The 57,671-nt window shown below is 64.0% G+C and carries 50 protein-coding genes and 2 pseudogenes (1 of these 52 running past the window's edge); 39 read left to right on the top strand and 13 right to left on the bottom strand.

Annotation, left to right across the window (positions count from 1 at the left end):
• Positions 1-635 carry the 5' end (the start) of a LamG-like jellyroll fold domain-containing protein gene (locus BSE24067_RS10115; protein WP_151062973.1) on the bottom strand. Its footprint begins 1,591 nt before the window's first position, so only the first 635 of its 2,226 coding nucleotides appear in the window; it begins with the start codon at positions 633-635; the stop codon falls past the left edge of the window.
• Between the two features lie 468 nt (positions 636-1,103).
• Positions 1,104-2,546, bottom strand: a complete 1,443-nt coding sequence (locus BSE24067_RS10110; RefSeq protein ID WP_151062974.1) for an aminotransferase-like domain-containing protein — start codon at positions 2,544-2,546, stop codon at positions 1,104-1,106.
• Positions 2,547-2,669: 123 nt separating this feature from the next.
• Here BSE24067_RS10110 and BSE24067_RS10105 point away from each other — a divergent pair, with 123 nt between their 5' ends.
• The 15 genes from BSE24067_RS10105 to BSE24067_RS10045 all read left to right on the top strand — a co-directional run bounded on the left by BSE24067_RS10105 (position 2,670) and on the right by BSE24067_RS10045 (position 19,114).
• Positions 2,670-3,863, top strand: coding sequence for a KamA family radical SAM protein (locus BSE24067_RS10105; RefSeq protein ID WP_151062975.1), 1,194 nt, complete (start codon positions 2,670-2,672; stop codon positions 3,861-3,863).
• A gap of 5 nt (positions 3,864-3,868) precedes the next feature.
• Positions 3,869-4,978 (top strand): pyridoxal phosphate-dependent aminotransferase, encoded by a 1,110-nt coding sequence (locus BSE24067_RS10100; protein WP_151062976.1) that lies wholly within the window; start codon positions 3,869-3,871, stop codon positions 4,976-4,978.
• Complete coding sequence (locus BSE24067_RS10095; RefSeq protein WP_151062977.1) at positions 4,975-5,682, top strand: AzlC family ABC transporter permease; 708 nt, start codon at positions 4,975-4,977, stop codon at positions 5,680-5,682. Before BSE24067_RS10100 ends, BSE24067_RS10095 begins: the two co-directional genes overlap by 4 nt.
• The gene (locus tag BSE24067_RS10090; protein WP_170297421.1) at positions 5,679-5,981 is read left to right on the top strand and encodes an AzlD family protein; all 303 of its coding nucleotides are present in this window, start codon (positions 5,679-5,681) and stop codon (positions 5,979-5,981) included. The genes BSE24067_RS10095 and BSE24067_RS10090 overlap by 4 nt, the downstream gene beginning before the upstream one ends.
• 2 nt (positions 5,982-5,983) lie before the next feature.
• Positions 5,984-6,940 (top strand): C-terminal binding protein, encoded by a 957-nt coding sequence (locus BSE24067_RS10085; protein WP_151062979.1) that lies wholly within the window; start codon positions 5,984-5,986, stop codon positions 6,938-6,940.
• Positions 6,941-7,116: 176 nt separating this feature from the next.
• On the top strand, positions 7,117-7,353 hold the full coding sequence (locus tag BSE24067_RS32470) for a hypothetical protein (RefSeq protein ID WP_244130418.1): 237 nt from the start codon (positions 7,117-7,119) through the stop codon (positions 7,351-7,353).
• The gene (locus tag BSE24067_RS32955; protein WP_367647135.1) at positions 7,354-7,485 is read left to right on the top strand and encodes a site-specific integrase; all 132 of its coding nucleotides are present in this window, start codon (positions 7,354-7,356) and stop codon (positions 7,483-7,485) included.
• A 120-nt stretch (positions 7,486-7,605) separates the two neighbouring features.
• Positions 7,606-7,872: a hypothetical protein gene (locus BSE24067_RS32460; RefSeq protein ID WP_151062980.1), complete on the top strand. Its 267-nt coding sequence runs from the start codon at positions 7,606-7,608 to the stop codon at positions 7,870-7,872.
• 635 nt (positions 7,873-8,507) lie between these two features.
• On the top strand, positions 8,508-9,788 hold the full coding sequence (locus tag BSE24067_RS10075) for a hypothetical protein (protein ID WP_151062981.1): 1,281 nt from the start codon (positions 8,508-8,510) through the stop codon (positions 9,786-9,788).
• A 361-nt stretch (positions 9,789-10,149) separates the two neighbouring features.
• Complete coding sequence (locus tag BSE24067_RS10070; RefSeq protein ID WP_151062982.1) at positions 10,150-10,533, top strand: hypothetical protein; 384 nt, start codon at positions 10,150-10,152, stop codon at positions 10,531-10,533.
• A gap of 423 nt (positions 10,534-10,956) precedes the next feature.
• Positions 10,957-11,340, top strand: coding sequence for a DUF3597 domain-containing protein (locus tag BSE24067_RS10065; protein ID WP_151062983.1), 384 nt, complete (start codon positions 10,957-10,959; stop codon positions 11,338-11,340).
• 887 nt (positions 11,341-12,227) lie between these two features.
• Positions 12,228-12,770, top strand: a complete 543-nt coding sequence (locus BSE24067_RS32950; RefSeq protein WP_151062984.1) for a C40 family peptidase — start codon at positions 12,228-12,230, stop codon at positions 12,768-12,770.
• Positions 12,771-12,971: 201 nt separating this feature from the next.
• Positions 12,972-15,377 carry a penicillin-binding protein 1A gene (locus BSE24067_RS10055; RefSeq protein WP_477021216.1) on the top strand — a complete coding sequence of 802 codons (2,406 nt, stop codon included), beginning with the start codon at positions 12,972-12,974 and terminating at the stop codon, positions 15,375-15,377.
• A 240-nt stretch (positions 15,378-15,617) separates the two neighbouring features.
• Positions 15,618-16,172, top strand: coding sequence for an outer membrane protein assembly factor BamE domain-containing protein (bamE, locus tag BSE24067_RS10050; RefSeq protein ID WP_420883484.1), 555 nt, complete (start codon positions 15,618-15,620; stop codon positions 16,170-16,172).
• A 1,517-nt stretch (positions 16,173-17,689) separates the two neighbouring features.
• On the top strand, positions 17,690-19,114 hold the full coding sequence (locus tag BSE24067_RS10045) for a tetratricopeptide repeat protein (protein ID WP_244130415.1): 1,425 nt from the start codon (positions 17,690-17,692) through the stop codon (positions 19,112-19,114).
• 467 nt (positions 19,115-19,581) lie between these two features.
• On the opposite strand, the gene BSE24067_RS10040 is transcribed toward BSE24067_RS10045, so the two are convergent.
• Positions 19,582-20,415 (bottom strand): DUF932 domain-containing protein, encoded by an 834-nt coding sequence (locus BSE24067_RS10040; RefSeq protein WP_151062986.1) that lies wholly within the window; start codon positions 20,413-20,415, stop codon positions 19,582-19,584.
• Positions 20,416-21,055: 640 nt separating this feature from the next.
• Here BSE24067_RS10040 and BSE24067_RS10035 point away from each other — a divergent pair.
• Positions 21,056-21,772: a substrate-binding periplasmic protein gene (locus tag BSE24067_RS10035; protein WP_170297422.1), complete on the top strand. Its 717-nt coding sequence runs from the start codon at positions 21,056-21,058 to the stop codon at positions 21,770-21,772.
• Between the two features lie 425 nt (positions 21,773-22,197).
• On the opposite strand, the gene BSE24067_RS10030 is transcribed toward BSE24067_RS10035, so the two are convergent.
• Positions 22,198-23,619 (bottom strand): tyrosine-type recombinase/integrase, encoded by a 1,422-nt coding sequence (locus BSE24067_RS10030; RefSeq protein ID WP_151062988.1) that lies wholly within the window; start codon positions 23,617-23,619, stop codon positions 22,198-22,200.
• A gap of 877 nt (positions 23,620-24,496) precedes the next feature.
• Here BSE24067_RS10030 and BSE24067_RS10025 point away from each other — a divergent pair.
• The 6 genes from BSE24067_RS10025 (at position 24,497) to BSE24067_RS33110 (ending at position 30,653) form a co-directional block, all read left to right on the top strand.
• On the top strand, positions 24,497-24,883 hold the full coding sequence (locus BSE24067_RS10025; protein ID WP_151062989.1) for an ectoine synthase: 387 nt from the start codon (positions 24,497-24,499) through the stop codon (positions 24,881-24,883).
• Positions 24,884-24,943: 60 nt separating this feature from the next.
• On the top strand, positions 24,944-26,149 hold the full coding sequence (locus tag BSE24067_RS10020; protein WP_151062990.1) for an MFS transporter: 1,206 nt from the start codon (positions 24,944-24,946) through the stop codon (positions 26,147-26,149).
• A gap of 60 nt (positions 26,150-26,209) precedes the next feature.
• Positions 26,210-26,902, top strand: coding sequence for a class I SAM-dependent methyltransferase (locus tag BSE24067_RS10015; RefSeq protein ID WP_151062991.1), 693 nt, complete (start codon positions 26,210-26,212; stop codon positions 26,900-26,902).
• Positions 26,899-28,428, top strand: coding sequence for a class I adenylate-forming enzyme family protein (locus BSE24067_RS10010; RefSeq protein ID WP_208455037.1), 1,530 nt, complete (start codon positions 26,899-26,901; stop codon positions 28,426-28,428). The genes BSE24067_RS10015 and BSE24067_RS10010 overlap by 4 nt, the downstream gene beginning before the upstream one ends.
• 20 nt (positions 28,429-28,448) lie before the next feature.
• Positions 28,449-29,438 carry a class I SAM-dependent methyltransferase gene (locus BSE24067_RS10005; RefSeq protein ID WP_208455036.1) on the top strand — a complete coding sequence of 330 codons (990 nt, stop codon included), beginning with the start codon at positions 28,449-28,451 and terminating at the stop codon, positions 29,436-29,438.
• A gap of 483 nt (positions 29,439-29,921) precedes the next feature.
• Positions 29,922-30,653: an acyl-CoA dehydrogenase family protein gene (locus tag BSE24067_RS33110; protein ID WP_420883485.1), complete on the top strand. Its 732-nt coding sequence runs from the start codon at positions 29,922-29,924 to the stop codon at positions 30,651-30,653.
• A gap of 69 nt (positions 30,654-30,722) precedes the next feature.
• On the opposite strand, the pseudogene BSE24067_RS33105 reads toward BSE24067_RS33110, so the two are convergent.
• Positions 30,723-30,900: pseudogene (locus tag BSE24067_RS33105) on the bottom strand (IS256 family transposase); the annotation flags it as partial.
• A gap of 580 nt (positions 30,901-31,480) precedes the next feature.
• On the opposite strand from BSE24067_RS33105, the gene BSE24067_RS09995 reads away from it, so the two are divergent.
• Entirely contained in the window at positions 31,481-32,461 is a 981-nt protein-coding gene (locus BSE24067_RS09995; RefSeq protein ID WP_151062993.1) for an NADPH:quinone oxidoreductase family protein, read from the top strand.
• A 96-nt stretch (positions 32,462-32,557) separates the two neighbouring features.
• Entirely contained in the window at positions 32,558-32,995 is a 438-nt protein-coding gene (locus tag BSE24067_RS09990; protein ID WP_151062994.1) for a nuclear transport factor 2 family protein, read from the top strand.
• Between the two features lie 43 nt (positions 32,996-33,038).
• On the opposite strand, the gene BSE24067_RS09985 is transcribed toward BSE24067_RS09990, so the two are convergent.
• The gene (locus BSE24067_RS09985) at positions 33,039-34,400 is read right to left on the bottom strand and encodes an ATP-binding protein (RefSeq protein ID WP_151062995.1); all 1,362 of its coding nucleotides are present in this window, start codon (positions 34,398-34,400) and stop codon (positions 33,039-33,041) included.
• Positions 34,401-35,126 carry a response regulator gene (locus tag BSE24067_RS09980; protein ID WP_151062996.1) on the bottom strand — a complete coding sequence of 242 codons (726 nt, stop codon included), beginning with the start codon at positions 35,124-35,126 and terminating at the stop codon, positions 34,401-34,403.
• Positions 35,127-35,375: 249 nt separating this feature from the next.
• On the opposite strand from BSE24067_RS09980, the gene BSE24067_RS09975 reads away from it, so the two are divergent.
• Together BSE24067_RS09975 and BSE24067_RS09970 are read left to right on the top strand one after the other, a co-directional pair.
• Positions 35,376-36,122, top strand: coding sequence for a MipA/OmpV family protein (locus BSE24067_RS09975; protein WP_151062997.1), 747 nt, complete (start codon positions 35,376-35,378; stop codon positions 36,120-36,122).
• A 280-nt stretch (positions 36,123-36,402) separates the two neighbouring features.
• Positions 36,403-36,738: a hypothetical protein gene (locus BSE24067_RS09970; protein ID WP_170297423.1), complete on the top strand. Its 336-nt coding sequence runs from the start codon at positions 36,403-36,405 to the stop codon at positions 36,736-36,738.
• Between the two features lie 282 nt (positions 36,739-37,020).
• On the opposite strand, the gene BSE24067_RS09965 is transcribed toward BSE24067_RS09970, so the two are convergent.
• Together BSE24067_RS09965 and BSE24067_RS09960 are read right to left on the bottom strand one after the other, a co-directional pair.
• A complete protein-coding gene (locus BSE24067_RS09965; RefSeq protein ID WP_174904740.1) occupies positions 37,021-38,286 on the bottom strand; it encodes a lytic transglycosylase domain-containing protein in 1,266 nt (421 codons plus the stop codon).
• 443 nt (positions 38,287-38,729) lie between these two features.
• A complete protein-coding gene (locus tag BSE24067_RS09960) occupies positions 38,730-39,890 on the bottom strand; it encodes a porin (RefSeq protein WP_151068110.1) in 1,161 nt (386 codons plus the stop codon).
• Between the two features lie 463 nt (positions 39,891-40,353).
• Between BSE24067_RS09960 and BSE24067_RS09955 the strand changes: the two genes are divergently transcribed.
• Entirely contained in the window at positions 40,354-40,947 is a 594-nt protein-coding gene (locus BSE24067_RS09955) for a flavin reductase family protein (RefSeq protein WP_151068112.1), read from the top strand.
• Positions 40,948-40,985: 38 nt separating this feature from the next.
• On the opposite strand, the gene BSE24067_RS09950 is transcribed toward BSE24067_RS09955, so the two are convergent.
• Positions 40,986-41,882, bottom strand: a complete 897-nt coding sequence (locus tag BSE24067_RS09950; RefSeq protein WP_151068114.1) for a LysR family transcriptional regulator — start codon at positions 41,880-41,882, stop codon at positions 40,986-40,988.
• 97 nt (positions 41,883-41,979) lie between these two features.
• On the opposite strand from BSE24067_RS09950, the gene BSE24067_RS09945 reads away from it, so the two are divergent.
• From BSE24067_RS09945 to BSE24067_RS09930, 4 genes are all read left to right on the top strand, one after another.
• A complete protein-coding gene (locus BSE24067_RS09945) occupies positions 41,980-43,278 on the top strand; it encodes a CitMHS family transporter (RefSeq protein ID WP_151068115.1) in 1,299 nt (432 codons plus the stop codon).
• A 39-nt stretch (positions 43,279-43,317) separates the two neighbouring features.
• On the top strand, positions 43,318-44,679 hold the full coding sequence (locus BSE24067_RS09940) for an acyclic terpene utilization AtuA family protein (protein WP_151068117.1): 1,362 nt from the start codon (positions 43,318-43,320) through the stop codon (positions 44,677-44,679).
• Positions 44,679-44,990, top strand: a complete 312-nt coding sequence (locus BSE24067_RS09935) for an AtuA-related protein (RefSeq protein ID WP_151068119.1) — start codon at positions 44,679-44,681, stop codon at positions 44,988-44,990. Before BSE24067_RS09940 ends, BSE24067_RS09935 begins: the two co-directional genes overlap by 1 nt.
• A gap of 295 nt (positions 44,991-45,285) precedes the next feature.
• The gene (locus tag BSE24067_RS09930) at positions 45,286-47,115 is read left to right on the top strand and encodes a methyl-accepting chemotaxis protein (RefSeq protein ID WP_151068120.1); all 1,830 of its coding nucleotides are present in this window, start codon (positions 45,286-45,288) and stop codon (positions 47,113-47,115) included.
• A gap of 124 nt (positions 47,116-47,239) precedes the next feature.
• On the opposite strand, the gene BSE24067_RS09925 is transcribed toward BSE24067_RS09930, so the two are convergent.
• The gene (locus BSE24067_RS09925; protein WP_151068122.1) at positions 47,240-48,169 is read right to left on the bottom strand and encodes a phosphatidate cytidylyltransferase; all 930 of its coding nucleotides are present in this window, start codon (positions 48,167-48,169) and stop codon (positions 47,240-47,242) included.
• A gap of 36 nt (positions 48,170-48,205) precedes the next feature.
• The gene (locus BSE24067_RS09920; RefSeq protein ID WP_151068124.1) at positions 48,206-48,838 is read right to left on the bottom strand and encodes a lysophospholipid acyltransferase family protein; all 633 of its coding nucleotides are present in this window, start codon (positions 48,836-48,838) and stop codon (positions 48,206-48,208) included.
• A gap of 454 nt (positions 48,839-49,292) precedes the next feature.
• Between BSE24067_RS09920 and BSE24067_RS09915 the strand changes: the two genes are divergently transcribed.
• The 4 genes from BSE24067_RS09915 (at position 49,293) to BSE24067_RS09900 (ending at position 52,368) form a co-directional block, all read left to right on the top strand.
• Positions 49,293-49,898, top strand: coding sequence for a CDP-alcohol phosphatidyltransferase family protein (locus tag BSE24067_RS09915; RefSeq protein ID WP_151068126.1), 606 nt, complete (start codon positions 49,293-49,295; stop codon positions 49,896-49,898).
• Positions 49,899-49,976: 78 nt separating this feature from the next.
• Complete coding sequence (locus BSE24067_RS09910; RefSeq protein WP_151068127.1) at positions 49,977-51,743, top strand: bifunctional alpha/beta hydrolase/class I SAM-dependent methyltransferase; 1,767 nt, start codon at positions 49,977-49,979, stop codon at positions 51,741-51,743.
• Positions 51,743-51,916 (top strand): hypothetical protein, encoded by a 174-nt coding sequence (locus tag BSE24067_RS09905; RefSeq protein WP_170297553.1) that lies wholly within the window; start codon positions 51,743-51,745, stop codon positions 51,914-51,916. Before BSE24067_RS09910 ends, BSE24067_RS09905 begins: the two co-directional genes overlap by 1 nt.
• Positions 51,916-52,368 carry a hypothetical protein gene (locus BSE24067_RS09900; protein WP_151068131.1) on the top strand — a complete coding sequence of 151 codons (453 nt, stop codon included), beginning with the start codon at positions 51,916-51,918 and terminating at the stop codon, positions 52,366-52,368. The genes BSE24067_RS09905 and BSE24067_RS09900 overlap by 1 nt, the downstream gene beginning before the upstream one ends.
• Positions 52,369-52,453: 85 nt before the next feature.
• On the opposite strand, the gene BSE24067_RS32445 is transcribed toward BSE24067_RS09900, so the two are convergent.
• Positions 52,454-52,636, bottom strand: a complete 183-nt coding sequence (locus BSE24067_RS32445; protein WP_244130414.1) for a hypothetical protein — start codon at positions 52,634-52,636, stop codon at positions 52,454-52,456.
• A gap of 188 nt (positions 52,637-52,824) precedes the next feature.
• Here BSE24067_RS32445 and BSE24067_RS32440 point away from each other — a divergent pair, with 188 nt between their 5' ends.
• From BSE24067_RS32440 to BSE24067_RS09880, 4 genes and pseudogenes are all read left to right on the top strand, one after another.
• The gene (locus BSE24067_RS32440) at positions 52,825-53,004 is read left to right on the top strand and encodes a hypothetical protein (RefSeq protein WP_244130413.1); all 180 of its coding nucleotides are present in this window, start codon (positions 52,825-52,827) and stop codon (positions 53,002-53,004) included.
• A 507-nt stretch (positions 53,005-53,511) separates the two neighbouring features.
• Complete coding sequence (gene bcsB / locus BSE24067_RS09890) at positions 53,512-55,833, top strand: cellulose biosynthesis cyclic di-GMP-binding regulatory protein BcsB (RefSeq protein WP_174904739.1); 2,322 nt, start codon at positions 53,512-53,514, stop codon at positions 55,831-55,833.
• A 3-nt stretch (positions 55,834-55,836) separates the two neighbouring features.
• Positions 55,837-57,075 (top strand): cellulose synthase complex periplasmic endoglucanase BcsZ, encoded by a 1,239-nt coding sequence (gene bcsZ, locus BSE24067_RS09885; protein ID WP_174904738.1) that lies wholly within the window; start codon positions 55,837-55,839, stop codon positions 57,073-57,075.
• Positions 57,060-57,671, top strand: a pseudogene (locus tag BSE24067_RS09880) (cellulose biosynthesis protein); the annotation flags it as partial. The gene bcsZ and the pseudogene BSE24067_RS09880, both read left to right, overlap by 16 nt.

The raw sequence follows: 57,671 nt of genomic DNA, 5'->3' as shown, positions 1-57,671 counted from the left end.
TGGAAGCGCTTCAGGTTCGCCGGCGCCCAGCCCGGGTAGGTGCGCAGGACTTCGCCGATCTGCGCCAGCTGGTGACCCTGTATGCCGGCCAGGATGATGAAGGTGTGGTCGTCATGGGCGGTCGAGCCGGGAGGCACCGTTCCGATCACCTTCAGGGTGCTCGCCCAGGCGTCCAGGAACTCCACCGCCTTGTCGGCATAGCGGTTGTCTTGCGGGTCGGACAGCTTCCAGCGTAGTACCAGGGTCCAGGCGTGCCATATGTCGCCGTACAATGCGTACTTGGTACTGTCGGCCCGGTAGACTGCGGGCTGCGGATTGGGCTTGGCGTTCAAGGAGGCGTTGGGCTCGGCGCATAGCGTGCTCCACCAGTGCGCCCACGGCTCTTGGCCAGCCTTAATGTAGCCGCGGATGCGGGTGAAGTCGTCTTCGGTGACCAGTAGTCCCGGGTGACGGAAGACGCCACTCGCCGAAGCCGGCGCGCGCGCCGTACCTGCAAGAGCGGCCCGTGCCGCCTGGACGCCGAGTCCCGGCAGCACCGGCAGCATGGGGAGTAGCCCCAGGCCCAGTGACAATGCTCGACGCGCAGGATTCGGCAATTCCTCGAGGCTGGCGCGCTCCACGAACCGTTTCGACATCTTCATTTCCTGCATGTCGAAAATGCGAGCGTGAGGATAGGCATGACTTTCGCCTTGTCATCAATTGACACCGCTTTAACGAGATTCTTCCAATCCGACGTCGTCATGTTTTTCGACCTCTGCAATAGTTTTAAGAGGCCCTTGATCCAATAGTCCAAGCACCTTGGGAATATGGTTGTTTGGAAAGCTCTCCTCCATCAATAAAACAAATGTCAAATTTCATGATAATCACGTTCCGCACCTAGCAGGTCTTCTAAATACCCCGGCCCGTCCTGCACGATATAGGTTCCCGAGATCGAGGAAGGGCAGGCAGATGCGAGGCGCAGAACTCCCTCTCGGGGACGGCACGAGGTTGCGAAGCCCCACGTGTCACTCGTTGAGTGAGGCGGCACGGGAATAAACGCTGCACCCGGAAAGGCAGATGATCTCCAGGATCATCTCGGCGACATGGAGCGAATACGAGTTGCGCTATGAACCACATCGCCCGTGTGGGTGCCTGTCCGATTGCACATCAAAGAGCGGAGCAGCTCTGTCCACCTCGAGGTGCGAGACGTTTATTCGCAACCATGGACTCGACCGACCGTCAGCGGTAAAAAGAGCGCCCGGTAGGAGCAAAATCCCCATTTGATTCGCGCGCGCCAAGAAGGCATCCATGTCGGTGATAGCTGGATGCCGTACCCAAAGGAACATGCCGCCAGCAGGCGCGTGGTGAACCGACCACCCCCAGGCATGAAACGCCGCCTGGGCCACCGCCTGACTCGCTCTCAGCTTTTGCCGCAGCACACGCAGATGGCCGTGATAACTGCCGTCTGCGAATGTAGCACTGATGAACCGCTCGCAAAAGCTAGGGACCGCCACGCTCGTCAATAGCTTCATGGCGGCAAGCTTGCTTGTCAGTGACGCCGGGGCGACCACATACCCAACCCTGAGGTTGGCCGAGAGCGTTTTTGAAAAACTGCCGACGTAGACGACCTTGCGCAGACCGTCCATCGTGACGAGCCGTCCATTGTTGCTGCCGTCAAAATCGCCGTAGACGTCATCTTCGACCACCACGACATCGTATTGATACGCCAGTTGCAGCACCTGAAATGCGTTCTGTGGACTGAGTGTCGAACCGGTCGGATTGTGATACACGGAATTGACAAAGAACGCCTTCACCTTGCGCGTTTTCAGTACCTCCTCGAGTACCCCCAGGTTCGGGCCGTCGGACTCCCTCGGGATCCCGATCACGTCGCTTCGCGCCAATGCCAGCAGCTTGACGAGACTGCTGTTGCAGGGGTCATCGATCAGCACAACATCACCCGGTTCGATGAGCTGGCGTATCACTAGGTCGAGCGCCTGCGTGGCACCGAGCGTCGTCAGTATCTGACTCGGATGCAGCACGACTCCGAGCGCGAAGTGCAGATGCTGAACGAGATGTTCACGCAGCGGCATGTGTCCCATCGGGTCGCCATATTCGACCAATGTGCTGCGCGCGAAACTCGCAGTACGTCTGATTACTCGCGCGAGCGCGTCCGTATCGCGCCAACTCGGTGGCAACCACCCGCTACCGAGCTTCATGGTGCTCGCATCGCCGTGAAAGAGCTGGCGGAATGCCGAAAGCTGTTGGCTGTCCTGCTCGCTTCCGCCGCAGGTGAGATCGTGATGGCGGTGCATAGCCCGATGCGCCTCGACAAAGAATCCGCGCCCCTGGCTGGCACTGATCAGGCCGGTACTCGCAAGCCGGCCGTAAGCGCTCACCGCCGTGTGATAGCTCACACCATGATCCGCGACCAGCGTCCGGATGGAGGGTAATCGCTGGCCGGGTGTCAGCACTCCCGATTTGATTGCATCCGTAAGCGCGCCAGCAAGCTGCTCCACCGCCGTGCCGGAGCGACGTTCATCGAAAAGTTTGTGGGGAAGCGTTGACATATCGGTGTTAGCGCGTGGATCTCACAGTTCCAGATTTTGCAAGAGTACTGTTATTTGTGCCAGGACTCTATTTCTGTGATGCTGCGCTCCGCGATTGACGCTTTCGCAACGGAGAAAATAAGCATGCAGCCAACGCTCGACCACACCGCTCGAATTCAAATTCCCTTGACTGTTCAATCGCTGCACGCACCGACTTCCACCGAGTGGCGTGACTGGAAGTGGCAGCAACGACATGCCATCACTCGTGTCGAGGATATCCAGCGATATTTCCCCGGGCTGAATCGCGACACACTCGCTCGGATTGGCGCATGTCTTCAGGACCGGAAAATTACCGTCACGCCTTATACGCTCAATCTGATTGAAAAGGACGCGTCGTTGCGGCCAGTGGACGATGACCCTGTCTGGCGGCAACTGATACCCGACTGGGCTATGGATCCCGTTGCGCAAGGGCTTGACTATGATGGCGAATCCGAAAACTGGGAATTGCCTGGGGAAATGGTCACGCCGATTTGCCAGCACAAGTACGACAATCGGGTGATTTTGCGCCTTTCAAATGTCTGTCATGCATATTGCCAGTTCTGTTACGAGGCATTGCGAACCCTGGAGAAAGAATCAACAAAATCTTCAATGCGCAAGCAGGACTGGCAAGCCACACTCAATTACATCGCTGGCCACGAAACGCTCGACGAGGTCATTTTGAGCGGTGGTGAACCCCTGATGCATTCGGATGCCCATCTCGATACCTACTTGGGCGACCTGCGGGATCTGCGCCCTGACTTGATTATTCGGCTACATACTCGCGCGCTTACGTTCAATCCGTTCCGAATTACCGACGGACTGATCGACATACTTGCACGCCATAACGTTACCGCTATAGGCCTGCATGTGGCGCACCCGAACGAAATCACCGAGGAATTCATTTCCGCCGCGCGACGGCTCGCGAAGGTATGCCCAATCCTGTTCGCCAACATTCCTTTTCTGCAAGGGGTCAATGACGACTACGCGACGCTTGTTGCCCTGTGCCTGAAGCTCTACCGCAATGGGATTCAGCCGCATTACCTTTACCAGTTCATGCCGTTTTCTCCAGGAGCACCCGCGTACCGGACCAACATCAGCGCGGCGCTCGAGATTGTCTCGAAGATGAAGCGGCGGATCTCGAACATTGCGGTACCCGAGTACGTCCTGCCACACAAGACTGGGAAGTATACGGTTCCGCTCTACCTTGGTGGTGAACAGCCAACGCTTGTGCAACGCGCTGATGGCGAATATCTCCATTTCACGAATTGGCAGGGGCACGCGTGCGTGTTTCCGGAGTGACCTCTATGCCAACTAGCGTCCCGAAATTTCCCGCCCACGTTGCAACGTTGCGCCATAACAATCCGTTTCCGGGGATTTATGCGCTACAGCAACGGATTGGTCATCCGATACGCCATCGACTCGGCGGCAACGAGAGTCTCGACGCGCCGCTGTCCGCGCTTCGCTCCATCGATGGAGAAACCCTCCGCGAGCACGTTAACCTGTATGGCGATCCAGGCTGCACTCTCCTGCGCACGGTACTAGCGGGAACCGGGGGATTCGATCCATCTGATATTTGCGTCGACAGCGGTGCAGATGCGGTACTCGCGCTGTGCCTGCGCGCGTTGTGCGTGCCGGGCGATGCCGCGGTATGCAGCGCGGGAACCTACCCTACGTTCGCTTACCTTGCGCGGGCGGCCGGATGCGAAGTGTTCGAATCGCCGTATCGACACCGCCGCGGACACGTACGCGTTGATCTCGATGCGTTACTGGAAAGCGTGATCCGGACGGAGGCGAAGGTCGTCTACCTCGCTAATCCGGACAATCCTACCGGTTCTTGGCACGGCTCAGAGGATATCGACGCGCTGTGCTCGAACCTGCCGGAATACTGCACGCTGCTGCTCGATGAGGCGTACCTCGATTTCTGTTCGCCGCTGCGTCACGACAGCGCTCGCGTGCGACAGGGCTGCATACGAATCAGATCGCTTTCCAAGTCTTATGCGATGGCGGGACTGCGAATCGGCTATGCCTTAGCTGACCAGGACACGTTGGCTCAATTGCAAAAGGTCAGGATCCACTACGCAGTCGGTGGGCTCGCCCAATATTTGGCGCAAGCCGTCGTGTCCGATCAACTCGAAGCAGCCATATTTCGGGCCAGCAATGCGCGACTGCGGGACGAACTTTACCTAGAGCTCGCAGACCGCGGACACGTCGTTCTTCCGTCCGGCACGAACTTTATCAGCGTGCTGATGCGGGAAGGGGCCGTAGCCGCGCAAGTGCAACAGCGGTTGCTGGGCCGTGGCATCGCGATTCATCGCCCAGATCATCCAGCTTTTGCGAATCTGCTGCGCATCACCGTCTGCGACGATGCGCTCCGGGAGGACCTGCTTTCCGCGTTTGAAGGAAATGTCTTATGACGTCCGAGCTGCGATTCCGCGATGCGTTTCACGACGCCCTTCCGATCATCGTGAGCGGCTTCGTGTTCGGCATAGTGTTCGGAGTATTGGCAAGCAAGTCGGGATGGTCGCCGTTGTCTGCCACGCTGATGAGTGCGCTCGTGTTTGCCGGCGCGTCGCAGTTCATCGCCGTCGAACAGTGGGCGAGCGGCCATTCCAGCGGGCTGGCAGTGGTCCTTACCACTCTTCTCGTCAACCTTCGCCACGTACTCATGTGCATATCGCTACGGCGCCAGTTCCGCCACGAATCCCGCCTGAGGCTCGTTCCAAGCTTCGCGCTGCTGCTGATTGACGAAACCTGGGCGCTCGCGGAACACCGCTTTCGCAACAGCCGCCCCTCGCTTGCCTATTTCGTGCTGGCGGGGCTCCTGATCTATGTCGGCTGGGTCGGCGGCACCTGGATCGGCACCCAGGTAGGCAGCCACATTCCACGTCCCTCGGATCTGGGTCTCGACTTCACGTTCATCGCGATGTTCCTGTCGCTGATGGTGTTGCTGTGGCGGCAACCCTCGGATTTCGTCACCTGGCTCACATCCGGGATCCTCGCGTATTTCGCCGCGCGGCTTCCCGGCATCGGGCAGGCGTCCGTTGTGGTCGCGGCGGTATGTGCCAGTGCCGCAGTCGCGGCATCGCCGTCGCTCGCCGGACAGAAGGAGACAACGTGACTCCAATCGAGCTCGTCATCATTGTCGGTATGGCGATCGCCACCTGGGCGACCAGAGTCGGCGGGTTGTTCGCCTCCTACGGGATATCGCGTGCCGGCGGCTTTACCGAGCGCTTCATGAAGAACCTGCCGGCTGGGTTGCTCGCAGCGCTGATCGGTCCCAAGCTCGCCGACGGCAACGTAGAGATCTGGCTAGCGGCCGCGGTCACAATTGTCTTCGTTTGGAAATTCCGCAACACGCTGGCCGGAGTTTTCGCCGGCACGCTTGCGTGCGCGCTCTTGCGCTGGTACCTGAGGTGATCATGAAAATCGGCATCATCGATTCGAACCGGAACTGCTACGTTACCGTTCCGAATATCGAACAGCAGACAATCGGGAACGAAGCGAGCGTCACTTTGTACCAGGCGGCATCGGCCAACTCTCTGCCGGACGAAGTCCGGGATTGCGATGGACTGATCAGTTGGCATCTTGTCGCGCTCGATGCTGCATTCATCGGCAGCCTGCGAAATTGCAAGGGCATCGTCCGAGCGGCCGTTGGATTTGACAACATTGATCTCGATGCCGCACGACAGCGCGGGATCCCCGTCGCCAACGTACCCGACTACGGGACCGAAGAGGTTGCCGACCATGCGCTGGCCATGGCGCTGTCGCTGCTGCGCCGGCTTAGTCGGAGCCATGATGTCGTCATCGGCGGTCGCTGGGACTGGCGTGAAGTCGGTCCGCTGCCACGGATCAGTGAACTGCATGTCGGCATCATTGGTTGTGGCCGGATCGGTATGGCTGTGGCGTTGCGGTTCAAGGCGTTCGGCTGTCGGGTCAGCATCTTCGATCCATACCAGCGGAGCGGAATCGAAAAATCACTCGGGGTTGATCGCGTGGAGACGCTTCACCAACTGCTCTCCGTCGCCGGCCTCGTCAGTATTCACACGCCGCTGACCGACGAGACGCGACATCTGATCGGCGATCGTGAGCTGCACTTGCTCGAGGGCAAATATCTCGTGAATACGGCACGCGGAGCCATCATAGACGGTGAGGCCTTATGCCGTGCGCTCGCAAACCGCCGCCTGAAGGGCGTTGGGCTTGATGTCTACGAAGACGAGAAGGAGCCGATACCTACGGTCATGCAAGGCAGGGATGACGTCCTGCTTTCCCCCCACATAGCGTTCTACTCGGAGTCTGCCCTGACCGAGCTTCGGGCAAAGGCCGCAAGCGTACTGTCGGACCTTCTGAAACATGGTTGGCACCGGAACGTCGTCTAGCTACTCGGCGCTTCTGCAGCGTACTACCGAGCATAGTCGGCGAGATGGGCGTGAACGCTGGACCAGCACCGTACTCGCCGCGCCGACCACTGGGACGCTGACCCGCGCTGTGCTCGATGGAGCACTGCACGATGCGTGAGGCCTGCGCGTGATGGGCAAGGGCCGACGCGCGCACCATGCCGATGCCGCGGCGGCTCGTCGATGCGCTGCACCTGCGTACCCGGCCGGTGCCGCTCACGCTCGAGACCGCGCCGGCCCACACACCGTTGATCGCGCATCTCGTGACCGGTGAGGGAATCCATCCGGACGGAGTCGGGCAGCTGTTCAAGGGGATTTTTACGCGGGCCATCGACCAGCTCGCACTCACGTACCCGAACGCGGTCGAGGACCTGTGCCGCGCGAGCACGCACTAGCTGCGCCACACCGCCGCCAATCACGGCCTGGACGCCGGCGCCGACATTCGCGACATACAGGAACTGCTCGCCAATGCGAGCTTGGGCACCACGACGCTCTACACCAATGCGGACGCGCTGCAGCAGTTCTAGTCGGTTGGGGCCTGTTCAACGCGGCGCTCGACGGAGGCCGAAGGCGCCGGCGGCACCCCGGGCGTGGCGCCGGCTCCGGCCTCGCCCACTGGCGACACGAATTACGCTGGCAGCGTTCCCATGATGGCCGAGCACGTGACGCTGAAGGTCGAACCGAAGCGCGCCGGCGGCGGCCGGGCCCGCGTGCTTGAGCGCGTTGAACGCGAGGTGCTGGCCGGCATCGCGCGCACGCCGACCCGCGACGGCGGGACGGTGCTGCAGTTACTGTTCGAGAACGACGAGTCGTGCGACCTGCGCATCTGTGGCGAGCCCTGGATTGCAGTGGCGGAGCGCGATGCGGCAGGCTGGACTGCAGGAGCAGATTGCCCACCGGCAGGCAGCCGATAGTATCTCGACGAAGCGCTAAATTTGGATTGACGAGCTGCGCAAGGACGCTGCCGAATACTCGACCTTGTTTGCTCGATTGGAGTATCTTCGTCGGTATGCACCGAGCTTTAGCGTTGAGGATCAGAAGCTCAATTTTGACAAGGTGGCCGAAGCAAGCGTGCCACTGAGCTCGGCATTCGAATCAAGTTGCGCCTCAACGCGAACGAGGACGAACATAAGGAATTCGTCCGACTGCTGGGTGCGATGTCTGAGGCATGCGCAGACCCTCCCGCCTGGCGGGACTACAGAACAAATGCAGGACGCACGTCAACACTTTAATCGTGGCAGGGACGGTGTGATTGCGCACCTTCAGACGATCCTCAAGCATAAACGGGAGCAAGTGAAAAAGGGTTGAGCCTATCCAAAATGCGTGAACCATGAGTATCAACGGATTTTCTCGCGACGAGCACCATAGAGCCATCGACGCCAATCGTGAACGGAGTTCCGCGATGCGAAGAGGTGATCGGCAGACCGACGTGCTTGTGACGATTGTTGCGACGACTCACGCCATGAGCGATCGCGCAGCTGCTCGAGGTGGTGGAATCTGACTGAACCGGAGCGCCGCAAGTTGGCGTGCACGTCGCCCGACGCATTCGATGCACACGACCCGCAGTCGGATGCTGGCCGCCGGTGTCGCGCTCGAAGTCGTCCACCGCACGCGGAACGAATATTATGAAACCTGGAAAACAGTGGGACTCGATATGACCCGAACAGCATATTCGGCGCAATTCGGTCGTGAACTGGACGTAGAACAATTGGCACGCTTGTGCACGGGCACCGCCTCGGATGTGCCAATCGATCTTACGTCGCCGTTAATTCGGGAAGCGGTCGCCGCGGCGGTTCCGGAGCTCGAGTGCCCCTCGTGCTTCGCGACAGGTCCGGTGTTTGTTCGCGGCGGCCGAAGCCGCAATGGGCGGGTAGTTCGACAGGCACATTTCCGCTTCGTCGGCCCCGATGAACAGACAGCCCATCATCCGCTGTGCGACTTCTATCGCAACGACACTTTCGATGCGAGGCGCGAAGGTGGGGTCGATTTTGGCGACGCGAAGTCCGCGTTGACACGTGCGATCGGCCAACTGGTATGCGCAGGCATTGAGCGGGAAATGTTCAGTCAAGCTGACATGCGCCCGCTGCGAAAGTGGCATTTCGACCTGAGATGCGCCCATCAATTCCACATCAGCCGACCAGCAGAGGCCGTCAACTGGTGTATTGAAATTGCGGCGCACCGTATCCATGGGAACAATGTGCCATTTCAGCCGTGCTTTGGCGATGTTCCCGAGTTCGACTGGAAGAATGCGGCACAACGGGAACTGTCGAGTCAGTATGGCGAGGTCGTCGAGCGATTCCTCGCACAGCTTCGACCTGGCTCCGGTTGGTTGAATGCCAAGGAGCGCGCGATCGCGCTCATCAACCAACACATGGGCCAAACTATGTTTGATGCGACGCCGCTTGCAACGCACTACGAACACGCGATCGCCTTGACCGAATTTGCAGGGCTTCATTGGCAGCCACTTCGGCGCGCGTTTGGCCGCCCATCCCTGATCGGCGAGGTATCGAACGGTGCCCCGGTGCTCGCGTTGTGCGCGCTACTGTTATTTGTATCCGAATGGGATCTATCTCGGGCAGCAGCGAAACTCGTCGAGCTGATTTCCGCGCCGCCGCCGGACGACTTAACGCTTGGGAATTTCATCGGCTTGAATCCGTTTCACGACGTGCGGGCGCTACGGTTAATAAAGGCTGTCCAGGACGCCACTGTCGGACTCGAAAGCGATTTCGCTTACGAGGAAGAGCTTCGCGCGAAGATCCACGCATTGCAGACGCAGTATGCGGCATATCGTACCGTCATCGCATCAGCCGGTGAAACTGCGGCGCGATGACGTCGTTGCCGCCGCTCATCGACGATGCGCCTGCGGCCCGGCCTCGCGACTATGCTGCCTGTGCTACCGCGGGCAAACGAGTGAGATGTGGCCGTGCCTGACTGAGCAACTACAGCGCCGACGTGCGTTCGTCGGCCGAAGCAAGTCGGGGCGTCCCATCATAAGCGCGGCGCGTCCGCAGAGCCTTTGCCTCGGGCAGTGCAGGAATCGGCGAATATCCGCAACCGTTGGAGGTACGTTACCGTGCACGATCGCATTGGCCAGTCCTAAGAACTCCGGGCCGGCTACGCAGATTCGGCGACTCGCGTTCCGTCCCCGATGGCATTGCGGTGACCGCGCCGAAATCTTCCGCGACCGGCTCGTGACTCGCGACCTCCAGCATCCCTGCCACTTGGGCCACCTCGCGACTCCCCGCGACTGCGCTGCGACGCGCAACGACCCGCGGCACGAGTGCGGCCGACGCGTCGACGCCTTCGATACCGCTGGACCGGTCGGGCAGGACTGGCAACCACGCGCCGAGCGCGGGACATTCGAGCAGCAGGCCGAACACGATTGCCACCGTCAGGTTAATGGTATCGCGCGCGATGTGCAGCAGATCCGCAACGCGAGACGTGACGGGATCGAGTCGGGTTTGTTCCTGCCGCGCCACCTCTGCCTGGGGCTCTGTCTCCGCACGATCGACGGCCGGATCGCGGTGCTGCGCGACGTCGCTCTCAACCGTCGGTTCTCGGATGCGTGGCAGTAATTTGAGCGTTGGTTGTCAAGAATTATCGGACGCCCATTGAAGGATCGCTCGTAGAGGCATCAACGACTGGCTTGGAAGTCGTGGATGCACTGGTTCCACAGACCGCGGTGGCACCTTGACCGCCTGCGCGGCGGTCGGCCAGCGACGGGGAACGGGTGTCGGAGTACGGCGCGCACTTATGTCACGCATCATGAACATGGTTCATTTGAACTTGTGGCTGCCGCGTTGCTGCATCCCCGACATGCGTGAATAGGTTCGAGGACTGTTCCGCAAGCGAAAAGGCAGGCGGTTTCAACAAGTCATGGCGCAATTTGACAATTGTTGTAGGCGCGTTGATGCCGGGGGGCTCGTTTTCAGAATAGCATTGGATGGACGCGGGCTTGCCCGCTCTTGTGTTTCTTCGTTATATATTCGGAGGCTTGAATGGGTATTTTCGGCGATATCGTAGGTAAGCTGTTCGGTAAGGCGAAACCGGATCAGCCGGCACCAGCGGCTGAGGCAGAACCGGATCCCGCGGCTGCACCTACCTCCGCACCGGCTGCGCTGCTTGCTGATGTCGATGTTGGCGCGGTCATGGACCAGTTGGTGAGTGAGAGTGGGGAAGACCTCAACTGGCGTTCATCGATTGTGGATACGTTGAAGGCGCTGGGCATCGATAGCAGTCTCGCGCACCGTAAGCAACTGGCGGCAGAACTGAAGTATGGCGGCGACACCAATGACTCCGCGAGCATGAATGTATGGTTGCATAAACAACTGATGCAGGCGCTTGCCGCGAATGGTGGCAAGCTTCCGTCTGACCTGGCGTAAGTGCACTCGTGAAGCGTTCGAGCCGCGGAAGATGCTCCATGTGCGCGTGGCTCGAACATATCATTCCGAAGACATCTACACGAGTGCCACATGCTTCTTCATGACGGTATCGTGATGTGCCTTCGCGATATAGATCCTCTCGATCATTCGCCCGATGACGGTTCCCTCGATGTGATGCAACGCGTCTATCGCTCATGTGTTATCCGCAGACCCAAGCTCTGAGAGTCCCCACGAGCAGCGGATCGCCTCAGAATTTCAGATGTTCGACGCTCGCCAACAGTAGGCGGCTTGCTAGCAGCGTTTCTGGCGGGAACGCGAACGACGCGAAGCTCGTTCCCGTCACGTGAACGGTGGGAACCGGATTGAATAGCGAGCCGAAACGGACGGCTCGAGAGAGATGTCACAGCCTCGGTTCGGCTTTAAGCGGCGTTTGGCAGAACCGGTGTGGAGTTCGATGAGCCGGTTTCTAAGCTGCCCATGGTGCACGACCTTGTTATCAATCATCTGTCAAATTGCGGCGGCAACGTCGCACGGAGCTATTCGGTACCGAACGCAACGCCAGCTCTGCTTCCGATGCCGGTCGTCGGCTCGGCCCTGATAATGCAAGGGGCAAGGCACGCCGCGTCGCAAATACCATCAACAATTGAAAAACGGAATTTGTTGTACTGGACAGAAGCCGCAACCAGCAGGGATCATCCACCGGTGCTGGTAAGTCGTCAGCCTCACGCGACTATGTGACGGTGCACGGGCGCATGTCGCCAATGCGCTACAACCGACCGATATCATGAGGAATCCTGCCGGAACGACGCGCGATAAAGCCCGCCGTTTCAGCTCATCCGCTTTAATCCGTGCCACTGAGACTTTTCGAGATCCGCCGAAGCTTCGCGATGCATGTAATTGCAACGGCTTTGGCTGTAACCATGTTGTTTGCGACGGTCTCCGTCCATGCACAAATTGGACCTGAAACGACGAACAACGCTGGAGACGTGCCTTTGCCTGCGAGTTCCACTGAAGCTGTGTCAGGTTCGACCGCCTTCACCCGCGTTCAGGAGAAGGCCCTGAGCCTCGTGGGCATACGTTATAGGTACGGCGGCAGGTCTCCCCAAAACGGTTTCGACTGTAGCGGCTTTGTTCAGTACGTTCTGAATACTGCGGTTGGAATACGAGTTGGTCGAACCGCCGCGAGTCAGGCCGCGCTTGGTGGGACTGTAACTCGCGATGACCTGCGTGTTGGTGACCTTGTGTTTTTCAACACCCGTGGGGCGCGTTTCTCGCACGTCGGTCTCTACATGGGTAACGGGCGGTTCGTCCATGCACCGTCCACTGGTGGACGCGTGCGGGTCGAAGACCTCGATAGTCCTTATTGGCGGGCCCACTATACAACGGCAAAAAGGGTGTGGATTCCTGGTTTGGAGGCAGTTTTACCGTAGCGTCGCATCGGAATTGGTCGAACGCGCATATCCGAAAAAATCTGATTCTTCGGGATCTGCCGTTGCAAACGGACTTTCTAATGGTCCGCGCGATCTGCGCAGATGACGGATGCTCAATGAATGAAGCGGTGGTGGCCAGGGCGAAGCACGCTTGTCGACTCTCGCACATTCAGGCTATCTCGCTCACATGTGCACGCTCTGCTGGGCCCGAACATCACGCCGTTGATCATGAGTCTTCAGAAATTCTATATTACCGTCCGATGGTCGCTGTCGATCGGCGCGATAGGAGTCGCATCAAGCGTTTGCGTCGTGACACATGCAGCCAACGAGCCTATTGCGGCCGAGCCCTCAATTGATACGTTGGCCGATTATCGTCCGAAGGTGCCATTGCGCGTCTACACCGCCGACCATGTGCTGATAGGTGAATTCGGTGCGGAGAGGCGCGAGCTGGTACGGCTTCAAGATATTCCGGTACCGCTGAAAAACGCCGTACTCGCTATCGAGGATGCTCGCTTTTATGAACATGACGGCGTCGATTTTCTCGGCCTTCTGCGTGCGAGTATCGCCAACCTGACGCACCGGGGTACGCAGCAGGGGGCAAGTACGCTCACGATGCAACTCGCGCGGAATCTCTTCTTGTCGAACGAGAGAACCCTTTCTCGTAAGCTTCGGGAAATTGCAATCGCCTTCAAGATCGAGCATGCACTCACGAAGGACCAGATCCTTGAGATGTACATGAATCAGATCTATCTTGGACAACGTGCATACGGCTTTGCCGCGGCCGCGCATGCATATTTCGGACGGGATATGAAAGACCTGACGCTTGCCCAATGCGCAATGCTGGCGGGTTTGCCGAAGGCACCTTCTGCCTACAACCCGGTGGTCAACCCCAAGCGAGCAAAGATTCGTCAAGAATACATTCTGCACCGCATGCTTGAATTGCACTACATTGACCGGCCGCAACACGATCAGGCGGTAAAGGAGGTCATCGATGCGACGGTACCGGACTCCCGATATGGCGCACATGCGGAATATGTCGCTGAAATGGTGCGCCAGTTCATCTATTCCCAGTACAAGGACGAAACCTATACACGTGGTTTGAACGTTACCACGACGATCCGGTCGTCAGACCAGGAGGCCGCCTACAGATCCGTACGAAAAGGCATCATGGACTATGAGCGGCGACACGGCTATCGCGGACCAGAGGGATTCGTTCGCTTGTCTCACGATGGTGACGAGCGCGATGAGGCAATCGATGAGGCACTGCACGATTATCCGGATAGCGGCGAGATCGTGACTGCTGTCGTGATGGCGGCGACTCCACACAACGTAACCGCGCGGCTCTCCGACGGCAACGAGGTCCACGTTACCGGAGACGGCCTGCGTTTTGCAGCACACTCGCTGGGTATCCAGGCACCTCCGGCGCAGCGAATCCGGCCCGGTTCAATCGTCCACATGATCGCCGATGCCAAAGGGCGCTGGGAGATCACGCAATTGCCGCAGGTTCAAGGCGCGCTTGTGTCACTTGCGCCGCAGGATGGTGCGATTCGCGCGCTCGTTGGCGGGTTTGATTTCAACCAGAGCAACTTCAATCACGTGACGCAGGCGTGGAGGCAGCCGGGTTCGACTTTTAAGCCGTTTATCTATTCTGCTGCCCTTGAGAAGGGTCTTGGACCGGCGACGATTATCAATGATGCACCCCTGTATTTCCCACCAGGAACGAAAGGCGGGGATCCGTGGGTGCCGAAGGATGACGATCAACCGGACGGCCCGATGAGCATGCGTCTTGCGCTGGCAAGGTCGAAGAATCTCGTTTCGATCCGTATCCTGTCGTTCATCGGAACGGGATATGCGAAGGACTATGTGACTACGCGTTTCGGATTCGACGGGGACAAGACTCCGCCATATTTGCCCATGGCGCTCGGCGCGGGTCAGGTCACCCCGCTGCAGACGGCAGGGGCGTATGCAGTATTCGCCAATGGCGGATATCGGATCAATCCATATCTGATAGCGAGCGTGACTGACGCTCGAGGCCAGCAGTTGTATCGTGCTCGACCGCTGGTGGCTGGGAGGAACGCTCAGCAAACGATATCGCCACGAAATGCGTTCATCATGAACAGTCTGCTGCACTCCGTCGCGACAGTCGGTACGGCAGCAGCGACCAGCGTACTGCATCGATCAGACCTCCAAGGGAAGACCGGCACGACCAACGATGCGAGGGACGGCTGGTTTGCCGGTTATCAACGGTCGCTTGTTGCTGTTGCCTGGATGGGTTATGACCAGCCTAAAAGTCTCGGCACTCGCGAGTTCGGCGCGCAGCTGGCATTGCCGATTTGGGTCGAATACATGCAGCGCGCACTAGACGGCGAACCGCAAGCCGAGCCGGCACTGCCTGATGGTATCGCTGAGACGCAAGGTGAACTGTTCTATTCAGACCGGCTACCGGGACGGGGCTTCATTGCTGGTCTTGGTTTGGGAGCAACGCGTCGTGTGCGCCGCCCGGTGCAGCAACAAGAGAATGGAGACGCGGACGATAGTGAACCGCAAAGCGTTTCGTCTTCCGAGAAGCAGGCGATCCTCGAACAGTTCAAGATGGACAATCCGTAAGCGTATATCCGGGCGTCTATCACATTTGGCGAGGTGCGGGACGTGCTCCTTGGAAGCGGTGACGGAATGTAGCGACGGACTATTAGCCCGCAACGTTATTTGGTATCGATTGCCTTGGTCTTCACTGATAGATCGATCACCGAATTCGGCCGCAGGTCACAGTAACGGATCGGCAATCGACGGATTCATAGAATAGTCGGCTGAGTGCCTACACGGGTTTCTATACGAATAGGATTGGAAATGAATACGAAAATTATGAGCAGACACTTGTTGCAACTGCTGCTTGCAAGCGCGGCAGCCGTTTTGCTGGCCGGATGTGACGAACAAAAGGTGGCGGACGCAGTCAACGCGATCAAACCCGACGTGATGGCATTTGGCAATCTGCAATCCGGTGTGTCGACGATCGACGACGTGCGGCGACAGGCTGGCAAGCCGGACATGGTATGGCAGCGTGACGATGGATCACAACGACTCGAATATCCTCGAGGCCCGAACGGCACGAGTACATACATGCTGGATTTCGGGCCGGACGGTCGATTGGTCGCAATTACGCAGGTATTGACAGCGGAGAATATTGCAAAGGTCGTGCCTGGTATGACGCAGGATGACGTGCGACAGCTGCTTGGCAGACCCGCGACAGTCGCGCAGTACGCATTGAGCCATGAAACCGTTTGGAGTTGGCATTGGGACGAGGGCGGCGTATCGCGTGACGCCATGTTCAACGCGCATTTTTCGCCTGAGGGCGTTGTTATCCGAACCTCGCGCTCGGAGGCACCAGGGCATGAACAACATTGAACATCCGGAGCCAAAATGCCTCCAAGGACGCTACTCGCGATGAAACCGGTGGGGGAACCCGAGTCGACAGCTTTCGGAAATGGGGTTCGCTTCACCCGCCTTCCGGGCACATCAGCGGATTGCCACGAGCTAGAGTGCCGTGCGGCTCAAGCCGCTGAAGGAAGTCGAAATATCGTTGAGTGACCTGCGTGGTTGCTGGTCGGTACATTCGGATACGTGCGACGAGCGGATGCGTGACGGCATCTGTCGCGAAGTAGATGTCGGCAGGATTGGCAATCGTCTGGGCGCACTAGGCGTCGGCCGACCGGCAATGTTGCCGGGCTCATTTCCCGGCATTGCCGCAGGTCAATGACCGAGCGCGAACAAGGATGGTCCGATGGAATGTTGCTCGCCCCGGGGCCTCACTCCGTATCCCACGTCGGAGTTCCCTCGTGATCCCTGTTCGACACCGCTGCATCGTCGACGCGCTCCCAGTTACTTGCATGGCGCCCAAAACCGGCGCAAGCCTATCCTGCAGTTCCTCGTTTTCATGTCGTCGTTTTCGCTGTTCGCTAGTCCCGGGGGTATGGTGAGTTGCCCTGCACGGAAAGACAGAGCGCGACTGAAAGAAGAACGAATCCACCTGCGCAAAAAGATTGTGCGTGCAGCACAGCAAAGAGAAATGAGCGCTGCAAGAAGTACGCATGTCGCATGTGCCGATCCGTATCAAGCAGCTGTTCGATTGCGGCGGGAAGGCCGACTGCGGGGAGCAATCGCACCGAGCTCACAGATTGCGCATGGTGTAAGAAAGACGATGGGCCGAGCGCACGAGCATATCAGTGCGAGTGCAAATCCAGTAAGCCAGTATGGACGTCGAATAGCAGAAAAAGCCACGCGAGTTGAATCCATCGATGAGCGTTCCTGCGAGCATCGTCCGCCAGATCGGGTTCGTCCGATTCCGTGCGCATTTTGCTATCTTGGAACGATCGATAGTGTGATCGGTGGTGTGACATCGGGACTGGTGGGCGCGCACATTCGAACGCCCACTTACTCGCGAACGGCGCACAGGAATCGTTGAGTCGGGGCGAATCCGGTACTTTTTTAGCCATCGCGAATTTATGGGGGAGCAGACGCGAGGAACGTGAGCGTTTGGCGAGCGCCGGTCAGTCGGTCGAAGGCCGGAATCGCAAACAGCGATACGTGGTGCCACTATGCACCTGCGGCGCAAGGCGCCGATTCATCGCAATGCGGCGGGGTAGCGGCCGGTCAATATTGGCAGTTGCGCCGTGCACTTGTTCCGAATGTGCCGAGCAGAGGTTGCGACCAGGGTTTGTTTCATGAACGCTGCCATTGGCCGGTAAGCAACGTCCACGGAGATCTACGGAGAACCACTTTGTTACATAGCATCCGGCACGGAGGGTTTGGGCATCAACGCAGCACACTGCGCTACGGGTGGCGGGCGTGGCCGTTACGCCGGCTAGCCGGACGTTGAACGCACCAGCGCATAATTGCCCCTGATATTCAGAAGTCGCATCCCTATGATGACCATCGAATTGAACGAGCAATTGCTTGCATTGGAAACGCGATATGCGAGCAATCCGCGAGATACCGCAATCATGCTCGAAATTTGCGAGACGCTGGTTGCGCTCGGACGCGAAAACGAACTGCTCTATTGGACAGACCGCGCATTAGCGCTCGATCCGCTCAACGCGGAATTGATCGGGATACGCGCGTTTGCACTCAATCTGTTGGGGCGACACACCGAGGCCGCCGAGACTTGGGCGCGAGCCCCGTTGTCTTCGGCCGAGTCCGCACTAGCCCCGCTGCGTCGCGGCTACAGTCTGATGATGGCCGGTGATCTCGAGCGAGCAGTTCCGCTCCTGGAGCAAGCGCTGCAACTAGCCGTCTCGCACAATGCATCGTTCGCGGCGCAGGCCGAACACCTCTTGGGCGAGGCGATGCTCAAAACAGGGGACACGGGCGGCTTTGGTCACTGGCTGATGCGCAATGGGGATCCCAGCTCGGCTGGCAGCTATTGCCCCGCCGGAATTCCACCGTGGGACGGAGAAATCGATCTGCAGGGTCGGCGCGTATTGATCGCACATCAGCTGGGTTTCGGCGACAACTTTCTCCTCGGCGCATGCGTGAGTGATTGGCTTCGGGCGGGCGCCAGCCTGATGATCACATGCGACCAGCAGATTCATGCGCTCATGCAGGCTTCGCTGCCCGGTTGCGAAGTCGTCAGCGCGCCGCGACCGTCGCACCTGCAAGATGCCTTGCCGGATTACGTGGAGGCCCGTGTGAACGTGTTCGCACCGCACTTTTACACCACGCTGCTACATCTGCCGCTGCTGAAAGCCAAGCAAGGACGGCAGTCCGAGAACTACTTCCAGCCCTACATCCACGCTCCGGCAGTGAAACAGCAGGCAGCCGAAGGGTGGGCACGGCAGTTACGCGCGCAATATCCAGGCAAGACACTGGTTGGCCTGTTCTGGGACTGCGATCAACGTCACTGGCCCGCACTGGATAGCGTTCCGCGGTATTGGGCTGCGCGCCGCAGTCTGCCGCTGGAGGCGATCAATTGGCTCGTGACGAATCCCGTCGTGGCCAGCCATGTGCATTTTGTCAATCTGCATCACCCATTAGTGGAAGTGCGTGCTGGCACGCCTGCAGGAAACGTAAGTCGTTACCTGCCTGGCATCTGGCATTTTGACGACACGGCGGCCTGCATCGCACAACTTGATTCGGTAGTTGCGGTGGACTCGGCAGTGGCCAACTTGGCCGCGATGATGGGCACGCGGACCTGCGTGCCCGTGAATACGTCTGGCGACTGGCGTTGGGGCCGCAGAGGAACGACTAGTCCGTGGATCAAGGACGCGACCGTGCTGCGACAGACTTGCGAAGGTGATTGGAATCCCGTCGTACTCGATATCGCGTCGTGGTTATTGCAGCGCCCTAGCTGACCGGCATAGCTGGTCGGCTATCTCAGGCTAAACGGGCAACATTTTCCGTTTTTTGAGGCAATGGAGGCCATAGTTCGGCCGAGCGCTGCAGGCGCAAGGGCCGAATGAGCGGGGCATACCGATGTCGTTTGCCGGAGCCAACGCAAACGCAGTGGCCGTCTTCCTAACGCATCGGCAGTCCGGCGCCGGCATGTCGCGAACCCGGCGCAACCGGAGCCGTTATAGCCCTCGATTGCGCTCCAAACGCAAAAATCCCGATCACAGATCGGCCGCGATCGGGGTAAGAAATCGTCGGTAGCCATTTATTTCCGGGGGCGGCTTTCGACAGATTGGGGCTTGCATGACGACTCCTGATAGTAGGAAGAAGGTGCCGGGCCAGTAAGGTGCGATTGCCTCAGAACGTGACCCGACGGCGTCATGGCACAAAACCGATAGCGGGCGACCGGATGCAGCGCCCGTAGCAGTCGTTACGCCTTCATCCGCCGCATCGCATCCGCCAGCATCCACAGCGCGCGGTTGAGCTTCACGCTCTGGTCGATGCCGGTGATGGGTCGCGTCGACATCGCGCGGCCCGAGCGTGAACGTCCATGGAGGCCGCCCTTGGTGAGGTTTTCCTGCACGCGGTTAAAGACACTCCAGAGGTCGTCGCGGCGGTCCTCGAAACGGCGTGGCGCGAGTAACTGGCCTTCGCTGATGGGGGGCAGGGCTTCCGCGTCGGTCGGATCGTACCGCAGTGCAAGCGCGGAGCGGGCGAATGCGTGCTGTTCGTCGCAGTCGAGCGCCACCGCGCGCATGCCGTCTTTCTGTTCTCGGATCAGTTCGAACCCGTCGAGCACGTCGAACGCACCGTTGATCACGTTCTGCACCACGTTGCCTTTGTGCGGCACACGGATATCGGCGACGTTCTCGCCTGCGACCATGCCGTTCTGGCAGACAAAACGGAACGTGCCGGCGAGCATCTGGTAGCTGCTTGTGCCGTCGTGCGAGTTCAGCAGCACGATTTCATCGGCTTCCTCGCCAGTGATCTGGTCGGCATGGCGCAGCCGTAGCATGTGTTTGGTGAATTTCCGTTTGCTGGAATCGCGTACGCGCGTTTGGCAGATCATGAACGGCTGAAAGCCTTCGCTGCGCAGGCCGCGCAGCACGTCGATGGTGGCAATGTAGGCGTAGCGTTCGGAGCGGCTTTCGTGCTTGCCGTCCGCGAAAATGGACGGGGCCACGCGGCGCATCTGATCGTCTGACAGGGGCGCGTCGGCGCGCAGCATCGGGGCGCTATAATGGAATGAGGAAGCGAGTTGCATTGCGTTCTCCGCAGTCAAGGTTGAGGGCCTGAAGCGGGCGAGGAGATATGCCTTGCCGTTGCGGCCGGACACCTCCCGGTGGAACTCGGGGTTGGCGTTGCTGTCGCCTGGCTCCCGGGTTCCCGCCCGTGCGACTGAAGGAGCCGATAGCGGGCAGGCGTCAAGGAAATAGGCGAGGGAGGGGTGCGGGCAACACGGTCCCGCGCCCCTTGATGCCTACCCGCTATTGGCTACGGTCGCGTGTCAGGGGCGGGAAGTTGGGGACCATTGCATGCCATGCCGCAGATTGACCGGGAGTATGGGGATTGCGCTCGAATCGAAGCCGACGAGCTTGTCCTTCTGCACGACCGATCGTCAGTGCGTCGGTCCCGTGCAAAGAATTTCCATAGGAGCATAGCCGGCCTAAAAGCGGCGCGAAGCCCGATTCATTGGGTCACCGCGAGTAGATCAATCATGGTTGAGCGCACGAATTTTCATAAATTCAGGGCTTGTGATGGGAAATTGCGCTTACCTTATTCACCCCCTTACGGGGCAACTTTCGGTTGCTTGCGTGGAATTTGGCATGGATTCGACTAGGCATCAGGCCCCGCACCGAGCTGCAACGTTACTAGAGAGGGTTTTAGGGCTCCTGATATGCAGCTTGATTGGTCTCGCCAGCACAGGCGCACACGCTCACTCCGTGTTGCGGATCGCGCGTATTGCGAATGTTCCGGATCAAGAGGTGGGCGCACAAATTCTCACCGTTGTTTATTCAAAGCTCGGCATTCCGGTGGAATTTGTCGACGTGCCAGCCAAGCGGTCGTTGATCGAATCGAGTTCGAGCCGCCTGGACGGCGAGGTTCAGCGTGTGCTGGACGTACAGAGAGAATATCCGACGCTTGTCGCCGTCAAGGAGCCATTCAACTATATCGAGCCAACGGTGTTCGCGAGGGAGTTGAACGCCGACATCAAGGGCTGGGAGTCGCTGCGTCCCTATCGCGTCGGCATTGTCCTCGGTGTAGGTTCGTCCGAGCGTGGGACGGCCGGGATGCCGGAAGTTGAACGAGCCTACACGATGGATCAATTGATGGAGATGCTTGCTAGCAATCACACCGATGTTGCCATCAATGACCTCTTCAGCGGTATGTTGATCATTCGCAGGCTCGGTCTGGATGGGCAACTGCGAGCGGTGTTGCCGCCATTGCAGCACATTGACATGTATCACTTCCTTAGTGAGCGTAACCGAGCACTCGTACCACAGGTGGAGGCCGTTATCAGGCATATGCGCGCAAGCGGGGAATTGCAGGCGCTTCGATCGCAAATTACTAAAAACATGCTGAAGGAGGCGCTTCACGGCGCACCTTTGGTAGATCGGTGATCAGGCGCGTTTAAAGAATGGGCATCGTCAGACCGGCTGGGCATATGAATCACTTTGACGATCTGCCGCGTCGCCAACCGAACGAGCTTGATACTGCGTTGGTCAATGCGTCGGTGGTTCTACCTGCGGCGGAATTCCGTGACCAGTCAGGTAGTGCGTCTCGCGTCGATATTATCTTATCGGAATCCAGCCAGGATTTGGATTTTTGCACGTAGCTCACCTAAGGCCGGGACACACCTATTGAGCCGCTACGATAGAGGGGCGCATAGGACCATGTGGCTATGTCGTAACGTGGGTTTTTGTGCGGTGAGTGGGTTGACGCAACGTCGTTCGGTCCCGCGTTCGCGCTAGACAACGGCCCGAGAGTTTGAGCGCAATGCGATGTGCCGCTGCTTCCAAACCAGATCATGACCGACCGCGTGCGCTCATAGCATGACGCGCGTGGGCAATAGCGGTACTCTGTGACGATTCCGTTGCTTTCTTCGTTCCGGCTGTACGTGGAATACGGTATTTGAACCGATGATCTTCTTGCTTATGACCCATGCCTCCCAGCGAGCCAAAATCGGCCGAATCTGGCGGGTGTAATCGGCGCGGTCATAGTGCCTGCTTTGAACCCCCCCGAGTCCGTGGGACAGGATTTGTGAACGGAGGTCCTTCGATACGCGGAGCTCTTCGATCAGCAGTGTTTCGACGGTGCGCCGGATATCGGTCCACCCGAATCCCGCAACGGCTTCCCTACTGGCAATCATTGCAGCAGATATTTTCGATATCACGTCACTCACAGTGTCGGGCACCGTCGTGCCGAATATTCGTTGGTCTTCGGCGTCATTCTGAATGTTGGAAAGACATCGTTCGACGATGGCGGCGGCCCGGGCGGGCAACGGGATGTCGTGGCGGCGTGGTGTCTGTCGTCGTCCTTTGTGATCGAATAGTGTCAGGATTTTTGTGTCGCAGTTGTAATCCGGACGTTCCGCTCGCAAGAGTTGCGCAATACGCTGCGCGCCGGCGAGCACTGCGACCCTCACCGCGGCCGCTGCGAGCCCGTCTGTTTGTGAGAGGCGTCGCCAGAACGCATGGAACTCGGAACTAGAAAGGTGGCGCTGTCCCACACGGTTGAACTGGTTTAGCGCTTTTGTAGCGGCAATTGGGTTGAACACAATGCCGAACCCGGTCATGGTTGCCGGAGCTGCCGCGTCACCATCGATACCTAGTGCCAATTCAAAAGCCGCATGCAACGACGTCCGTACTTTCCCGGCCGTCCGACCTTTGCCAGCCTCGACCAGCCTTCGGAAGATTTCAGTTGCTTGCTCGCGCGTGAGATCTTTCGCGGGTGACATCGCGTATTTCGGAAATGCGTCATAGACGTGCAAAGTGACCATCCGTTTGACATCGCCCGCGCTCGGTTTACCTCTACCTTTCAGATGTGAGATGTAGGCGTCCATCAACGCTTGGAGCGTGAACTTTGTTTTCGCTAGCGCCTCGGCTGCAGCCTCAGCCGCAACGCGCGATTCGTTCTCTTTTCGTATGCGTTCCGCAGCTACTGCTGCGCGCGCGTTCGCGTGCAGATCGCCGCCGGCAACAGACTGACGCTTCGCGGCGGCGTTGCTGCACTGGAGCCGTGCATCGGCGAGCGTCAGTCGATCGGACTGGTCGCCGTAGGCGCCGAGCGGGAAATATTTGTTTCGGCGTTCCACGGAGTACCGGTAATACCACGCAGCCGTACCCGATGCGGAGATCTTGAGCGATAACGCACCTTGTCCTCGCCCGCGGGATTCGTGCAACCAGCAGACTTTCTCTGAACGACGGGCCTCCTGGATGGCCGCTGCGATGGTCCGTTCCGTCAGCATTTTCGCCCTCCACTGCAGATGGCAAAGTGACGGTACGAGTCTACACTAGGTCTACACTACTCGAGTAGAACTCTACGAAGTTCGCCGGACCGAACAGGAAGTGGAAATCCTGTAAGTGATTGATTTATAGTGGTAATGGTGTTTTCAGGTGGATCTCAGTGAACCAATGCGGAAAGAATTTATGCTGCCTTCTAAGCCGTAGGTCACACGTTCGAATCGTGTAGGGCGGGCCAGTCGAATCAGTGCGTTAGCTGATACTTTCACATTCCCCGTCCACTGTCGGCCTGCGCGTGTAGGCAGCATGCACGTTTTTTGTCGTCAACCCGAATTGCAACCATCCATGTGGACCGGCTGCCCTCACTGACAAACGCTTACTTTAGTGGTGTCGTACGCTGCAATGCCTTGCTGGTCGCATGACGAGATCGAGGCACGGATGCGTGGTCGTGACATGCGGTGGCTGTCCGATGCGCCGGCCAGGCTCGAGGGGTGGCCAGTGGCATTGGTGCAATCGCGTCGCGGCCGCTGGATTGCAAGTCCGGATTCGTTGCCGACAACCCGTCCGAACACGAGCAATCCTTGTTGTAGAAAAACTACTAAACGGCCGATGACTGATCTGCCTTCATTTGATCTCTCGCTGTAGTTTGGTTACATACAAAATCCAGATGTCACGAGATTGTCTACGGTTTACCCGTAAAGCTGACAGATTGTTTGAGCTCAAAATCTGTATTTATACTACATCGGCCTACTTGTCTTGATTGGCGATTCGGATGTTGTGTTTGTAATAAAACTACAGTCGAGGGCGCGGCGTTGCAGAATCATGCGAGGCGTCGGTGCGTGCATGTCCCTTTTCCAACACGTTGTGAAAACGGAGTAAACGATGTTTGTGCACAGTCTGTCGGACGTTGAGAGAACGGAGTGTTTTGTTGAGTGGGGCGCCGGCACGAGTCATCGGCTACTGACCGAGCGCGACGGCTTCGGCTACACGATCTGCCACACAGTGGTACGGGCGGGTACGGAGTCGCTGTTGCAATACAGGAATCATCTGGAAGCGTGCTACTGCATCGCGGGTCACGGCGAAGTGGAGGATGCGGACGGGAACGTATACCCGATCCGGCCGGGAGATATGTACGCACTCGACAGGCACGACCTGCATTATCTGAGAGGCGGCAAGGACGAGGATCTTGTGCTCGTGAGCGTGTTCAATCCGCCGCTGCGTGGTAACGAGCGGCACAAGCTCGACGGCGCGTCCGGATCGACGTACTGAGCGTCTAGTGGAGGAGGCGTACTCGGCACGCGTTCCGATCAATTTTGCGAGGGCATACGCGTGAAGCGCGTCGATCAGCCGGCCTTTTTGGGCTCTCTCTTTCTGTCGCGTCTTGCAGACCAGATGCTGCTCTTTCTGGTACCGCTCGTCGTCTTTCAGATCACTCAGAAAGCGACGTGGTCCGGACTCGCTTTTTTCATTGAAGCGCTCCCGAGATTCATTGCCTTCCCGATCTGCGGCGCACTGAGCGACCGCGTGTCACCGATTCGCGTGCTGCGCGTGAGCCAGACCAGTCGCGCTGCCGCTTGCTTGGTCGGTATCGCCGGCTATATCGCCTGGAGCGGAATCGGATGGCTGATCGCGTTGTCAGCCATATGCGGCGCACTCACGAGCCAGGGCCTCGTCGCTCGTGAGGTGCTGCTGCCCCAGATTTTTCCGCAGCAGCGCTTCGAAAAAGTGCTGTCCTACACGCAACTCGCCGATCAGTTGGGTGTCGTGCTCGGGCCGATCATTGCGGCGGCGCTGCTTGGATTCCGCAATTGGGAGTGGGCCGTCGCTTGCGCGGCGCTACTGTTTGTTGCGGCGGATTTGCTGACATTCGTATGGCAACGAACCAGCACGGCGCGCATTGCGTCTCCCGAACGCTCGGCGGGGCCGTGGTATGCGCCGTTTGGCGTGGCACTGCGGCATGTCGTTACGCTGCCGGGGCTCTTGCGGTTGGTCCTGCTTGCGGCGGCGGAAAACCTCGTGATCGGGACGACACTTGCGACAGCGGCTGCAATGGTTACCGGTGCGTTTCAGCAGTCCGACGGTTTCTATGCCGGACTGCAGGTGGCGGGCGCCGCCGCGACGGTCGTGATCCTGTTGTTCGTCGCGCGTATCGAAGTATCGCGTGTGCGGCTCGGAATTGTCGCATTCGTTGCGATTGCAACGGGCGGCCTCGTGATGGGCATGTCGAATTCGATTGCGATGTACGTTGCCGGTTTCCTGATGGTCATCGGTTTCGACAAGATGTTCAACGTGTACATACGCAGCGCACGACAGGCCATCATTCCCCCTCGGGACTACGGCAAGACGACGGGGGTCATCGTTCTGCTGAATAACGCGACGCAGCCGCTGGCCGGGCTGCTTGTGGGGCTCTTCTCCGGTCACGGGCGCGTTGCGCTAGTCGTGACGCTGACCGCGATCGGCATGGCGATACTGGGCGGCGTGGTCGTCGCCGTTGGCGCCGCCCGAACCCGATCGACTGCAGGTGTTTCGGACTGACGCCTGACGCCGGGCGTTCTCGATAGGCAGGAAAACCCGAAATTAAATTAGGGATGCAAAATGAGAGTGGTCGAAACGTCGATCCTGAAACAGTGGTACAGCAAGGAATACGGCGCTGGCGACACGAAGCCCGTTTTCGGCACCGTGCGCGATGAAGTCGCTGCATTCCTGGACATGATCCCGGCGCGACCAGGGCGAGCCCTTGAACTCGGATGCGGAGACGGTCGTAACCTCGTGGCATTGGCTGGTAAAGGATTGAGTCTGACGGGCGTGGACATGGTAGACAGCCTGGCAATTACCGGGAAGGCAAATCGGAAATTGTCCGAGTTGACGTTCATCCAGGCCGATATTCTCGAATACGAGCCCGAGCACAGCGCGTTCGACGTCGTCGTTTGCTCGGAGGTATTGCACTTCTTCACGAAAGACGAACTTGCGGACGTGATGGCGAAGATCGTACGGGCGGTGAAGCCGGGTGGTTGGCTGTTTGTCGATCTGCTGTCCGACTTGACACGTCATTTCGCGGCGACCGGAGAGCCATTCGTCTGGGACAAGGAGGCGGGGGTGTCGATACCGGAGGCAGAAGCGCTCTTCAGGAGATGGCTCACCGCCTTCGATGTGACGTGGACTCGACATTTCTTCGATCGACAGACCTGGCCTCTGACGGACGCTGCGGACATGCCGATCGCTCCGTACGTCTGGCAGGGAACCTATGTCTCTGTCTGTGCGCGCAAACATGCTCAGGAGGTTCGGTGACGCATCCCGTATTCCTCGACGACGCGATCGTCAGGCAAGCGCGACGATTTCCGCACAAAATCGCACTCGTTGTCGACGGCCGACCCACAACTTATCAGGCGCTCGAGCGCGAAACAGAGCGGGCTGCGCGAGCACTGCTCGCGCTTGGCGTATGCGCAGGCGATCGTGTTGGCCTGTTTGCATCATTCTCGCCGGCAATTGTTGCAGTCTATCTGGGCTGCCTGCGCATTGGCGCGGTGACGGCGGCCACGCATCACACGCTGAGCGACGACAAGCTGATCCACCAATTGCAGCATGCAGGCGCGAAAGTGCTGGTAACGGATCGAACCGTTGGCTTGGGAAGAATTTGCGATGCCGCGAAGTTGGAGTGGGCGGTCGTTCTTGGCACGGCGGACGAACGCGATGTCCGTATCGTCGATTTCGGGAAGATCGACACGTCGCGCTCCGATGCACCGGAGCGCTCGTTCACGACCGAGCACCCGGTGTCGATTTTTTATACGACGGGCTCGACCTACGCGCCGAAGGGGGTACTGGTCAATCACCGGATCATGACGGCTGCATGCGAAAGCGTCACATCGTATCTCGATATGGGCCCCGACGACGCGGTATTGAGCTATTCGACGCTAGCGTCCGACTATGGCGTCTATAACGTGCTGATGCCGCTGTACCGCGGGGCAACCGCGGTGATTGAGCGTGTTGCGCCGGAAACACCGGAACACGTACTCAATGTAATCGAGCGTGAGCGGGTGACGGCGCTGCACGTGTTTCCGCCGGTCATCTTTGTCCTGTCTCGCGCCGATCCGACGTGGCAAGCGCGTGTCCCGTCGCTGCGCTACATCTCGAGTAGCGGCCAGGCGCTGCATCCCAAACATATCGAGCGGATTCGTTCCGCGTTGCCGGACGTGCTGTTCTATTCGAACTACGGGATGACCGAATGCAAGCGGATCAGCTTCCTGCCGCCGCAGGAACTGCTTCGCAAACCCACGTCGGTCGGCAAGCCGTTGGCGGGCGTTACCGTGCTTGTCGTCGGAGACGATGGCGAGCCAGTCGCGGATCCTGGGCAAGTGGGAGAGCTTTGGGTGAGTGCACCGTTCACGATGCTCGAGTATTGGGCGATGCCTGAAGCGACTGCGGCGGCATTCGCGACCTTGGCGAATGGTACACGGATGCTGAAGACCGGTGATCTGTTCCGACTCGACGCCGAAGGCGATCTCCACTACGTCGGGCGCAAGGACGACATTTTCGTGCGCGGTGCATGGAACGTGAATCCGCGCGACGTCGAGCGCTGCCTGATCTCGCATCCGGCGGTCGCGGAGGCGATCGTCGTCCCGGTGCCTGACGAGTGCATGGGGCATCTGCCCAAGGCATTCGTCGTGCTGGAGCCGGGGCGCACGGTCCTGGACGGAGAACTCGCCGAGTACTGTGGCGCACGCATCGACTGGCATATGGTGCCGGCGGCGTTCGAGATTGTCGGACGCTTGCCGCGATCCCAGTCAGGGAAATCGACAGGAAAAGGTCTCGTCTGAACACCGTAAAGGAAAACAGAATGTCCGAGTATCCGCATGCACGCCCGCTGGAACAAGGTGTCGAAGACTGGCGGCAGACGGCAATGATCCGCCTTGCCGGCCACTTCAATAGCCTCGCCACAGGCACGACGCAGGTGCCGTCTCGATCGATCGAGAGTCCCATTCGCGGCCAGATCGCGGATCAGGAGGTCGTCGACTACCACGATGCGATGGTCGCTGCGGCGGGGCCCCTGTTCCGTCATTTCCTCGGCAGCGTCCCTCACGTTCTCGAGGAGTTGGCACGGGTGGGCGTTGCGCTGCATCGCGTCGCGCATCAACCAGGCCAAGCACGACGCTTCAGCTTGCTCGAAGTGGATGCGTTCGACGGGACCTGCGCGAGGACGCTCGCGCGGCGCTCGGGCGGCCGAATTCGCACGCTTACGACGTCGCCTAACGTGGCGAACGAACCGCACTTCGTTCGCGATGCTGATCCTGCATCGTCGCGATTCTTCCCCGAGTCGATCTTCGCGCTGGACGAAACGAAACTTGCCGCTTGCGACATCGCGAAGTTCGGCGACGGTTTCGATTGGACATATGAGATGGCCGCATTCCAGTTCTATACCAGGAATCGCGCTGCTCAGATCGCTCACGTGAAGCGGTTCATGAAGCCGGACGGCCTCGCGTTCTTTCTCGAAAAGCTGAATCAGCCGGACGCCGACGAGTACGAGCGCCGCGAGCAGGTCAAGGATCAACTGTTCAAGTCGCGATACTTCACGCAAGAGGAAATCGCGTGGAAGCGACAGCAGATGCTCGAACAGATGGAAAACGGGCAAGTGACCTTCGACGTGTTCATATCGGCGCTGCGAGAACACTTTGAATACGTGTACCTGCTATGGAACAGCACCAATTTTTACGAATTCGTCGCGTCGAACGATCGCGAGCATGTCGATCGCTTCCTGATGGCACTTGGGCCGATCAACCAGCCCGACGTGTTCTGCTTTGAGGCGTCGCGTATCGGGCAACGTATCTGAACGGGAATCGACATGCACGAAACTTCGTGGTGGCCGGCCCTCGACAGCCGGCATTCTGCGATATGCGACGCGGTCCGCGACCATGTGCCGGTGTGGGAGCGCCGCGCCGTAGCGGCCGAACGGTCGAAACGATTGCCGTCGGAAACCTATGCCGAATTGCACGCGTGTGGCGTACTCGAATTGTTTTCGCCGCTGGGCTCGGTTTCGGATACGTCGGCGTGGCCAACGCTCGTAGAGGCTTCCCGAATTGCTGCGAGAGGGTGCGCGTCAACCGGCTGGATGATCGCGATGCTAGGCGGCCACGCGGCGATCGCGATGCGGACGGGGGCGAACTGCGTCAGGCAGCTTTATCGGAATGGTGTGCGCCAGCGTTTTGCGTCGGCGTCGGCCGGGCCGCAAAGTCGTCTGTCCTATATCGATGGCGGCATACATGTGACCGGGCGCTGGCGATTCAGCTCCGGTATCGAAGACGCGACGTGGTTGATGTTGAATGCGCCGTGCAGCGGATACCCGGGCGTCGAACCGGGAGACAAGGTGGTCGTGCTCGTCGAGCGTCGCCATGTCAGGCCACTAGCGTCGTGGCAGGCGAGCGGGATGTGTGCAACCGGATCGCAAGATGTCGAGATAGATCATTTGGCGGATGTCGGCTGTGCGACTCCGCTGGCAGAGCTCTTCGGCGTTCGGGAAGAAGAGGGGGCGGGAGAGTATCTGCATGTCGTGCCTGTCGTGCCGTACGTGACGACATCCATTGTCGGGCCGCTCGTTGGCGCGGCGGAGGGCGCGTATGATGCCTGGCTCGCCACGCTGCGCGACTCGAGCCTCACGGACGCGAAAGCGCGCGATCGGGCGGCTGAGCGGGTCGGGCACGCTGCCGCCGAACTTGCTGCCGTGCGACTCATGTACGTGTCGCTGATAGGGCGACTGCACGACGCAGGTGTTGCCCGGCGGGCGCTCGACGCAACCGATTGTCTTGCTCTACGGCGTGATCGCGCATATCTGGCGAATCGCTGTGTCGACATCGTACGGCGTATCGTCGAGCGCGCCGGCGCGTCGACTTTCACGTCGGAAAACACGATACAACGCCGCTGGAGGGACATCCAGGTCATGGCGGCTCATCGCGACGTAGCGTGGGAGACGGCAATGACTCAATATGGAGAGTCGATGCTTACGCAGGCTGACGTCATGGCGCCGTCGTCTGGTCGGGCTAACAGCTGACGAGGAATCGTACGCGTTGCCGTACCTGAAGGTATCCGGAATTCCGTGTGCGAGGCGGATCCAGATCCAGACTCCAATGGTGAATCGTTCCGGGAAAAGCGGCGCGAACCGAGTCGTGGCGCTCTTCCAATCCCGCCGGGAATCGGGCCACTTGGCCACGACATCGCGCCGCGCCAGCCAGATCGGTCTGAGCGTTGCCTCATCCGACGGGAAGTCGGTCGCGCGCCGTGATGAAGTTCCGAAGCTGCGCACCACGCCCTCGTCGCGGATCTTGACTCGCAACGCGCCGAAGAACACGACCGGATACTTCGGCTCGAACGGTCGCTGCCGCCGGTCGCGCCGGCGCTGACCAACGCGATGTTCGCGGCGACCGGCACGCGCATCCGCGTGTCGATCACGGATCACCTGGCGAAGCGGAGCGCGAGTTGATCGACGGTCGTGCGCGGGGCAACGTGAGCGGCCCGGCGCACGACCGCGCTCGCTCGCGACGGCCCGGCCCCGCGCGCCGCGAGCGCCTGCCACCAGTCGCCGATCGACCCTTCACGGCCCCCGCGGTACGCCAGCATTGTCGGTTCCGAACGACCGTGCTAAATTCCTGCGACTACTTGCAGTCACCAACCGATCATCCAGTACCGGGCAACCGGTGCCGACGCCCGCGCCGGTGCGCCGCCCGACAGGAGACGGACGCGATGGAGCATGCATCGAGCGAGCACGCGCGGAGCGACCGGACCTCGCATGGGCGGGCGCCGGCGACGCGTGGCGGTCCGCTCGCGGGCGCGCCCCGCTGACGTATCGATGCGCGGGCAGGCCGCGCGAGGAGAGACGACATGAAAGCCCTGTTGTGTACCGCGTTCGGCCCGATCGACCGTTTGCGCATCGACGACGTCGCGATTCCCGAACCGGCCGCCGGCCAAGTGCGGATCCGCGTGAAGGCGGCGTCGCTCAATTTCCCGGATGCGCTGATCGTGCAGGGGCTGTATCAGGTGAAGCCGGCGCTGCCGTTCTCGCCCGGCGCGGAATTCGCCGGCGTGATCGACGCGGTCGGCGACGGCGTGAGCGACTGGCGGCCGGGCGACGAGGTGGTCGCGTTCACCGGTCATGGCGGTTTCGCGGAGCAGTGCTTGGCCGACGTACACCAGATCGCGGCGCTGCCGCCGGGCATGACGTTCGAGCAGGGCGCGGCGCTGGTGCTCGCGTACGGCACGTCGCTGCATGCGCTGCAGCAGCGCGCGCGCGTGCAGCCCGGCGAGACGCTGCTGGTGCTCGGCGCGGCCGGCGGCGTCGGGCTGGCCGCGATCGAGATCGGGAAGGCGTTCGGTGCGCGCGTGATCGCGGCTGCGTCCAGTGCGGAGAAACTCGCGCTGTGCCGTGAAGCCGGCGCGGACGACACGATCGACTATGCGACCGAAGACCTGCGGCGCCGCGTCGACGAACTGACGGGCGGGCGCGGCGCGGACGTCGTCTACGATCCGGTGGGCGGCGCGTACACCGAGGCGGCGCTGCGCGCGACCGCGTGGCGCGGCCGCTTCCTCGTGGTGGGTTTCGCCGCGGGCGAGATTCCGAAGATCGCGCTGAACCTTGCACTGCTCAAGGAGCGCGACATCCTCGGCGTGTTCTGGGGCGACGCGGTGCGGCGCGACCCGGCGCAGCACGCGGCGAACATGCGCCAGCTCGCGCAATGGTTCGCGGCCGGCAAGATCCGGCCGGCAATCACCGAGCGCGTGCCGCTGTCGGCCGCGGCCGACGCGATCGCGCGGATGGCGACCCGGCAGGTCAAGGGCAAGGTCGTGATCCTGCCGGACGCATGATCGCGCTGTTTCGTGACGGCATTGCGGGGCGGCCCGGCCGAGCGCCGTCCGCGAGCGCTGATCGTTCTTCGTGTGACGTTATCGGAGTCGCTGAGCATGCAACCATTATCGAATCTCCAGCCCGCCGTCGCGAAATCGCTCGACGCCTGGCACGCGATGCTCGCGCGCAAGGATTTCGGCGAGCTCCATACGATCGTCCATCCGGACGCCGTGTTCCGCTCGCCGATGGCGTTCAAGCCGTACGGACCGGCACCCGCGCTGTTGCTCGCGCTGCGCACGGTCGTCACGATCCTCGACAACTTCGAATACCATCGCCAGTTCGCCGATGACGACGGCACGAGCATCGTGCTCGAATTCAGTGCGACGATCGGCGACAAGCGGTTGAAGGGAATCGACATGATCCGCTTCGACGCCAACGGGCGGATCGTCGAATTCGAGGTGATGATCCGTCCGTTCAATGCGCTGCAGGCGCTCGGCGCGGAAATGGGCGCGCGGCTCGGGCAGCAGCTGCCGGCGTTCAAGGTCGGCGGATAAGCGGCGGTGATCGCCGGCTGCGACGCTGCGAAGCGTCGCGCTTTCATCCGGCGCGCGTGAGCGTACTCGCGCGTTCGCCGCGATCATCCATCCACGCCTCGTCCCGAAACGCCGGCACCGCGCGCGGCGGCAGCGTGATCACGAAGCGTGCGCCGCCGAGCGGCGAATCCTCGAGCCGCACGTCGCCGCCATGCACGAGCGCGACGCGCCGCACGATCGCGAGGCCCAGACCGAACCCGCCGGTCTGCCGGTCGCGGCTCGAGTCGAGCCGCTGGAACGGCTCGAACACGCGGGCTCGGTCGGCGGCCGGAATGCCGGGGCCGTCGTCGTCGACGCTCAGCACCAGCGCACCGGACGCGTCGTGCGTCGCGGACAGCAGGACCGTGCGCGACGCATAGCGCGCGGCGTTGCGGATCAGGTTCAGCAGCGCACGCGCGACGAGTTTCGGATCGCAGACGTGGGTCGCGGGTGCGACGGTCGCCGATACGCCGAGCGCGAGGCCGCGATCGGCGACGTCGTTCGCGACGTTGCCGGCGACGCTGTCGATCAACGCGTCGACGACGACGTCCATCGGCGCGAGTTCGCTTGCGCCTTGCTCCAGCCGCCCGATCGTCAGCAACTCGGTCACGAGCTCGTCGAGTTCGCGCACGTCGCGCCGCAGTTCGTCGCGGCGTTCGCGCATCCGGCCGCCGTCGTCGGAGTCGGCGAGCAGCGCGAGGCCGAATTCGAGGCGGGCGAGCGGCGTCTTCAGCTCGTGCGAGATCGCGTGCATCATCTCGCGCTGCTGCTGGATCGACGCTTCGATCCGCTCGGCCATGTCGTTGAATTGCTGCGACAGCTCGTAGATGTTCGATCGTCCGGACAGCTTCACGCGCGTCGACAGCCTGCCCGCGCCGAACGAATGCGCGGCGGCTTGCAGCTTGCGCAGGTCGCGCCAGTGATACGAGATCCACAACACGACCGCAAGCAGCGCGGCGAGCGCGAGCAGCAGATAGGCGTAGATCTTGATGTCCAGGTCGAACGGCTGGATCGGGCGCGCATGCAGCACGGAGCCGTCCGCGAGCGGCATGTAGTAATCCTTGCCGTCATAGCTGATCGCGATCCTGCCCGCGTCGAGGTCGCGCAGCGGCGCGCCGCTCAGTTGCGCGCGCGCCTCTGCGATCGTCACGAAGTCGAATCCTTCGTTGCCGTGCTTCGCGAGCTCACGCAGCGCGACCGTGCGCTGCGCACCGGGATGGCGTTCGAGATAGTCGTTCAGCACGAATGCGTAGGTCGTCAGCGAGTCGCGTTGCGCCTGCGCCGCGCGCTCGTAGAAGATCCGGTCGAACGAGAACTGGATGAACGCGATCGATCCGGCGACGCACAGGATCACGACGAGGTACAGCCTGATCAATGGGCGCAGCATTTATTCGTCCCATGCGGAAGGGCTGAACAGATAGCCGCGGCCCCAGATCGTCTTGATCTTGTGCGGCTCCGACGACGCGTCCTCGAAGCGGCGGCGCAGCTTCGAGATGCCGGAATCGACCGAGCGGTCGAGCCCGTCGAATTCGATACCGCGCAACTGCTTCAGGATGTCGTCGCGGCTCAGCACGGTGCCGGCCGCGCGCGCGAGGATCAGCAGCAGGTTGAACTCCGCGGTCTTCAGGTCGACCGGCTCCCCGCGCCACGTGACCGTGCGGTTCGGCGGCGAAATCGTCAGTTCGCCGAAGACCAGCGCTTCGGGCGCGGCGGTGGCCATTTCCGGCGCGGCCGGCCGCGCGCGCCGCAGCAGTGCGCGAGCGCGCGCGACCAGCACGCGCGGCTCGATCGGCTTCGTCACGTAGTCGTCGGCGCCGGTCTCGAGGCCCGCAACCTGATCGTAGACGTCCGCACGCGCGGTGAGAATCAGCACCGGGACGTTGGTGAACGCGCGAATGCGCCGGCACACTTCCATCCCGTCGAGATTCGGGAGCATCAGGTCGAGTATCACGAGCGCGGGCTGGTGCTCGCGCACCGCCGCAACGGCCAGGTCGCCGCGCCGCACGACCGTCACCGCGAATTCGTAGCTGTCGAGGTATTCGCGCACGAGCTGCGCGAGACGGTCGTCGTCCTCGATCAGCAGCACACGGTATTTAAGCGGATTGTCGTTCATGGTTTCTTCGAAATGCGCGCGTCGTCCCGCGCCCGGCAGCCGGGCACGCGGCGGCGCGGCACGCGAATTTTATCCCGCGTTCCGGCGGCCGGCGCAGCCGCACGACAATCAAGAACAATCGATCACAATTGAGCACAGATTCTCCGCAGATTCGGGACAGTCTCGGCGCGCGGCGGCACCTAGACTTCGGGCTTCCGTCACTCTTATCTCGATATTGTGCGCTCAACCCTTCGCCGTTCCCGTTATTGCGTGCCGCTCGCCGGCCTGACCCTTGCTGCTGCCGCTCACGCGGAAAACCAGTATTCGATTTCGCTCGGCGGCGGGTTCGCGCCGCGCTACCAGGGGAGCGACCAGTATCGCGGGGTCGTCGCGCCGGGGTTTTCCGCGAAATTGGGCAACGGCTTCTTCATCGACAGTACCGACGGCGCCGGCTACCGGCTGGACCTGCCGCACGGCGTGTTCGTGTCGGCGGCGGTGAACTACGACGCCGGCCGCGCGGATGACAATCGCTTTGACCTGCCGGGCTCGGACTACCTGAAGGGGATGGGCCGGATTCCTGGCTCGGTGCTCGTCGGCGTGCGCGCAGGCGTCACGCTGTTCAATGCGGCCGAACTCAGTGTCACCGTCGATACGCCGGTCACACATACGTCGCGCGGCGTATCGGGCCATGTCGATCTCGCGGTACCCGTGTTCAAGACCGCGCAGCACGAGATCATCGTGACAGGCAGCGTGCATGCCGGCACCGGACGCTATACGCAGACGTTCTATGGCGTGACCACCGCGCAGTCGTTGACGAGCCGCTTCCGGCCGTATTCGACGAGCGGCGGGATCGACAGCGCGACGATGTCGGTCGCGTGGAACTGGAACGTATCGCGGCATTGGTCGGTGCTCGCGACCGGCGGCGTGACGCGCCTGCTCGGACGTTACGGCGACAGCCCGATCGTGCAGACGCGCAGCAATTACTATGGAATGGCCGGCGCGACGTACAAGTTCTGAACGAGACGCCGGCGCGCATCGCGCATGACGGATGCGGGCGCCGGTGTCGCGGTTGCCGCGGATCGCGTGCGGTAACATGCACGGCGGGCGCGGCGCGGTGCCGCGCCCGCGACTGACGAAGGCCGAGGCGGCCTGACCGCGTCGCGCAGTGCCGCCGTTCGCCGGCCCGCATCCGCAGGGACGCGGCTCGCGCGGCGCGCGCAATCGATTACGCACGAAATGCCCGGCCGTTCGCGTCATGCCGTCGCGTGGGCCGCGGGGCCGCGACATGGAGAAACCGATGAAGAACGCGATCGCGATGATCGTTGCGCTCGTTGTGAGCGCAACCTTTTCAGGATGTGCGGACATGAACACGAAGCATCCGAACGCCACCGCCGGCGGCGCGGTAATGAATCCGGCGCCGTCGGGCGCCGCGGCTTCGTGCAAGGCCGACGCCGCCCCGGACGACGCGCTGATCGGCAAGACCGAAGCCGACGCGGCCGCACTGCTGGACGGCTGCCTGTGGCGCGTGCTCGAACGCGACGGCAAGTCGCTGCCGGGCACGATGGACTACCGCGCGGAGCGCCGCGATCTCGGCATTCGCGACGGGAAGGTGATCTGGGTGCGGCGCGGCTGACCGAAGCGGCCGGCGGGGAAGCGGCGCGACGAGGATCGGACCGGCGTGAATCGTCGCGCCGGGCGTGATCGCGGTTGCCGCGGGATTCGCGCGATCGCCGGCCGAGGTCCGGCGTGATGTGCGTTACGAATACCGGACGATCGATGTCGCGCTGTCTGCGCGCGTATTTCGGCGTGAATTGCATGGATCGCCGGCCATGCGCGAGCGGCATGAACGCGCCAGAACTTGCGCCGACCACGACGAGATGATCGCCACGCATGCGAAGCCGCGTTCGCGTGCGCGTTACTTCGAGATGTACCAGAGCGCGTCGGCGGTCGCGCGCGTGGCCGGCGCGGCGGCAGCCGGTGCGGGCGTCGGTGCGGCCGGCGTCGGTGTGTTCGACGTGACGGCAGCGGGCCACGTGGCCGGCGCGTTCGACGACGTCGACACGGGCGCAGTGCTCGCCGTATTCGCCGTGCTGGCGGCCGATCCCGCTCCCGACGTCGACGGCGTGTTCAGATACCACAGCGCATCGGCGGACGCCGTGCGCCTGGCCGACGCCGACGCGTTCGCGGCCGGCTGTTTCGCGCCGGGCGTCGCGGCAGCCGTCGCCGTCGCGCCCGAACGCTGCGTTGCCGCTGCCGCTGCCGCGTTCGCACCGGCGCCTGCCTGCGCGGTCATCCCCGCCGCGCTGCGCTGCGCGCGCGCCTCGAACGGCCCGAGCTGGAAGATCAACGTTTGCGCGGGACGCGTCAGAACGGCATATGGAAACTGCAGCTCCCACGACATCAGCACGCGGCCCGATGACGTTTCGGTGAAGATCGCCGGCACGTGTTTCATGTCGCTGAACTGCACGTAGATGCGCGCGCCGTCGTCGAACACCTGCGTCGGCTTCGCCTGGTCGGCGCCGGTGACGGTCCAGCCGAAGTTGTACGTGCCGGCCGGGCCGGCAGGCCCGCCTTGCGGCTGCGGCGGCGGGGCGGCGGGAGCGAGCGTGCGCGCCCGCGCGACGGGCGGCGCCGACACGCTCAGGCTCGCGAACGGGTTGTACGGCTGCACCTGTTGCGGCGGCGTAAAGGAGGGCGGCAGGATGGGCATGGGAGTATCCGGCGAATCCGGCAGGGTCCGGATTGCATCATAGACCTTGCGCGCATACGCGAGGCGCTTGTCGGGCGACGCGGCGTTGTACGCGCCGATCGCGTTCCAGTTCGGGCCGAGCTGGCGGATGTTCTGCGACAGGATCCACGCGCCGACGTACGCATTCGTGCACGCATCGAACAGGCTTTCGCGCGTGATCCCTTCGCGCGCGAGCGTCGGCAGCCACGTGCTGTTGATCTGCATCAGGCCGATGTCGACGGTGCCGTTCGTATTGGTGTTGACGGCGTTCGGATTCATCCCCGATTCGACCTGCGCGATGCCGCGCAGCAGGCTCACGCTGACCTTCTGGAACGCGGCCGCGTCGTCGAGGCAGTCGGCGCGCGCGGGCGTGTGCAGCGCGCACGACAGCGCGAACGCCGCGGCGAGCGTCGGCGTGGCGTGGCTGATCGAACGGATAGTCTGACGCGGCATGACAGGATGGGGCGGGATCCGGCCGCCCGGTGCAAGGAAATTACGCAGACGCGAAGTGTGCCATAGCGAAAGGGCAAATGGCTCGCATCAAACTTTCCTTTGCAATTACCGGCGCATTCGGCGCGCATTTTTTAAAACGCCGGGATCGCTGCGCGACGCAGTGGAATCGCTAAACAGGCGGCTTTTTTCCATGCAAGCGGACCGGCGTTCACCGTCGGTAACCTGACGCCGCGCGTCAGTTGCGTCGCGAATGCAGTAATGAATAGATGGCCGAAGTCGCGCGAACAACGCGCGGCCGCCGGCATTCGCGCCCAAAACGAAAGCGGCGGCCCGCGGCCGCCGTGTCGGTGAATCCCGCTGCCAGTCCGGCAACCGGCACCCTCGATGCGTTTCCGGGCGGCCGGTTGCGCGATCGCAAGCGCGCCGCAGCCGGCCGACGTCGATCAGAAGCGGTGACGCAGGCCGAGGTTGACCATCGTCTGCGAGCTCGTGCCCGCGTAGCCGTACGACCCGATCGACGCCTGCGCGGCCATCGCCCCGCCGTTGCCGTCGCCGGTCTGGCCGCTCGCGTGCTGGTACGCGGCTGTCAGGTACACGTCGGTGCGCTTCGACAGCGAGTAGTCGGCGCCGGCCGACACCTGGTGATACGTCGCCGACGTATCGCCGCCGGAGCGCGTGTAGCTGTAGCCGACGCCGACGAGCAGCGCATTGGTCGCCTGGTAGTTCACGAAGCCCTGCCCGGTGTTGTAGTGCTCGTTCGAGTCGAACACCGAGCTTGCGTCGCGCCGATACTGCGCGTTGCTGTAGCCGACGCCGAACGTGAACGGGCCGGCAACGTACTGGCCGGCGATGCGTGCAATGCCGATCGAATGCGCGCTCGCATAGCCGTTGTTGATCGGGCCGTCGAAGGTGCCGTCCGACGAGCTGGTCCAGCCGTTGCGCAGTCCGTTCGACGCGGGGCTGTTGGTCGCGTGGAAGTAGCCGCCCGCGACGCTGAACGGCCCGTTGTTGTACGACACGGCCGCCGAATACGACTGCGCGGCGCCGGTGCTGCCCGCGATCCCGCCGAACGAGTACATCGCCGCGAACTGCAGGCCCGCATAGACGGCCGACGTGTACTTCACCGCGTTGTCGACGCGGAAGCTGTTGTCGTAGTTGTCGACGTCGCCCGGCGTCGCGAACGCGCTGCCGAGATAGTTGTCGGCGGTGATGCCCTGCACGAGATCGATGAGCGGATCGTACTGGCGGCCGAACGTCAGCGTGCCGTAGCGGTCGCTCGTCAGTCCGACGAACGCCTGCCGGCCGAACAGGCGGTTGCCCTGGCCCGCCCGGCCGGTGCTCGGATCGAAGCCGTTCTCGAACTGGAACAGCGCCCTCAGCCCGCCGCCGAGATCCTCGGTGCCCTTCACGCCCCAACGGCTGCCGGCCAGGTTGCCCGCGCTGCTGTTGCCGAGCATCCACGCGTTGTCCTTGCCCTGCGCGTGGTTCACGTACGTGATCGACGTGTCGATCACGCCGTACAGCGTGACGCTGGACTGCGCATGCGCGACGGGCGCTGTCGCGAACGCCGCGAGCGATATCAGAGAGAAGGTCGTGCGTTTCATGTCATCTCCTTGCGTGTTGGTTTGTCCTGGGATTTGCCCGGGATTTGCCGGGTTTGCTTGCCCGAAACCGGAATGGCAGGAGACTACCGAGCGGCCGTCGAACGGCAAAAATGAAATTCTCCAATGTGACCTAAAGCAGACAGCCGGATGCTGCGGCAAGGTCTATTGAGAGATTCGGATTATTGATGGGCGCGTATCAATCGATTTGAATTTTGAGATATGGCGGGGCACGTATTGCCGGATTCGAGATAATTCGGCGCGATTTCGGGTTCAATCGCGCGGTCGGCGCGTTTGTCGTCGATTCGTCAATTAATTATTGAATGAATTGAATCGCGCGCGGCGGGGCAGATATGTTATTTGCGCGTGCGCCGTGGCGACGGCACACCGCCAGCGGCGTCCACCACGGAGTGCGAGAATGCGGCCTTCGGCCGGCGGGCGCCGCGCCGCTCACCAGGGAACCCGTATGGACAGTCACATCGCACCGGTGGAGCTGAAGAAAGCCTACCGCCTCCTCAACCATGGCCCGACCGTGCTCGTGTCGGCGCGCCACGACGGCGTCGACAACGTGATGGCCGCCGCATGGGCGTGCGCGCTCGACTTCCTGCCGCCGAAGCTGACCGTCGTGCTCGACAAGTCCGCGAAGACCCGCGAACTCGTCGAGCGTAGCGGCGCGTTCGTGATCCAGGTGCCGACGGCCGCGCAGCTGCAGCTCACGCATGCGGTCGGCAGCCGCAGTCTCGCCGAGCGGCCCGACAAGCTGCGCGAGGCGGGCGTCACGCTGTTCGACGTCGAAGGGCGCGACCTGCCGTTCGTCGCCGGCTGCTCGGGCTGGCTTGCGTGCAAGCTGATTCCCGAGCCGCACAACCAGCAGACCTACGACCTGTTCATCGGCGAAGTGACCGGCGCGTGGTCCGACACGCGCGTGTTCCGCGACGGTCACTGGTATTTCGAATCGGCCGATCCGGCGCTGCGCAGCCTGCACTACATCGCGGGCGGCAACTTCTACGCGATCGGCGAATCGCTGCACGCCGATCCGGATCGGACGGACGCGCAGTAAGCGCCGCGGCTGTGCCGCTCCATCATCCGAAGCGCGGTTCAAGCGCGCTTTTTCAATGCCGCGAGCATCACGTCGGCGAACGCCTGCGCGACGCGCGGCAGCGTGCGCCCGCGTTTCGCGACGAGCGCGATCGGCCGCACGAACGCCGGATCGTCGATCGGCTTCGCGACGAGGTCGGGCTCGGCGCGCACCTCGCGCGCGGTCGCGGGCAGGATCGTCACGCCGAGGCCGCCGCGCACCATCGCGACGGCCGTCATCATGTACGTCGGTTCGCACGCGATGTCGGGCGTGCAGCCGGCCGCTTCCAGCGCGCGGTCGACGACGCTGCGCACGCTCGTGCCCTGTGCGGTCAGCACGAGCGGCACGGCCGCGACGTCGGCGGTGCGCACGCGCCGCTTGCGCGCGAGCGGATGATCCTTCGGACACACGGCGACGAGCCGGTCCGCTCCCGCATACAGCACGTCCAGCGACGCGTCGAACGTATCGCCGCCGGTCAGCCCGAGATCGGCTTCCTCGTTGCGCACCAGCGCGGTGACGAGGCTCGCGACACCGTCGCGAACGTCGAAGCCCGCGCGCGGGACGTCGCGCCGGAACGACTGGATCAGCTCCGGCAGCAGGCTGGACGCGAACGTCGGCAGGCACGCGAAGCGCACCGTGCCGCTCGCGCCCTCGCCGAGCGAGCGCGCGTCGCGCAGCACGCGCTCCATGTCGTCGAGCGAGCGCTGCAGCAGCGGCAGCAGTTCGCGCCCGGTCTGCGTGAGCGCGACGCTGCGGCTGTTGCGGTCGAACAGCCGCGCGCCGACGATTTCCTCGAGCCGCCGGATCTGCACGGTCAGCGCCGGCTGTGACAAATGCAGCCGCGCGGCCGCGCGCGTGAAGTTGCCGGCTTGCGCGACGGTGACGAACGCGCGAATGTCGCGAAGATTCAGATCCATAATCGTTCGTGATTGCTGCAATCAAATCATTTCAATTGTGCTATTGCTGCGCCGACCTTACGCTCGTCTTCCATAAAAGACAAGGTAGGAGACACCGATGCTGCCGTTACTCGGGCTGGGCACGATCGTCGTGCTGCTGGCCGCGATCCTGTCCAAACGCATGTCGCCGCTCGTCGCGCTGATCATCGTGCCGATCGCGGCGTCGCTGATCGGCGGCTTCGGGCTGCACACCAGCAAATTCGTGATCGACGGGCTGAAGGGGCTCGCGCCCGTGGTCGGGATGTTCGTGTTCGCGATCCTCTATTTCGGCACGATCACCGATGCGGGCACGCTCGACCCGATCATCGACCGCATCCTGCGCGCGGTCGGCACGCGGCCGACGCGGATCGTGATGGGCACGACGCTGCTCGCGCTGCTGATCCATCTCGACGGCTCGGGCGCCGTGTGCTTTCTCGTGACGATCCCCGCAGTGCTGCCGCTGTACGACCGGCTGAAGATGGACCGGCGCGTGCTGGCCGCGGCGGTGTCGATGGCCGCCGGGATCAACTTCCTGCCGTGGACGGGGCCGATGATCCGCGCGTCGGCGTCGCTGCACCTGCCGGTGTCGGCGCTGTTCAATCCGCTGATTCCGGTGCAGGCGATCGGGCTCGTGTTCGTGTTCGGCGTCGCGTACTGGCTTGGGCGGCGCGAGGAGAAGCGGCTCGGGCTGTCGCGCGACGATGCGTCGATTCCGCTGCCCAAGCGCGAGCTGACCGCGGACGAGCAGGCGCTGCGCAGGCCGCACCTGTTCTGGTTCAACCTGGTACTGACGCTCGTCGTGCTCGGCACGATGGTCGTGATGGGCGAGAAGATTCCGCCCGCGCTCATGTTCATGGTCGGGCTGTGCGTCGCGCTGATGGTGAACTACCCGAACGTCGACATGCAGAGAAAGCGCATCGACGCGCATGCGCGTGCGGCGTTGATGATGGCCGGCATCCTGCTCGCGGCCGGCGTGTTCACCGGAATCATGCAGGGCAGCGGGATGCTGAAGGCGATGGCGCAGGCCGCGGTCGGTTTCGTGCCGCCGTCGATGGCCGGCCATATCCCGGTCGCGCTCGGCCTCGCGTCGATGCCGCTCAGCATGCTGTTCGATCCGGATTCGTTCTATTTCGGCGTGCTGCCGGTGATCGCTGAAGTGGCCGGCCAGCTCGGCGTGCCGGCCGTGCACGTCGGGCAGGCGGCATTGCTCGGCCAGATGACGACCGGGTTCCCGGTCAGCCCGCTGACGCCCGCGACGTTCCTCGTCGTCGGCTTGTGCGGCATCGAGCTGGCCGAGCACCAGAAGTTCACGTTTCCGCTGCTGTTCGGCGCGTCGATCGTGATGACGATCGCGTGCGTCGCGCTCGGCGTTTTCTGATTTTTCCCCGGTGCGCGAGCGCCGGATGATGGGACGGACATGACAGCACAGCCTTTACACGAACGTCGCGTGCGCATCGGTGCGGGCGCCGGCTATTCGGGCGACCGGATCGAGCCGGCGGTCGAGCTGGCCGAACACGGGCAGCTCGACTATCTGGTGTTCGAATGCCTCGCCGAACGCACGATCGCGATCGCGCAGCAGACGCGGCGCAAGGATCCGTCGCTCGGCTACGATCCGCTGCTCGACGCACGCATGCACGCGGTGCTGCCGGTGGCGGCGGCCAAACGTGTGCGCATCGTGTCGAACATGGGCGCCGCGAACCCGCGCGCAGCCGCGCGGCGTACCGCGCAGATCGCGCAGTCGCTCGGTATCGCGGGGCTGAAGGTCGCGGCGGTCGAAGGCGACGACGTGCTCGACATCGTGCTGCGCGGCGCGTTGCGCTTCGAGGAATCGGGCGACGAAGTCGCCGCGTATCGCGAGCGCGTCGTGTCCGCCAACGCGTATCTCGGCGCCGCGCCGATCGTCGATGCGCTCGCGGCCGGCGCGGACGTCGTGCTGACCGGGCGCGTCGCCGATCCGTCGCTTTTCGCCGCGCCGCTGATCCACGCGTTCGGCTGGCGGATGGACGACTGGGACACGCTCGGCCAGGCGACGGTCGTCGGCCATCTGCTCGAATGCGCGGGACAGGTGACGGGCGGCTATTTCGCCGACCCCGGCTACAAGGACGTGCCGAATCTGGCGCGGCTCGGCTTTCCGATCGGCGAGGTCTCGGCCGACGGCTCGGTCGTGATCACGAAGGTGCCGCACGCGGGCGGCCGCGTGAGTGCGGCGACCTGCAAGGAACAGCTGCTGTACGAGATCCACGATCCGGCGCGCTATCTGCAGCCCGACGTCGTCGCGGATTTCACGCGGGTCGCCGTCGCCGAGGAGGCGCCGGACCGCGTGCGCGTGACGGGCGGGCGCGGCAGCGCGCGCACCGATACGCTGAAAGTGTCCGTCGCGTACGTCGACGGCTGGATCGGCGAAGGGCAGATCTCGTACGGCGGCCCCGGTGCGCTGGCGCGTGCGCGGCTCGCGCTCGACATCGTCCGCGAGCGGCTTGCGCTGACCGGCGTCGCCGCGACCGAGCTGCGCTTCGATCTGATCGGCGTCGATGCGCTGTACGGCGATGCGACGCCCGCCGTGCATGGCGAGCCGGCCGAAGTCCGCGTGCGGGTCGCGGGCCGCGCGGCGACGGCGGCCGAGGCCGCGCGCATCGGCAACGAAGTCGAGACGCTTTATACGAACGGGCCGGCCGGCGGCGGCGGTGCGTTCAAGTCGACGCGCGAGGTGATCGCGGTGCAGTCGGTGCTGCTGCCGCGTGCGGTCGTGACGCCGTCGTTTTCATTCGTGGAGGCGTGATGCAACTGCGTGAACTGGCGCATGCGCGCACCGGCGACAAGGGCAATACGCTGAACGTGTCGGTCATCTGCCGCGATCCGCGGCACTACGAACACCTGCGCGCGCATCTGGATGCGCCGGCGGTGAAGGCGTGGCTGGCCGGCATCGTGCACGGCGATGTCGTGCGCTACGAGCTGCCGGCGCTTGCCGCGTTCAACTTCGTGCTGCGCGATGCGCTCGGCGGCGGCGTCACGCGCTCGCTTGCGCTCGATGCGCACGGGAAGTCGGTCAGCTCGGCGCTGCTGGCGATCGACGTGCCGGAGCCGGCGTGATCGCGTGATGCCGTCGCGTCCGGCGAGCGGGACGACGTCGCGCTTCGGTTTCATGGTCGATGCCGGGGGCGTGGCGGAGGTGGGTACCGGTACGACCGGGTTTGCGCCGAACCGCCGGATTTCGAGGCCCGCCAACGCGTAAACACCGGCCGCTATATGGATCCGGGCCGCGGGTCGCGCTTTTTTTCATTGGTCTGACCAGTCTAACCTCAAGATGCGCGGCCGGCGGCCGATAGAACGACAGCGAGCACCCATTGATTACTCGAACAACGCGGCAACGGAGATCATTGTCATCATGCTGTCATCGATTCGCGCCCGGATTCTGGCGACCTGCGTCGCCATCGTGGTCACGGCCCTCGCCGTGACCGGCGGCCTCGTGTATTACGTCGTGAAGCAGCACAACGACGAAACCATCGACCAGAACCTGAAGTCCGTGCTGGCCGGCCATGCAATCGCGATCGACGAGTGGATCGCGAGCCGCGCGCAGCAGACGCAGGCGCTCGCGGATACGCTGACGGTCGGCGAAGGCGATCCGCTGCCGGCGCTGACGCTGCTCGGCAAGTCGGGCGGCTTCCAGGTGCTCACGCTCGGCCTGCCGGATCGCACCGCGGTGTCCAACGTGCCGCTCGCGGCCGGTTACGATCCGACCGCGCGCCCGTGGTACAAGCAGGCCGTCGACGCCGGCCGGCTCGTCGTCACCGCGTTGTATCCCGATGCGTCGACCGGCAAGCCGGCGTTCGCGTTCGCGGCGCCGATCATGCGCGCCGGCACGCTGAAAGGCGTGCTGGCCGCGAGCCTCTACATGGAGCGCGCGAGTACGATCGTCGCATCGATGCACCCGACGCCGGCGAGCTTCGCATTCCTGGTCGATCGAAGCGGGCGCGTGATCGCGGGCGCGAAGACGGACCTGATCATGAAGCCGGCGACCCAGTTGTCGCCGGATCTGACGCCGGAGCGCCTGGCCGGCCTGCAGGCCGCGTCCGAGCCGGTGGCGCTCGATATCGACGGTGCGACCAAGCTGCTGCGCGCGCAGGCGATCGCTGGCACCGACTGGTCGCTCGTGATGGCGCTCGACCGGTCGGACGTGACGGCCGGCATGCGCGCGGTCGCCGCGACGACGCTGATCGCGATTCTCGTCGTCGCGTGCGTGGCGGCCGCGCTGGTCGGCGCGCTGACGAACGCGGCATTCAAGCGCGTGCTGCTCGTGCGCGACGCGCTCACCGACGTCGCGAGCGGCAGCGGAGACCTGACGAAGCGGCTCGACGCCGACGGCTCCGACGAAGCCGCGCAAATCGCGCGCGCGTTCAATCTGTTCGCGGAGAAGATCAGCGCGATTCTGCTGAAGATCCGCGGATTCAGCGAATCCGTGAGCGTGGCGAGCGCGGAGATCGCGCAGGGCAACCAGGATCTGTCGAGCCGCACCGAACATGCGGCGTCGAGCCTGCAGGAAACCGCGGCCGCGCTCGAGGAGATCGCCGGCACGGCGCGCAATTCCGCCGACTCCGCGACCCAGGTGAACCGGCTCGCGGAATCCGCGTCGGTCGTCGCGGTGCGCGGCGGCGAGGTCGTGAGCCAGGTGGTCGCGACGATGGGCGAAATCACGAAGGCGTCGAGCGAAATCTCGAACATCATCGGCGTGATCGACGGCATCGCGTTCCAGACCAACATCCTCGCGTTGAACGCGGCGGTCGAGGCCGCGCGCGCGAACGAGCACGGGCGCGGCTTCGCGGTGGTCGCGGGCGAGGTGCGCACGCTCGCGCAGCGCAGCGCGCAGGCGGCCAAGGAAATCAAGCAGCTGATCCAGTCGTCGGTCGAGAAGATCGAGGGCGGCTCGGGGCTCGTGCAGACGGCCGGCGCGACGATGGACGAAATCGTCGATGGCGTGCGCAGCATCAGCAGCGTGATCTCCGAAATGACGATCGCCGCGAACGAGCAGAGCACCGGCCTTGCGCAGGTCAATCAGGCCGTGTCGCAACTCGATCATTCGACACAGCAGAACGCCGCGCTCGTCGAGGAGTCGGCGGCCGCTGCCGCGCTGCTGCGCGAACAGGCGGCGCAGCTCGCGGAAATGGTCGGCGAATTCAAGCTGGCTCGCGCGCAGGCGGCCGAGGCGGGGGTGGGGTGAGCGGGGAGTTGTCGCTCGACGCAGGGTGACGGTATGGGCGGCCGCCGCATCGTGCCGACGGCGTTGCGCGCAGGACATTGATCCTGCAAACGCGGAAACGGCCGGCATCGCGCCGCCCGATCCATCACACGTACAGATAACGCACGAGGTGGAAGAACACCGGCGCGGCGAAGCAGACCGAGTCGACGCGATCGAGCATCCCGCCGTGGCCCGCGATCATCGAGCCCCAGTCCTTCGTGCCGAGCGAGCGTTTCACCGCCGACAGCACGAGGCCGCCGACGAAGCCCGCGATCACGATCGCGAGCGAGATCCCGAACGCCGCGCCGAAGCCGAACGGCGTCACGCGATACAGCGACGCGCCGCACAGCGTCGCGAGCAGGCCGCCGCCGATGAAGCCTTCGACCGTCTTCGACGGCGACAGCCGCGGCGCGATCTTGCGGCGTCCGAACAGCTTGCCGACCACGTACTGCAGCACGTCGCTGATCTGCACGACGAACAGGAAGAAGAACAGCAGCAGCGCGTTCTGCCCCGCGTAGCGCGGAATGTCGAGGATCAGCACGGCCGGCGCATGGCTCAGCCCGTACACGCACACCATCAGCGCCCAGTTGATCTTCGCGTTGCGGCTCAGGAATTCGCGCGTGTCCTGCGTGAGCGCCGACACCAGTGACATCGCGAAGAACAGGTGCACTGGCACGAAGATCGAATACATCCCGTACCAGTTGATCGCGAGCAGCAGATACTGCACCGGAATCGCGATGAAGAACGCGATGAACAGCGTCGTATGGTCGCTCGCGGTCGTCGGCGTGAGCGTGATGAATTCGCGCAGCGTCAGATACGACAGCAGCGCGAACACGAAGTACGTGACGTTGTTGCCGAGACTGATCGCGATGACCATGATCGCGATCATCGCCCACCACGCGCGGATGCGCTGGTTCAGGTTGACGATCGTCGCATTCGTGCCGCCGCTGCGCGCGCCGAGGATCGCGCCGATCACGGTCGCGAGCGCGAGCACGCCGGTGACGCCCGCGACGAGTTCCCAGAAGAGAGTTCGCATGAAGAGATCCGGAAAGGAAAGAGAAGGGCGCCCCGTTCAGCCGGCCGGCCGCTGCGGCGGCGCGAGCGCGACGATCGCGTCGCGCATGCGGGCGAGGAAGGTCGGCTTGTCTTCGCCGGCGCCGAGCGCTTCGTTCGCGCCGAAGTGCACCTTGCAGATCAGCGGCACCGGCCAGATCGTGCCCTTCGGCATGATCCGCTGCAGGTTCTCCAGGTAGACCGGCGCAAGCGCGACGTCCGGAAACTCGGTCGCGAGATGGAACAGGCCGCTCTTGAACGGCTGCGGCAACACGTCGGCGCCGCGCGTACCTTCCGGGAAGATGATGATCGAGTGGCCTTGCCGCAGTGCGTCGCGCACCGGGTCCAACGGGTCGCCGCCGCTTTCGCGGTGACGGTCGATCAGCACGACGTTCAGCAGCTTCTGCGCGATGTGCCGCTTCAGGTCGCCGCTGTCCCAGTAGTCGCGCGCCGCGACGGGCCGCACGACCGCGCGCACGTCGCGCGGCAGCGCGGCGAGGATCGCGAGCGTGTCGATGTGGCTCGTGTGGTTCGAGAAGTAGATCTTCTGCGTCGGCGACGGCGGCGCCTGATGCCAGACCGGATACGCGCCGGCGACGAGCCGCACGATCGACAGCAGGAAGTCGCGCTGCCACACGTTGACGATGTTCATCGGCGCGGCGCCTCCTGCGCGCATGCGCGCGCGGCCGCGCAGGGGCGGCGCGCGGGTTCCCGGAATGCCGGCGCGGCAGGATGCGCGCCGGACGGCCATTGTTGTTCAATTTTTTTCAAATTCGTGGCTGCCTGTCGCAGGGCCGCGATCGTCGGACGATTCGCCGCGCACGTTGCGTCGCGGTGCATCGCCGTTCGACGGCGGGAAAATCGGCTGTTGCACGAGCGCCCGTCTGCAGTTCGAATCGATTGCTGTGCTTGCGGGCCAGCGGATTATCGCGAGTTTCCGCCGAAAACGCCAGATTGCGCGGCACCCCGGCCGCATGGCGCGGCTTGACGCATCGGGGCCGCTCGGCGACGATTACGACCACCTGCCGGCACCCGTCGCCGGCGGCCGCGCCGCCCGGGGCATGGCGGCGGCAAACGGGTCCGAACGTGCCGAACCAAATAAAACGATGAGCCTCTACGCACTCAAACCGAAATTCCAGAACCAACTGCGTCCGTTCGCGGATTCGCTTGCCGCGCGCGGCGTCACCGCGAACCAGGTCACGCTGTTCGCGGCCGGCGGCTCGATCGTCGTCGGCGCGCTCGCGGGGCTCGGTGTGTTCGCCCGCGTGCTGTTCCTGCTGATTCCGATCTGGCTGTTCGTGCGGATGGCGCTCAACGCGATCGACGGGATGCTCGCGCGCGAACACGGGCAGAAGAGCACGCTCGGCGCATACCTGAACGAGCTCGGCGACGTCGTGTCCGACGTCGCGCTCGTGCTGCCGTTTCTCGCGATTCCCGCGTTCGCGGCGGCAGACGTCTGGCTGTTCGCGCTGACGGCGGTCATCGTCGAATGCGCTGGGCTGATCGGCCCGCTCGCCGGCGCCACGCGCCGCTACGACGGCCCGTTCGGCAAGAGCGACCGCGCGCTCGCGCTCGGCGCGTTCGCGCTGTGGATCGGCTTCGGTCTGCCGGTCGGCGGCGTCGCCGCGTGGCTGTGGCGTCTGCTGATCGTGCTGTCGATCGTGACGGCGGTGCGGCGCGTGCAGGCCGGTGTCGCGGAAGCGGGCGGCTGACGGCGTTCGACTGCCGCGGCTGCACCGGCGCCGGAGGGCGGCGCCGCATGATTCGAATAACGAAACGAGAGAGATCGGATGAGCGCACGCACGGCCCGCGAGGCCGACTTCATCACGCACGACGGCGAGACGCTGTTCTATCGCCACTGGCCCGCGACGGGCCCGCGTTGCCGCGGCGCGATCGTGCTGCTGCATCGCGGCCACGAACACTCGGCGCGCGTCGCGCATCTCGTCGACGAACTCGACCTGCCGGACTTCGCATTCTTCGCATGGGACGCACGCGGCCACGGCCGCTCGCCCGGCGCACGCGGCTACAGTCCGAGCGCGGCCGCGTCGGTGCGCGATCTGCAGACGTTCGTCGAGCATATCCGCGACACGCACGGCATCGCGATCGGCGACATGGCCGTGGTCGGGCAGAGCGTCGGCGCGGTGCTCGCGGCGACCTGGGTGCACGATTACGCACCGCCGATCCGGTGTCTCGTCGTCGCGTCGCCCGCGTTCCGCATCAAGTTGTACGTACCGTTCGCGCGGCCGGGGCTGCGGCTGATGCACAAGCTGCGCGGGCTGTTCTACGTGAACAGCTACGTGAAGCCGGCATTGCTCACGCACGATCCCGAACGGATCGCGAGCTACGCGGCCGATCCGCTGATCACGCGGCCGATCGCCGTCAACATGCTGCTCGATCTGCACGACACCGCGCGGCGGATCGTCGCCGACGCGGCCGCGATCACCGTGCCGACGCAACTGCTGATCTCGGGTGCCGACTGGGTCGTGCATCGCGGCCCGCAGGACCGTTTCTACGAGCGGCTCGGCGCCGCACGCAAGGAGCGTATCGTGCTGCCGGGCTTCTATCACGACACGCTCGGCGAACGCGACCGCGCACAGGCGCTCGCGCCGCTACGCGCGTTCGTGCTGCGCGAGTTCGATACGCCGAGCCCGCGCGTGTCGCTGGCCGACGCGGACCGGCGCGGCGCGTTCCACGACGAATACGCGGCGCTCGGCCGTCCGCCCGCGAACCCGTTCGCCCGCGCGTACTGGGCGATCGTGCGCGCCGCGCTGAAGGCGGGCGGCGCGCTGTCGGACGGCATCGCGCTCGGGCTGCGGCTCGGCTTCGATTCGGGCTCGACGCTCGACTACGTTTACCGCAACCGCGCCCAGGGGCGGTTCGGCATCGGTACGCTGATCGATCGAACCTATCTCGATTCGCCGGGCTGGGCCGGGATCCGGCAGCGCAAGGTGCATCTGCAGGAGCTGATCGGCGCGGCGATCGGCCGGCTGCGCGAGCGCGGCGAACCGGTGCGGATCGTCGATATCGCCGCCGGGCACGGCCGCTACGTGCTCGATGCGATCGCGACGGTCGCCGAGCGCGACGGCGCGGCGCCGGACGACATCACGCTGCGCGACTACAGCCCGCCGAACGTCGACGCCGGACGCGTGCTGATCGCGCAGCGCGGCCTGGAACCGATCGCGCGCTTCGAGCGCGGCGATGCATTCGACGAGGCGTCGCTCGCGGCGCTCGAGCCGCGGCCGACGCTCGCGATCGTGTCCGGGCTGTATGAACTGTTCGGCGAGAACGCGCTGATCGAGCGCTCGCTGCGCGGGCTCGCGCACGCGGTGCCGCCCGGCGGCTATCTCGTCTATACGGGGCAGCCTTGGCATCCGCAACTCGAGTTCATCGCGCGTGCGCTGAACAATCACCGCGGCGACGCAACGTGGGTGATGCGCCGCCGTTCGCAGGCCGAGATGGACGAGCTCGTCGCGCGAGCGGGTTTCCGCAAGCTCGACCAGCGGATCGACGAGAAGGGCATCTTCACGGTCAGCCTCGCGCAGCGGGTCGACGCGTGATGAGCGCGCTCGGCGGCGGACGCGGTGTGACGTGCGCGGTCGCGTGGCGCCGCGATGCGCGGGAGGCGCTCGCGGCGGCCGCTGCGGTGCGGTCGTATGCGCTGTGGTCGACCGACTGCGCGGTCATGTTGCAGGACTGGCTCGGCCGCCGCCGCGTGACGGAGCGCGGATGATGCGCGACGTATCCATATCGTTTCGGATCGCCGCCGCGCGCGGTGCGCTCGACGCGGGCGCGTGGGCGATCGCCGCCGCGTTTGCCGCGGCCGGCGCGGGGTGGTGGATCGCGTCGGGCTGGCCGGCGGCGGCGGTCGCGCGCGTGCTGCTGGCCGTGGTCAGCACAGGGTCGGGGATCGCCGCGCTGTGGTACGCGGTGCGCATCCAGATCGATCGGCGGCTGTTCGCCGCGTTGGCGCGAACGGCGTCGGGCGGCGACCCGATCGACGACGCGCTCGCCGCGCTCGATCGCGCGCTTGCCGAGCTCGGCTGGATCGATGAACGGAAGGCCGGACGCACGCTCGACGCACGCGTGCGCGGCGCGGTCGGACTATGCCGGGCCAGCGTGCTGGTCGCGATCGCCCAGTGGATCGTGGTCGGGCTCGCGATCGCGGCGGCACGGATCGGGTAGCCGCGCGGGCGTGTGCCGCGGCGGCAGGCCGAACGCGGCGCGCGTGACACGAGCGTGTGCGCGGCCCGCTGTGCCCGCGTGGGCTTCACCTCGTACATCGCGCGCGATCCGCGTGCTCGATCAGCGCGTTCATGTCGGTGCCGTCGTCGGACAGCATCGCGACGCTGAGACCGACGCAGACGCCGAGCCGAGCCGAGCTGAACCGCAGCAGGTGCCCTTCGAACTCGAACGGTTCGCCTACCGGCCGCGCGAGCCGCACGCGTTTCACGCCGACGTCGTCGCGGCGGCCGACGTTCGGCAGGCGGCAGGCATCGCGATCGACGCGCGGGTCGATTTCCGGATCGCTGCACTACAGCAGTTCGCCGCCCGTCACGCACCGGCCGGACACGCTCCCCGCGCGGGCGCAGCCGCAGCCCGAGCATTCCTGCGGCGGAGCCCGATGCGGCGCGGTACGCAATGTGGTCGCCTTCGGCGAACTCGTCCGCCGCGCCGCCCGCACCGGTGAGTCGCGGCACCTGCCCGGTCACGTCGGTCATCACGCTGCCGCGATCGATGCCCGGCTTCGCGATCTCCGTCTGGACCGCAATGCTGCACAGCAGCGTGTCGGCGGGCGGGATCGTGGTGTCGGCTGTTTGATCCAGGTCAGTTTTTGATGAAGAAAGCGCGGCGCGCGGTGCCGGCTTGCGGTAGGATACGCGCCGCGCACGCGGCAGCGTTGCTCCGGGCGGCTCGCAACGGGCCGCAGCCGGCATCCGGCCGGTTGTCCGGAGCGACGGTTCGGCGCCGCAGGGTGCCGGCCAGTCCGGCCGGCAGCAACGGTGCAATTTTTACCATTCAATCGCCGCGCGTCGTATTTCCGACCGAACCGAGTTGTTTTTCGCTTCGTCCGCACGAATCCGGGTGAGTTTCGTCTCTATTTTGAGATAGTGTGACGAATGTGCGGGCGCCGGTGTCAGGCGAGCGCAGCCTGCCGGCCGGCAGCGGAGAATTCGCCGGGTCGTTTCGATAAATGAATTAGGCCAGACTTTGAGGGGAAGCAGTGGGGATGTGCACTCACGGGCATAGCTGCTTTGCGCGCGCCGGTTGCGGCGCGCTTGATCACCGGACGACCACGACCATGACCACGACGATGCGGAGCCGCGCATGAAGCCGGCTGCGTCGTTGTTCGTCCTGTCCGTCGCCGCGGTCGGTGCGCTCCATGCGGCCGCGCTGTCGGCCGCACCGATGCCGGCCGTGCCGGCGGCCTCCGCTCCTTCGGCGACACCGACGCCCGGCAGCGGCGCGGCCACACCACCGCTCGCCGCCGCGCCGGGCGCCGCCAGCGCGCCGGCCGCCGGGTTGCCGGCGACGACCGTGCGCCTGCCGTTCGCGTCGCTGGGCGCGTTCGATCCGGTGCACCTGCGCGGCGCCGACGACGCGCGCACGATCAACGCGGGCGTGCGGCTCGACCGCGTGGTCACGGGCGCGCGGTTGCGCCTGACCTACGCGTATTCGCCGTCGCTCGTGTTTCCGATGTCGCACCTGAAAGTGTCGGTCAACGGCGAGGTGGTCGCGACCGTCCCGTTCGACGCGCCGCGCGCGGGCCGCATGATCACGCAGGACATTCCGATCGATCCGCGCTACTTCTCCGATTACAACCAGATCGGCCTGCGCCTGATCGCGCATTACACGCTCGATCATTGCGAGGACCCGTCGAACTCGGCGCTGTGGGCCGACGTGAGCCCGACGAGCGAGCTGATTCTCGACGAATCGCCGGTGCGCTTGCCGAACGATCTCGCGCTGCTGCCCGCGCCGTTCTTCGACCGGCGCGACAACGGGCTGCTGCGGCTGCCGTTCGTGCTGCCGGCGTCGCCCGACTCGGCGACGCTGCGCAGCGCCGGCGTGCTCGCGTCGTGGTTCGGCGCGCAGGCCGACTACCGGCAGGCGCGCTTTCCGGTCGCGGCCACGCTGCCGGCGGACGATCAGGCGGTCGTAGTCGGCACGGCCACGACGCTGCCGGCCGGGCTCGCGCTGCCGTCGGTCAACGGCCCGCTGCTCGCGGTGGTCGACAACCCGGCCGCGCCGGGCCGCAAGCTGCTGATCGTGACGGGCCGCACGGCGGCCGAGCTCGACGACGCGGTCGCGACGCTCGTGCTCGGCCGCGCGGCGTTGTCGGGGCCGGCGGCGACGGTCGCGCACGTCGATCTCGGCGCGCCGCGCAAGCCGTACGATGCGCCGCGCTGGCTGCCGGTGAACCGGCCGATCGCGTTCCGCGAGCTCGTGTCGGACCCGCGCGAGCTCGAAGTGCGCGGCACGTCGCCCGATGCGATCCGCCTGAACCTGCGCGTGCCGGCCGATCTTCATTCGTGGAACGGCTCGGGCGTGCCGATCACGCTGCGCTACCGCTACACGGCGCCGACCGTGCAGGACAACTCGACGCTCGCCGTCGAGATCAACGACCAGCTCGTGAAGTCGTACCGGCTCGGGCCGGCCCATGCGGAAGACGCGCGCGGGCGCATGCAGCTGCCGCTGCTGTCGGTGCCGGAAGGGCGCGTGACGAGCGACGTCGACATCCCGGCGTTCCGCGTCGGCAGCGGCAACCAGCTGCAGTTCCGCTTCACGCTCGACTCGCAGAAGACGGGGCTCTGCTCGAGCACCGCGACCGAGCCGCAGCGCGCGGCGATCGATCCGGATTCGACGATCGACTTCTCGCACTTCGTCCACTACGCGCAATTGCCGAACCTCGCGTTCTTCGCGAACAGCGGCTTTCCGTTCACGCGCTTCGCCGACCTGTCGCAGACGGCGGTCGTGGTGCCCGACCGGCCATCGCCGCAGGAGCTCGAAGCGTACCTGACGATGCTCGGCCACATGGGCCAGTGGACCGGCTTCCCGGCGCTGCGCGTGCAGGTCGCGCGGCCCGGCGACGTCGCCGCGCTCGACGGCCGCAAGGACCTGCTCGTGATCGACGGCTCGCCCGCGTCGCCGCTGCTGTCGCGCTGGCGCACGGCGCTGCCGCTATCGATCGACCAGCAGCGCGGCACCGGCGCGACGCGCGTCGCGTTCTCGGTGAAGGAGCGCTGGCGCAACGGCGTCGGGATGGCCGACGGCAGCGCGCATATCGAGCAGACGGGCCAGCTCGCGGCGCTCGCCGGTTTCGAGCTGCCGGGCAGTCATGGCCGCAGCGTCGTCGCGCTGACGGCGACCGGTCAGGCGCGCCTGGGCGATCTGCTCGACGTGTTCGAGAAGCCGGGCCTCGTGTCGCAGCTGCAGGGCGACCTCGCGCTGGTGCGGCCGGGGCAGGTGGACAGCCTGCGCGTCGGCGAGCCGTACGTGGTCGGCTTCGTGCCGTGGTATGCGCGTGTGTGGACGCAGGCGGCGCGGCACCCGGTCGTGCTCGGCGTGGTCGGGGTCGTCGCGGGGCTGCTGCTCGCGCTCGGCGTGTTCAGCGTGCTGCAGAGAATCGCCGCGCGCCGACGGGGGATGTAACGGATGGCGTGGGCATTCGCAAGGCGACGGGCCACGCGGCCGGCGCGGCGCGTCGGCGCGACGTGGGTGCTGGCCGTTGCGGCCGCGTGTTCGGTAGCCGGGGCGGCACGGGCGGCGCAGGCCGCACCGGCGACGCCACGCAGCGCGGCCGGCGCGGCGGACGCGCAATGCGGCACGGCATGGCCGCGCTGGGATGCGTTCAAGCGCGATTTCGTGTCGGCCGACGGCCGCGTGATCGACGTCGGCTCGGCCGATTCGCGCACGGTATCGGAGGGGCAGGCGTATGGACTGTTCTTCGCACTGGTCGCGAACGACCGGCGCACGTTCGACACGATCCTCGCATGGACCGAGAACAACCTCGCGCAGGGCGACCTGAGCGCGCATCTGCCGGCGTGGCTGTGGGGCCGCGCGCCCGACGGCGCATGGCGCGTGCTCGACGCGAACGCGGCGTCGGATGCCGACCTGTGGATCGCGTACACGCTCGTCGAAGCCGGCCGGTTGTGGCGCGAGCGCAGCTACACGGCGCGCGGCGCGCTGCTCGCGAAGCGCGTGCTCGACGACGAGACGGCCAGCGTGCCGGGGCTCGGCCTCGCGCTGCTGCCCGGGCCGACCGGCTTCAAGCTGGCCGGCGGCCAATGGCGCGTGAATCCGAGCTATTCGCCGCCGCAGGTGATCCGCGGGCTCGCCGCGCGGCTGCCCGACGATCGCCGCTGGGCCGCGCTCGCGACGAGCACCGGCCGCGTGCTGCTCGACACCGCGCCGAAGGGCTTCGCGCCCGACTGGGCGCTGTATCGCGCGGGGGCCGGGTTCGCCCCGGATCCGCAGACCCATGCGGAAAGTGCGTACAACGCGATTCGCGTGTACCTGTGGGCCGGCATGCTCGATCGTGCCGATCCGCTCGCCGCGCCGCTGCTCGCGCGCTTCGCGCCGTTCGCGGACTACATCGCCGCGCATGGCGCGCCGCCGGAGAAGGTCGATACGACGACCGGCGTCGCAGGCCCGAACGACGGCAACGGCGGATTCTCCGCGGCCGCCGTGCCGTTTCTCGATGCGCGCGGCCAGCATGCGCTCGCCGATGCGCAGGCGGCGCGCGTCGAGACGCTCGCGCGCCAGTCGGCGCCCGGCTATTACACGAGCGTGCTGACGCTGTTCGGCCTCGGCTGGCGCGAAGGCCGCTACCGGTTCGGCGCGGACGGCTCGCTCGATCCCCGCTGGGAGGGCCGTTCATGCGCGGCCCGATGAAGCGCACCGCGCCGCGCGTCGCGGGTTTCGCGTGGCTCGCGTCGTGCGTCTGCGCGGCCGGGCCGGCCGCGGCCGCCGCCACCGTCGCGGCCGCACCGAAAGCCGTCGCGCCGAAGGCCGCGGCGACCTCGGCCCCGACCGCGGCCGATCTGGCCGACGCGCGGCGCCAGCTCGCGACCGCGCGCATGTGGGGCGACAAGCATCGCGACGACCTCGCGCGCGACGCGCTGCGCAAAGGGCTGCTGATCGCGCCGGACGACCCGGCGCTGCTCGCGGAGCAGATGCGCGTGCTGCTGCGGCTCGGCGACGCGCAACGCGCGCAGGCCTCGCTTGCGCGGCTGCAGACGCTCGCGCCCTCCGCGCCGGACACGCGGCGCGCGGCCGACGAATACCGCGTCGCGACGAGCGGGCGCGGCGAGATGGCGCAAATCCGCCTGCTCGCCCGCAGCGGCCGCGCCGACGAAGCGGCCCGGCGCATCGTCGCGCTGTTTCCGAACGGCGCGCCGTCCGGCGCGCTGGGCGCCGAGTACTACCAGATCGTGTCGAACGCGCCGGGCGGCCGCGAGCCGGCGCTCGCCGCGCTGCGCCGCACGGTC

The organism is Burkholderia latens, from assembly GCF_902499045.1.
Classification (GTDB): domain Bacteria; phylum Pseudomonadota; class Gammaproteobacteria; order Burkholderiales; family Burkholderiaceae; genus Burkholderia; species Burkholderia latens.
The sequence above is the reverse complement of the archived record's forward strand: the minus strand, read 5'-3'. Positions and strand labels throughout refer to the sequence as shown.

Excerpts from the sequence above, each read along its gene's own strand:
- BSE24067_RS10110 (WP_151062974.1), bottom strand. The coding sequence starts at position 2,546 with ATGTCAACGCTTCCCCACAAACTTTTCGATGAACGTCGCTCCGGCACG.
- BSE24067_RS10105 (WP_151062975.1), top strand. The coding sequence starts at position 2,670 with ATGCAGCCAACGCTCGACCACACCGCTCGAATTCAAATTCCCTTGACT.
- BSE24067_RS10100 (WP_151062976.1), top strand. The coding sequence starts at position 3,869 with ATGCCAACTAGCGTCCCGAAATTTCCCGCCCACGTTGCAACGTTGCGC.
- BSE24067_RS10095 (WP_151062977.1), top strand. The coding sequence starts at position 4,975 with ATGACGTCCGAGCTGCGATTCCGCGATGCGTTTCACGACGCCCTTCCG.
- BSE24067_RS10085 (WP_151062979.1), top strand. The coding sequence starts at position 5,984 with ATGAAAATCGGCATCATCGATTCGAACCGGAACTGCTACGTTACCGTT.
- BSE24067_RS32470 (WP_244130418.1), top strand. The coding sequence starts at position 7,117 with ATGCCGATGCCGCGGCGGCTCGTCGATGCGCTGCACCTGCGTACCCGG.
- BSE24067_RS32460 (WP_151062980.1), top strand. The coding sequence starts at position 7,606 with ATGATGGCCGAGCACGTGACGCTGAAGGTCGAACCGAAGCGCGCCGGC.
- BSE24067_RS10075 (WP_151062981.1), top strand. The coding sequence starts at position 8,508 with ATGCACACGACCCGCAGTCGGATGCTGGCCGCCGGTGTCGCGCTCGAA.
- BSE24067_RS10065 (WP_151062983.1), top strand. The coding sequence starts at position 10,957 with ATGGGTATTTTCGGCGATATCGTAGGTAAGCTGTTCGGTAAGGCGAAA.
- BSE24067_RS32950 (WP_151062984.1), top strand. The coding sequence starts at position 12,228 with ATGCATGTAATTGCAACGGCTTTGGCTGTAACCATGTTGTTTGCGACG.
- bamE (WP_420883484.1), top strand. The coding sequence starts at position 15,618 with ATGAATACGAAAATTATGAGCAGACACTTGTTGCAACTGCTGCTTGCA.
- BSE24067_RS10045 (WP_244130415.1), top strand. The coding sequence starts at position 17,690 with ATGATGACCATCGAATTGAACGAGCAATTGCTTGCATTGGAAACGCGA.
- BSE24067_RS10040 (WP_151062986.1), bottom strand. The coding sequence starts at position 20,415 with ATGCAACTCGCTTCCTCATTCCATTATAGCGCCCCGATGCTGCGCGCC.
- BSE24067_RS10030 (WP_151062988.1), bottom strand. The coding sequence starts at position 23,619 with ATGCTGACGGAACGGACCATCGCAGCGGCCATCCAGGAGGCCCGTCGT.
- BSE24067_RS10025 (WP_151062989.1), top strand. The coding sequence starts at position 24,497 with ATGTTTGTGCACAGTCTGTCGGACGTTGAGAGAACGGAGTGTTTTGTT.
- BSE24067_RS10015 (WP_151062991.1), top strand. The coding sequence starts at position 26,210 with ATGAGAGTGGTCGAAACGTCGATCCTGAAACAGTGGTACAGCAAGGAA.
- BSE24067_RS10005 (WP_208455036.1), top strand. The coding sequence starts at position 28,449 with ATGTCCGAGTATCCGCATGCACGCCCGCTGGAACAAGGTGTCGAAGAC.
- BSE24067_RS33110 (WP_420883485.1), top strand. The coding sequence starts at position 29,922 with ATGTTGAATGCGCCGTGCAGCGGATACCCGGGCGTCGAACCGGGAGAC.
- BSE24067_RS09995 (WP_151062993.1), top strand. The coding sequence starts at position 31,481 with ATGAAAGCCCTGTTGTGTACCGCGTTCGGCCCGATCGACCGTTTGCGC.
- BSE24067_RS09990 (WP_151062994.1), top strand. The coding sequence starts at position 32,558 with ATGCAACCATTATCGAATCTCCAGCCCGCCGTCGCGAAATCGCTCGAC.
- BSE24067_RS09985 (WP_151062995.1), bottom strand. The coding sequence starts at position 34,400 with ATGCTGCGCCCATTGATCAGGCTGTACCTCGTCGTGATCCTGTGCGTC.
- BSE24067_RS09980 (WP_151062996.1), bottom strand. The coding sequence starts at position 35,126 with ATGAACGACAATCCGCTTAAATACCGTGTGCTGCTGATCGAGGACGAC.
- BSE24067_RS09970 (WP_170297423.1), top strand. The coding sequence starts at position 36,403 with ATGAAGAACGCGATCGCGATGATCGTTGCGCTCGTTGTGAGCGCAACC.
- BSE24067_RS09965 (WP_174904740.1), bottom strand. The coding sequence starts at position 38,286 with ATGCCGCGTCAGACTATCCGTTCGATCAGCCACGCCACGCCGACGCTC.
- BSE24067_RS09960 (WP_151068110.1), bottom strand. The coding sequence starts at position 39,890 with ATGAAACGCACGACCTTCTCTCTGATATCGCTCGCGGCGTTCGCGACA.
- BSE24067_RS09955 (WP_151068112.1), top strand. The coding sequence starts at position 40,354 with ATGGACAGTCACATCGCACCGGTGGAGCTGAAGAAAGCCTACCGCCTC.
- BSE24067_RS09950 (WP_151068114.1), bottom strand. The coding sequence starts at position 41,882 with ATGGATCTGAATCTTCGCGACATTCGCGCGTTCGTCACCGTCGCGCAA.
- BSE24067_RS09945 (WP_151068115.1), top strand. The coding sequence starts at position 41,980 with ATGCTGCCGTTACTCGGGCTGGGCACGATCGTCGTGCTGCTGGCCGCG.
- BSE24067_RS09940 (WP_151068117.1), top strand. The coding sequence starts at position 43,318 with ATGACAGCACAGCCTTTACACGAACGTCGCGTGCGCATCGGTGCGGGC.
- BSE24067_RS09935 (WP_151068119.1), top strand. The coding sequence starts at position 44,679 with ATGCAACTGCGTGAACTGGCGCATGCGCGCACCGGCGACAAGGGCAAT.
- BSE24067_RS09930 (WP_151068120.1), top strand. The coding sequence starts at position 45,286 with ATGCTGTCATCGATTCGCGCCCGGATTCTGGCGACCTGCGTCGCCATC.
- BSE24067_RS09925 (WP_151068122.1), bottom strand. The coding sequence starts at position 48,169 with ATGCGAACTCTCTTCTGGGAACTCGTCGCGGGCGTCACCGGCGTGCTC.
- BSE24067_RS09920 (WP_151068124.1), bottom strand. The coding sequence starts at position 48,838 with ATGAACATCGTCAACGTGTGGCAGCGCGACTTCCTGCTGTCGATCGTG.
- BSE24067_RS09915 (WP_151068126.1), top strand. The coding sequence starts at position 49,293 with ATGAGCCTCTACGCACTCAAACCGAAATTCCAGAACCAACTGCGTCCG.
- BSE24067_RS09910 (WP_151068127.1), top strand. The coding sequence starts at position 49,977 with ATGAGCGCACGCACGGCCCGCGAGGCCGACTTCATCACGCACGACGGC.
- BSE24067_RS09905 (WP_170297553.1), top strand. The coding sequence starts at position 51,743 with ATGAGCGCGCTCGGCGGCGGACGCGGTGTGACGTGCGCGGTCGCGTGG.
- BSE24067_RS09900 (WP_151068131.1), top strand. The coding sequence starts at position 51,916 with ATGCGCGACGTATCCATATCGTTTCGGATCGCCGCCGCGCGCGGTGCG.
- BSE24067_RS32440 (WP_244130413.1), top strand. The coding sequence starts at position 52,825 with ATGTGGTCGCCTTCGGCGAACTCGTCCGCCGCGCCGCCCGCACCGGTG.
- bcsB (WP_174904739.1), top strand. The coding sequence starts at position 53,512 with ATGAAGCCGGCTGCGTCGTTGTTCGTCCTGTCCGTCGCCGCGGTCGGT.
- bcsZ (WP_174904738.1), top strand. The coding sequence starts at position 55,837 with ATGGCGTGGGCATTCGCAAGGCGACGGGCCACGCGGCCGGCGCGGCGC.